The following is a 57,671-nucleotide window of genomic DNA, read 5'->3' as shown; positions in this document are numbered from 1 at the left end:
GGCACCCGCAAGAATGGACATCCGTCGCTGATGGCGATTCCGTACGAGCTGCTGATCGGCCTGCGCTACACGCGGGCGAAGAAGCACAACCACTTCATTTCGTTCATCTCGTTGATCTCGATGTTCGGCATTGCCCTTGGTGTCGCTGCGCTGATCGTCGTCCTGTCGGTGATGAACGGTTTTCAGACCGAGTTGCGCTCGCGCATTCTCGCCGTCGTCTCGCATGTCCAGATCACCGGCGCCGGTGGCGAGATGGCAGGCTGGCAGCGGGTGCTGGAGATGGTCGCGGGCGAGCCGCACGTCGTCGCTGCCGCCCCGTTCGTGCAGGGGCAGGGGATGCTCGCCTTCGGCGAGACCGTTCGCGGCGCGCTGGTTCGCGGCATCCTTCCCGAGCAGGAGGACCGCGTGGCCGATTTCCGTCCGCACATGAAGGGCGGCCAGTTCGAGGCGCTGCAGCCCGACAGCTTCAACATCGTCCTCGGCTCCGAACTCGCGCGTGCCCTCGGTGTCCGCGTTGGCGACCGGGTGACGCTGATCGCGCCGCAAGGAGTGGTCACCCCCGCCGGCGTCATGCCGCGGCTGCGCAGCTTCCACGTCGCGGGCGTCTTCGAGGTCGGCATGTACGAGTACGACAGCGGCTTGGCGCTGGTTCATCTTGCCGACGCGCAACGGCTGTACCGACTGGAGGACAAGGTTTCGGGCGTGCGCCTGAAGCTCGACGACCTCTTCGTCGCGCCGCGCGTGGCGCGTTCGCTTGCCGGCAAGCTGGACGTCAATGCCTTCATCAGCGACTGGACACGCAGCCACGCCAATTTCTTCCGCGCCGTGCAGATCGAGAAGAACATGATGTTCATCATCCTGTCGCTGATCGTCGCCGTTGCCGCCTTCAACATCGTGTCGACGCTGGTGATGGCGGTGACCGACAAGCAGGCCGACATCGCCATACTGCGCACGCTCGGCGCCAGTCCGGGCAGCATCATGGCGGTGTTCATCGTGCAGGGGGCGCTGATCGGCTTCATCGGCCTCGGCATGGGGATTGCCGGTGGCGTCGCCTTGGCGCTCAACGTCGATGTCGTCGTTCCCTTCATCGAGCGCATGCTCGGAACGCAGTTCCTCGCCAAGGAGGTGTACTACATTTCCAGCCTGCCCTCGGAACTGCAGTGGGGCGATGTGACGACGATCACCGGCGTCGCCTTCGTGCTCGCCCTGCTGGCGACGATCTACCCGAGCTGGCGGGCGGCGCGGGTCAACCCGGCGGCGGCCCTGCGCTATGAGTGAGGTCGTTCTCGCCTGCAAGGGCCTGCGCAAGATCTATCGGCAGGGCGACAGCGACGTGCCGGTGCTGCTCGGTGTCGACCTCGAAGTGCGTGTCGGCGAGCGGCTGGCAATCGTCGGTGCTTCCGGTTCCGGGAAGAGCACGCTGCTGCATCTGCTCGGTGGTCTCGACGCGATCAGTGGCGGCGAGGTGTTCCTGATGGGCAGCGACCTGCAGGCGATCGCCGATGCGCAGCGCGGCCAGCTGCGCAACCGTCACCTGGGCTTCGTCTACCAGTTCCATCACCTGCTTGCCGAGTTTACCGCGCTCGAGAACGTCGCCATGCCGCTCCACATCCGCCGCCTGGCGAAGGACGAAGCCGAGGCGCGGGCGGCGGCGGTGCTCAACGAGGTCGGCCTCGGCCACCGTCTGCGCCACACGCCGGCCGAACTCTCCGGTGGCGAGCGGCAGCGGGCGGCGATCGCCCGTGCGCTGGTCACCGAGCCCGCCTGCGTACTGGCCGACGAGCCGACCGGCAACCTCGACCGGCAGACTGCGGCCAGCGTCTTCGAGCTGATGCTGGCGCTCAACCGTTCGCGCCGGACGAGCTTCGTCATCGTCACCCACGATCCGGCTCTCGCCGGGCGCGCCGAGCGCATCCTGACGCTGCGCGACGGTTACCTGCATCCGGCTGGAGGCTAGACGGCGGTCGTTCGCGGCTCAGCTTTGCGCTGTCGCTGCCGACAAGGAAGGCACGAGCGGGTCAGCCGAGACAGAAAGGAGAAGAAGCGAAGGATGAAGACCGTATTCGCCCCGGCGATCGTGCTGCTGAATCGGCTGGGTTATCGCTCCAAGTTCGCTCTCATGGGCGTGCTCGCACTGGTTGCCATCGCCGTCCTGGTCTGGAACCTGTATCACAGCCTGCACCGCGTGATCGACAGTTCGCGGCTCGAGCTGGCGGGGGTGCAGGTCATCAAGCCGCTCACGCGCGCCGTGCAGCACCTGCAGGTACACCGCGGACTGTCTTCCGGAGTCCTCAGCGGCAACGGGGAGATGAAGGAGCGGCGGGCGGCGCGGCAGGGTGAGGTCAGCGCGGCGCTGAAAGCCGTCGGCGAGAGCCTTTCGCCAAGGCTCGCGGCAAGCGAATCGTGGAAGAAGATCCTCGACGACTGGGCCAGCATCGAGAAGGACGGCCTCGACCTGATACAGCGCGAGAACTTCCTGGCGCACAACCGGCTGATCGAGGATCTTCTCACCTTCCACATGACGCTTGCCGACGAATACGCGCTGACCAACGATCCCGACATCGATGTCGCCTACCTGATCGACAGCGCCATCGAGCGATCGCCCCAGGCGATCGAGCGCATGGGGCAGCTGCGGGCGCTGGGCACCGGCGTGCTGACCCGCAAGCAGCCGCTGGTGCTGTCGCAGCAGGTCGAGTTCACCGTCCTCCTGGCGGAACTCAACGTCGCCGTCAGCGGCCTGCGGCGCAACGTCGACAAGACCGCGCAATACCACCCGGCGCTCAAGCCGTCGCTGCTCGCTTCGGTTGCCGACATCGGCGATGCGGCGGCGAAGGTCACGGCGCTGGTCAACCAGGACATTCTCTCCGGCACCTTTGCGACCGCGCCCGGCGACTACTTTGCGTTGACCACCGCCTCGCTCGAGAAGGCGTACAAGGAGATGTTCGAGACGGTGCTGCCGACACTTGAGCGTCTGCTGCAGGAGCGCATCGACCGTGCCGAAGGCAAGCTCGCACTGAGCATCACCGTGGCGGTCGTCATCCTGGTGCTCTATGCCTACGTCTCCGTCGCCCTCTACCTCGCGATCATCGGCAGCATCGACCGCCTGGCGGCGAACGCGCGGACGATCGCCACCGGCGATCTCGCCGTGCGGGTCGAACTCGGCACGCGGGATGAGCTGAAGCTCGTCGGCGACAGCCTCAACGACATGTTGTGTGCATTCCGTGGGCTGCTGCAGAACGTCCATGGTGGAGCCAGGGAGGTTCTCGATGCGACGAGGACGCTGTCGGCTTCGGCGGCGGACATCAAGGGCAGCAGCGGGCGGCAGAGCCAGGCTGCCGCGGCCATGGCGACCGCAATCGAGGCAATGCGCGCGCGCATCGAGCGCCTGTCGGCCGATTCCCGCGATGCCGACCGCATCGCCAGCCGGGCCGGCGAGCTGTCGGCTGAAGGGGGCCAGGTGGTCGGCGACGTGGTACGCGAGATCGAGCGCATTGCGGAAGTGGTCAAGCAGTCGGCGGCGATCGTCGGCGAACTCGGCAGCCGCTCCGAGCGCATCTCGGCGATCGTCAACGTGATCAAGGAGATCGCCGACCAAACCAACCTGCTGGCACTCAATGCGGCCATTGAGGCGGCGCGGGCAGGTGAGTCGGGGCGCGGCTTCGCCGTGGTCGCGGACGAGGTGCGCAAACTCGCCGAGCGCACGGCTCGCTCGACGCAGGAGATCTCGGAGATGATCACCGCCATCCAGAGTGGCACGCAGGACGCCGTCGCGAGCATGAAGCTGGGCGTCAGCCGGGTTGCCGAAGGGGTCACACTGGCGACACGGGCTGGCCAGTCGATCACCGAGATCGGTGGCAATGCGGCGCAGGTGGTGAGCAAGGTGGCCGGTATCTCGCAGGCCCTGCACGAGCAGAACGCGGCCAGCAGCGACATCGCGCGCAACGTCGACAGTGTTGCCCGCATGGCGGAAGCGAACAATGATGCGGTGGCCGGCAATGCCGCCACGGCGGCGCAGCTTGAACAGCTGTCGGCAAGTCTGGAGCACGAGGTGAGTCGCTTCCGCCTCGGCTGAGCCGCGTGGCTGCCGTCGTTCGTGCGGCGCTGGAGGTCTCGCGGCGCAGGAACCTCGGCTGGCAGTCGCAACAATCTGCTCTAATGCGCCATGCGCAGCAACATCCTCGCCTTTGCCGTCGGTGTCGGCCTCCTGCAGTTGCGGGAGGCACTGCCCTTCTGGCCACCCCTCGTCACCTTGCTGCTGGCCGCCCTGCCCGTGCTGTGGCCGGCCTGCCGGCGCAGCTGCTGGGGGCGGGTGCTGGTGCTGCTGGCGAGCGCCCTGCTCGGTTTCTCCTGGGCCGCGCTGCTCGCCGGGCAGCGCTTGCTCGATCAGCTGCCGGTAGACTGGGAGGGGCGCGACGTGCAGGTGGTCGGTGTCGTCGCAGCACTGCCGCACGGCTTCGAGCGTGGCGAGCGTTTCGCTTTCGCCGTCGAAGCGGTGGAGACGCCCGCTGCCGTCGTGCCGCAGCGGATCATGCTCTCCTGGTATCACGGCTGGCTCGAGGACGAGTGGCGCGAAGGTCTGAAGATCCGTCCTGGCGAGCGCTGGCGCTTCACAGTCCGCCTCAAGCGTCCGCATGGCAACGCCAATCCGCTGGCTTTCGACTACGAGGCCTGGTTGTTCGAGCGCGGCCTGCGCGCCACCGGCTATGTTCGCCCGCACGCCGCCGCGCAACGACTCGAGGCCTTCGTCCTGCAACCCGCCTACGTGATCGAGCGCCTGCGCGACCACCTGCGCCAGTCCTTCTCCCACGTGCTCGGCGACGCTGCCTACGCCGGGGTACTCATCGCGCTCGCCGTCGGTGACCAGCAGGCGATTCCCGGTGAGCAGTGGCGGCTCTTCCGGCAGACCGGGGTCACGCACCTGATGTCGATTTCCGGTCTGCACGTGACCATGGTGGCGGCTCTGATCGGCGCTCTGGTCGGCTGGCTGTGGCGGCGCAGCGAAGGGCTGCTGCTCGCCGTACCGGCGCAGAAGGCGGCGATCGCTGCCGGCTGGCTGGCGGCCTTCGGCTACGCGCTGCTCGCCGGCTTCGCCGTTCCGGCGCAGCGCACCCTCTACATGCTTACGGTGGTTGCCCTGGCTCTGTGGTCGGGGCGCAACTTCGGCGCCAGTCGCAGCCTGCTGCTGGCCTTGCTGCTCGTGCTACTGCTCGACCCCTGGGCGGTGCTGGCGCCGGGTTTCTGGCTGTCGTTTGCCGCCGTCGCGCTGCTGTTCTTCGTCGGCACGGCACGCCTCGGAAGCGGGCGCGGCTGGGGGGCGATGCTGGCCACCTGGGGCGCGACGCAGTGGGCGGTGACCATCGGCACGCTGCCGCTGCTGCTGCTTCTCTTTCAGCAGTTCTCGCTCGTCTCACCGCTGGCCAACGCCTTCGCCATCCCGCTGGTCAGCTTCCTCATCACGCCGCTGGCGCTGCTGTTCGTCGTCGTTCCCTGGCCGCCGCTGCTCCTGCTCGCGCACGAGTTGCTGAGCGTCCTGATGTCGAGCCTCGATTGGCTGGCCGCGTGGCCACTGTGGGAGCAGCCGGCACCGCCGTTGCTGGCCACTGTGCTGGCGCTGACGGGTGTCATCTGGCTGTTGCTGCCGCGCGGCTTTCCGGCCCGCTGGCTGGGTCTGTGCCTGCTGCTGCCGGCACTGTTGTGGCCGGCAGCGCAGCCAGCCCGCGGCGAGGTCTGGGTCGAGGTGCTTGACGTCGGCCAAGGCCTGGCGGTCGTCGTCCGTACCGCCGACCACAGCCTGCTCTACGACGCCGGACCGCTGTACAGCGCCGAGTCCGACGCAGGTCAGCGCATCATCGTTCCCTACCTGCGGGCGCATGGGGTGCGACGAATCGACACGCTGATCGTCACCCACCGCGACAAGGATCATTCCGGTGGCGTCGTCGCCGTCGAGGAGGCGCTGCCGATCGCACGCCGGCTGTCGTCGGTGCCCGAACTGCAGCCAGAGCCCTGTGTCGACGGCCAGTCGTGGGAGTGGGATGGGGTGCAGTTCAGCATCCTTCATCCAGCCGCCGCCGACTACGAGCGCAAGGCCGTGCGGAGCAACAACATGAGTTGTGTGCTGCAGGTCAGCAGCGCCTGGGGCAGCGTCCTGCTCACCGCCGACATCGAGGCGCGCGACGAACAGGCGCTGCTCGCGCGCGCCGCCGCCGGCCTGCGCAGCGACGTCCTGCTGGTGCCGCATCACGGCAGTGGAACGTCGTCGACGCTACCGTTCATTGCCGCCGTCGGCGCGCGCGAGGCGATCATTGCGGTCGGCTACCGCAACCGCTTCCAGCATCCGCGGGCCGACGTCGTCGACCGTTACGGCGGCGGCCGGCTGTGGCGGACCGATCGCGATGGCGCGGTGCGCGTCAGGCTGGCGGCGGCAGGGCTGTCGCTTTCGGCGTACCGCGGTGAGTATCGGCGCTACTGGCATGGGCAGTGATTCGGCGGCTCGCTCTGGTTGCAGGGAAGGCAGCGGTGCCCTCGATCTGGGGCCCGCTGACGCCTGCAGAACCTGGGTTCCATCCGGGAAAGCCTGCCGGCGGCGTGCCCACTCAGTTGCCGGTACCAGGCCGAGCTTTCACGGATCAGCAGTGCGGCGATCCGCTCGCAAAGCGCGCAGCCGTTGGTGACGAGCAGCGCATCGCCGGCAGGAGTGATTCGCGATGCGCTGCACGACTGGGCGTACAAGCGCAGCGCGCGCCAACAGGGGAGCGCCGAGCTGCGCCAACTCTGGCAAAAAGCGATGCATGACAAGGCGCCAGGCGTCTCGGCTGATGCGATGCTCGACCATCTCGAAAGCAAGTACCGGGCGATTGCCGAGGCTACAGGAACGAAGGGATGCGGCTGGATGCCTCGCGCTTCGTCGAGGGTGATCTGGGCGACATTGCGGCCTGGCTGGTGCAGGACCATCCACACCGCGCCGCCACGTTCATCCCGGGGCGCGGGGGTGCTATTGTGGCGGTCCCACTGGAGAAGCCTCCCGCCATGAAGATCTGGGTCGATGCCGACGCCTGTCCAGCCGCGATCAAGGACATCCTCTATCGTGCGGCGAACCGCTTGCAGCTCCATTTGACGCTGATCGCAAACCAGATGTTGCGGCCACCGCCGTCACCCTGGATCCGCGCGCTGCAGGTTCCGGCAGGATTCGATGTCGCTGATCGCCGTATCGTCGACGAAGTGACGGCAGGCGATCTCGTCGTCACCGCCGACGTGCCACTGGCGGCGCTGGTGATCGCAAAAGGCGCCCGCGTGCTCGATCCGCGTGGCGAACTGCTCGACGCAGGCAACATCGACGAGCGGTTGGGTATGCGCAATTTCCTCGAGGGCCTGCGCAACAGCGGCGTGGACACCGGTGGGCCGGCCACCTTCTCGGCCGGCGACCGACAGGCCTTCGCCAATCAACTCGACCGCCTTCTGGCGAGCCGGACGTGCCCTCGGCCGCCAGCCGCCAACTGACGGGACAGCGGATGCGGGCAAGCTGCCCGGCGAGCGGGCGCGATGAGGACGGGGTCGGCGCCGCCCATGCCCGCGTCACGGCAAGCTGCCGGCGATCGTAGCAGCCTTCCAGGGCGGGGCTACGCTGCAGTATGTCCCTCCCCGTGGCACGGCCGGGCGTTGAATGACGACCCTGCGATGCCCGGAAGGGGCGACACCGCCGACCTCGGCGCGGCGGACTGACCACCACGTACCGGGGACGCGGCTGCCGACAATCGGCTCCCCGGAGGAATCGGTCCGAGGGCGGTACCTGCACCCCATACCGGGCCTGGAGCTGGCCGATCATGCCGTCGATGCTGTCCGCCACATCTGCTGTGGCGCAGTACCTGAGCGCCGGCGTGCACAGTGTGGCCGTGCGGGCCTGATGGAACAGTTCACCTCAATCGGCCATGCCGTGACGACAGACCAAAGCACGAGTCGCCTGAAAACGAGGGCTGTGCCTTCTTGCCTGCGTTGCCGGCTCTTGGCCTGGCCGCCCGACAGGCTGATACCATCGCTGCATCATGATCCAGCGCACGCCGCGGCCTGGGCGCTCGATGTCGGTCAGCCGGCTCTCTCGCTCCTGACGTGAGCGAGGTCATCGTTGCCGGGCAGCTCCGCGAATGTCGGCTGATCGCCCTCCCGCGGGCGTGGTCGTCCTGGCGCCGCACGAGTTCGTCGAAGCGAAAGCGCTGGTGCGCTCAGGCGCCGCCGGGCTGTTTGCCTGCAGCGATTGGTGGCGACGCCTCGCCCGTCGCCATCACGAGGCCGAGGCGGTCTTTCGTTCCTGGCGCGAGACCTGGCTGGTGACCAAGTTTGCTGACCGGGACATCACCGGCTGCCTGCCGGCGATCCGCTGTCCGCTGCCGGCCATCCAGGGCGAACACAAAGAGTACGCGACGATGCGCCAGATCGCGTGCGTCGCCGACGCGGCGTCCGAGGTTAGGCTGCTCACGCTTGCGCATTGCCGGCTCTCGACGCAGCGCGATCATCCAGAGGCGGTCATCGACGCCCATCACGCGGCGTGTCGAGCCGCTCGACAGGTCGCAGGCGGGCTGACGACGGAACCCGCCGGCATCCCAGGCCCGGGCTGGTCCGGCTATCGTCGCAGGTACGAGAGAGCCTTCGGCAGCACGACGTTGTTGCCAAAGGCGTCCTCGCCGTAACCGCAGCGGGCAAGGAGGTCGAGATCGGCGAGGACGCGCCTGTCGCCGATGAAGGTCACCGTCAGGTCGGTGCGGATTTCGAGCTGGCCAGTTGCCTGCAACTGGGCAATTTCGGCCACGCTGTTCTCGAGGACGCTGCCCTGGCGGCGGCCGAGCTGGTCGGAGAACTCGAGGGGCTGGCGGTAGAGCATGATCTTCCCTTCGTCGGCAAGGCGGTGCACGATCGCCAGGACGGCCGCCGTCACGGCTTGCGGCGCGCAGAATTCGGCGCAATCGGGATGGACGCGGGCGATTTCCGACGCCAGCCAGCGGCGTTTGCGGGCGTTGATCGTCTCGTTGGCGCGAAAGAGCTCGAAGGGCGAGGCAGCATCGAACAGCCGGTCGTCCAGCCGCATCTGCACTGAACTGCCGTAGTAGGCGACGATGCGCGCCACCAGGTTGGACGGGCGGACGTGGAAGCCGCGATAGCTCGGCACCGGACAGTCGAGGCGTCCCGGCTCTGCGTAGCGGCGCAGGATACCCTGGCAGAGGCGCTGGCCGCCAGCCAGGTAGTCGCTGGAGAAGGCCATGGCGTAGCCGAAAAGGGTTGCCATGGTGGCGTCGGTATCGACCACCGGCCGTTCGCGGAGAACCGCGTCGGCCGTGCGGGGGTTGGCGTGCCGTTCGTGGTAGTGGGCGAGGTCGGTGGCGATCTCGAGCAGGTGGTAGATGACACTGGCGTGACCGCGCAGGATCGGCAGGTCGCCGTCGGCGCTTTCGCTGGATGTGCCGGCAACGTGCGTGTCGTAGAGGGACTGCAGGTTGTGGAAGCGAAAGGTCAGCTGGCGCAGACGTTCCTCGCTGACCGGGTCGGGGAAGCAGGCGGCATGGTCCTCGGGAGCGACCTGTGCCGCTGCTCGCAGCAGGTCTCCATCGACTGCGAGATTGAGGAACTCAGTTGCCAGGCGGGGGACCGTGGTGGCTGTGTCGCTGCTGATCCGGTCGCCGCGGTCGCGGGCCAGGCGGCCCGCCGGCTGCGCGTCGTCGTTGCAGACGGGCGGCGGCGCGATCGTCGGCAGTTCGATGCCGACTGCCAGCGCTTCCTCGACCAGAGCGGCAGCGACTGCAGCGACGACTTCAGTCAGCCGGCGCAGCCGCTCGTCGGTCGCCGTCGGGAAATCGCCGGCGACCGGCAGGAGCCGGTAGCTCGGCAGGCGGCGCTGCATGTGGGCCAGGACCTCGCCGATGCGGGCGAAGTTCTTCAGCGACGCCACCAAGGCGCGGAACCTGCTCCAGCAATGATTCTGGTGCGCGCCATACTCGTCGAGAAGGGTCTCCATCTGCCCGGCTTCCAGCAGCAGGCGACCGACCAGCGGCCGTGTCAGGAGCGCTTCGCCTGCACGCATGGCGGCGAGTCCGCTGGAAAGTTCGAGCAGAGTTTCGCCGCGCCGCTGGACCAGGGTGCAGAACTCGCGATCGCCGATCACGGCGTCGTCCGCCGTACTGGCTGCGGAAATGGATGGTGTCGATCGGTCCAATTCGTCTCCCCTTCGCCCGGCGTCGGTTGCCGGGCTGGCGGGCGACATTTTGCGACGAATCAGCCGCCGGCAGCGCAACAAAATTGCGGTCCGAGCAGCACATGGCCGGGCCGTCGGCGTAGCTTGTGCGCCGCACCGGCAGACTGCCGGGCCCGGGAACAAGTTGCTCCTGCGGCTCCGATGCGCCGACGACCGCCACGTGCTACCGGGGCCTCACTCGACCGTGACGATGTCGCCCTGCATCGGTATCCCGATGGCGATCAACTTGCCCTGCGTCCGTGTGGGAAGCGGAAACCTGTCGATCGTGCGTGAAAGGTCATCGACCAGGCCGGCAAGGTCTGCCTCGCAGATCTTCAGGTGCGCGTGTGCCGACTTCATGTCATCACCCGTGTATCGACAGGGTCCTCCGGTACCGGCGCAGACTTGCTCGACGAGCAGCATCTTCAGGGATGTTGGTGTTGGCGAACAGTCCGTTCGCTCGCTTGTCGGCGTCGACGTTGGCGACGTCGTCGTCCACCACAGCGGTGATCCTGGGCTGGTCGCCCAGGTGATCGTACAGCGAAGGAACTCGTGCCCCGGGCCCGGCGGCGCAGGCGGCAGGCGCCAACAGAAGGCGGTTCCCAGGCTCAGACTTGACAAGGCGTCGCTGGTCTTCTCCTCTGGGGTGTCTGCGGCATCTCAGAATGCCGCCGCAATGCCTCCGTGGCAGGGGAGGAGTCGCATATCGGGATGCAGGTAGAGTCACCAACGCTGGCGCTGGACCTTGCGCAACATCGGTCTCGGTGAGCCGTGCCGGAGGGCATCCGGTCTCGTCGCTGCCGAGGTCCCGGCGGGTAGGTCAGGACTGCGGTGCCGACGGGGACAAACTGTCGTAGAGTGCGGTGAACTCGGCGCTGAGCTTGTGCCGCGGGTCGAGGTGGATCATTGGCCTGGCCAGGTGATGCGATTCCCGGATCTTGATCGACGCGGACAGGAAGGTGGCGAGGACCGGCAGCCCCTCGGCGCGCAGTTCATCGACCAGCCGGAGAGGCAGGTTGGCGCGAGCCTGGTACTGGTTGACGACGATGCCCTCGATGCGCAGTCCCTGGTTGTGGTCACTCTGGATCTCGCGCACGCTGTCGAGGAGGGAATAGAGCGCGCGCCGCGAGAAATCGTCGCAGTCGAAGGGGATCAGGCAGCGATCGCCAGCAATCAGCGCCGAGCGGGTGAAAAAGTTGAGCGCCGGCGGGGTGTCGATATAGACCTCGTCGTAACCTTCGAGCTTCTCCAGTGCCTCGCGCAGCTTGTACATCTTGTAGCGTGATTCGAGCTTGAACTGGACTTCCTCGAGGCGCCCGTCCGACGGCAGCACCGTCAGGTTGGCGTAGGGCGTCGGCACGACATAGGCGGCGAGCGCTTCGGGAAACAGCCTGTAGCCCAGGATGTCATCGAAGAAATTTGCGAGAGTCTTCTTCTGTTCGTCGAGGGCCGGCCCCAGCACGTAGCGCGACGCATTCGCCTGCGGGTCGAGGTCGATCAGCAGCGTGCGCCGACCGCGGGCGGCGGCGACCGCCGCCAGGTTGCAGGTGATGGTTGATTTGCCCACACCGCCCTTCTGGTTGAAGATCACTCTGCGCACGCCATTCACCCCGGCAATCGTAAGGAATTCCCGCAAGTGTAGCCAAGTCAGGAAGCGACGTCGACAGCGCGTCCCGTCGGCGGCGTGCGCAGCGTCCCGGTGCCAGGCTTCGGCCCGTCTCAGAACGCGTCGGCAAGCACCCGGTTCAACCAGCCACCGATGTCTTCCAGTTCCTCCAGGCAGACCGAGTGCGCGGTCGCGTAGCCATGCCACTGCAGCTTGTAGCCGTGCGTCTGCAGCAGCTTGGCCGACCGCTTGCCCAGATCGTACGGGATCACCGGGTCGGCGCGGCCATGCGCCATGAAAATCGGGACGTCGCTGTTGGCCGTTTGCGCTTCGCTTGCCAGCGTGTCGGGTTGCGGCAGGTAGCAGGAAAGCGCCAGGATTCCGGCCAGCCGCCGCGAGTGCCGCAGACCGCTGTGCAAGGCAATGACTCCGCCTTGCGAGAAGCCGGCCAGGACGATGCGTTCGTCCGGGATGCCGCGCGAATTCTCGCGCGCCAGCAGCGCCTCGACCTGTCGCGCTGATTCGCGAACGTGCTTGCCTTCCTCGCGCCCTGGCGCGAAATCGGGCGAGACGATGTCGTACCAGGCGCGCATGACGAAACCACCATTGATCGTGACGGGCCGCATCGGCGCGTGCGGGAACACGAAGCGCACGGCTGGCAGCTGATCGAAATCGAACTCGTCGACAATCGGCTCGAAGTCGTGCCCGTCGGCACCGAGGCCGTGCAACCAGATGATGGCGCACTGCGGCGAGTCGCCTGTCGTTCGTTCGACCGCCGGCAGCACGGTGGCGGTCGCTGCAGTTGGCTCACCGTCGATCATCGATCAAGGCTCCGGATGGTTGTCGTCGGCCGGCATTCTAGCACCCTGCGGAGTCCTCCCGCGGAGCGCGGCGACGCTTCAGGACTTGCGAATCTGTGCCATCACCGCTCGCGTGATGGCCTGCGTGCCATCCTGCCCACCGAACTCGATCGGGCAGACGAGCGTCAGCGCCTTGTCGACGGCGTGCTCGATGATGCGCGCGCCATGCGCCAGCCGCGGTTCGCCATGGCGGTCGGCGAGCCAGTCGAGCATCAGCGCCGCCGAGAGTATCTGTGCGACCGGGTTGGCTATCCCCTGCCCCGCGATGTCGGGTGCGCTGCCATGGGCAGGCTGGAAGACAGCGTGCTGGTCGCCGATGTCGGCCGAGGGAACCAGGCCGAGGCTGCCCACGAGGCCGGCAGCGAGATCGGACAGAATGCCGCCGAAGGCGTTCTCGGTGAGGAGGACGTCGAAATCCCAGGGCGACCGGACCAGGTTCATGGCGGTGGCATCGACGTAGGCATGTGCCGCCTGCGTCTCCGGGTGAGCGGCTGCCACTTCATCGAAGAGCCTGCGAAAGAAAGCCATCGATACCAGTGCGTTGGCCTTGTCAACGCACAGCACCCGGCCGGGCCGCCTGCGGTTCCGGGCACGTCGGGCAGCGACGTGGAACGCGAACTCGGCGATCCGGCGACTGCCACTGCGCGAGATCGTCATCGTCTCGCGGGCGATGCTGTCTTCTTCGACGGTGCCGCGCGGTCGCGGCTGCAGGAGGCCCTCGCTCTGCTCGCGAATCAGGACCAGGTCGATCCGCGCCGCCCGCTTGTCGACCAATACACAGGGCAGCCCGGGGTAGCTGCGAACCGGTCGCAGGCCGGCATAGAGGTCCATTGCCGCGCGCAGATCGAAATGGGTCGCTATTTCGGTGCCGTCCGGGTATCGCACGTCGGGGAGACCGATGGCGCCGAAGAGAACGGCGTCTGCTTGCTTGCACTCGTCAAGTCCTTCCTGCGAGAACGCGATGCCGGTCTTCTGGTAATGCGCCGCGCCGCCTTCGAGGTGGCGGAAGTCGAAGGACAGACCCCCGAGTCGTTCACGCAGGACGTCGAGAACCTGCAGGCAGGCTCCAACGACCTCGGGGCCGATGCCGTCGCCCGGGAGGACGGCGATGTGGAAGCATGGGTCTCTTCTCATCCTCTTGATTCCTCTTTCTCTTCACGTCAGACCGACAACCGGCCGCAGGCTGGCGGACCGATCCTGGCGTCGTTGTCCAGCCACCGATGATACACCGCGGCGTTCGCGCGGCATGCTTGCGGCGGGGCGGGGCAGCCGTGTCACGAGGGTGTCGCCTTGTCATCGAGGATCGGTGAAGCCGCACTTTCGTCGAAATCGCGACCGTCGGTCAAGATCCGTGCTGCCAGTCCGGTCCCGACACGATTCCTCGCGCAGCGCCGTCCTGCCCCTTGCAGCGCTTGCCGCGATCAGCGCGCAGTTGCCCTGCGAGCGATCATCGCCCGGCCGATCGATCGGTCGACGGGTGGCGGCGCTCATGCCCGACGCAGCAGGTTCTGCGACGGCTCCGTTCGCTGCCACCACGGCGTTCGGCCCAGCACCGGCGACGGGTCAGAGTAGCCCGACGTAGGCGCGCGTCAGCGGCTTGCCCCAGTAGAGAGCGAGGAGCCCGGCGATTGCCAGATAGGGCCCGAAAGGGATCGGCACGCTGCGCCCGCGCCTGGCGAGGACGATCAGGGCGATGCCGACCACGGCGCCGAGGAAGGAAGAGAGCAGGACGGTCAGCGGCAGGAGTTGCCAGCCGAGCCAGGCGCCGAGGGCCGCGAGCAGCTTGAAATCGCCGTAACCCATTCCCTCCTTGCCGGTGACGAGCTTGAACGCCCAGTAGATGAGCCACAGGAAGATGTAGCCGGCAGCCGCGCCGACGACGGCCGACTGGAGATCGGTGAACGTCGCCGAAAGGTTGAACAGCAGTCCAGCCCAGAGCATGGGCAGGGTGATCGAGTCCGGCAGCAACTGCGTGTCGAAGTCGATGCAGGTCAACGCGATCAGACACCAGCTCATCAGCATGGCGCCGAGGGCGTTCCATCCGGGTCCGAAATGATGCGCGGCGAAGGCGCAGAGTAGAGCGCTGACGATCTCGACCAGCGGGTAGCGCAGCGAAATCCGGGCACTGCAGGCGGAGCATCGGCCGCGCAGCAGAAGCCAGCTGACAACCGGGATGTTCTCGGCGGCGCTGATCTGGTGCGCACAGACCGGACAGCGAGAGCGCGGCCTGAGCAGTGAGAACGGCTCCGCCGCCGATGTTGGCTCTTCACCGCGCAGCTCGGCACAGTGGGCGCGCCAGTCGCGCTCGATCATCCGCGGCAGGCGGTGGATGACGACGTTGAGAAAGCTGCCGACGAGCAGTCCGATCAGGCCGCTGAGGAAGGTGAAAAGCAGAGGGTCGACCTCGCCGGCGAGGATGCCCGGCATTACCCGACCACGGCACCCAGCTTGAAGATCGGCAGGTACATGGCGATCACCATGCCGCCGATCAGGACCCCCAATACGACCATGATCATCGGTTCCATCAGGCTTGCGAGTGCCTCGACCGCATCGTCGACCTCCTGCTCGAAGAAGTCGGCCACCTTGCCGAGCATCGAGTCAAGAGCACCGGACTCCTCGCCGATTGCCACCATCTGATTGACCATGTTCGGGAACAACTGTGTATTCTGCATCGCCGTCGTGAGATTGGTGCCGGTGCTCACTTCGTTCTGGATCTGGCGCGTGGCGGCCTTGTACACGTAGTTTCCGGCGGCGCCGCCGACGGATTCGAGCGACTCGACCAGAGGCACGCCGGCCGCGAACATGGTTGCCAGCGTCCGGGTCCAGCGGGCGATGACCGACTTGCGGATGACATCGCCGAATACCGGCAGCCGGAGGAAAAGACGGTCGAAGGCGATCTGCATCGTCTCCGACCGCTTCCAGGTGTAGAAGAAGGCGTAGATCGACAGGCCGATGCCGCCAAACAGCAGCCACCAGTATTCGACGACGAAATCCGACATGCCGATGACGATCAGTGTCGGTGTCGGCAGATCGGCACCGAAGCTCTTGAACACCTCCTTGAAAGCCGGGATGACGAAGATCATGATCACCGCCGTGATGATGAAGGCAACGACGATGATCGCCACCGGGTAGAACATGGCAGCCTTGATCTTCGATTTGATGGCGATCATCTTCTCCTTGTAGGTGGCCAGGCGATCAAGGAGCGTCTCCAGGATGCCAGCCTGCTCACCAGCGGCCACCAGATTGCAGTACAAGGCGTCGAATTGCACCGGATACTTGCGAAAGGCCTGCGAAAGCGAACTGCCGGTTTCGACGTCGGCCTTGATGTCGAGGAGCAGTTTGCCGACCGCCGGGTTGTCGTGGCCACGGCCGACGATCTCAAAGGTCTGCAACAGGGGCACGCCGGCCTTCATCATCGTCGCCAGTTGGCGGGTGAACAGCGTGATGTCCTTTTCGGTGATCGTGCGCCCGCCCCGGAAACGCTGCCGCGTGATCTTGCTGACGAGAATGCCCTGCCGTCGCAGGGTGGCCTGCACGACGGTCTGGCTGGAAGCACGCTGCTCGCCGCGTACGACCTTGCCGGCCTTGTTCTTCCCCTCCCAGAGGAAAACGAACTCCTTGACTTCCGGTGGGATCTTCTTCGCAGGTTTTGCTGCAGTCGCCATTCTTCCCTCGTCTTCAAGCGTTGGTGCTGCCGAGAACCTCGTCGAGAGAGGTCAGCCCTTGCTTCACCTTCAGCAGGCCGGCACGGCGGAGATCGATCACCCCCTCTTCGCGCGCCTGCAGCGCAATGTCGCGCTCGGTGCCGTTCGCCATGATGATGCGCTGCATCGCATCGGTGACCGGCATCACCTCATAGAGGCCGACTCGTCCCTTGTAACCGGTTCCCTTGCAGCGGTCACACTCGCCCGGACCGTAGAGGGTCCAGGTTCCGTCCAGATCGTCTTCCTCGAAGCCCGCGTTGAGCAGTGTCTCGACCGGCGTCGCAAGCTCCCGCCTGCAGGTGCAGAGGCGCCGGACGAGTCGCTGGGCGGTGATCAACAGAATGCTCGACGCCAGATTGAAGGTCGGGATTCCCATGTTCATCAGGCGCGTCAGAGTCGCCGGGGCGTCGTTGGTGTGCAGGGTCGATAGCACCATATGACCGGTCTGCGCTGCCTTGATGGCGATCTCGGCAGTCTCGATGTCGCGGATTTCACCGACCATGATGATGTCCGGATCCTGGCGAAGGAAGGCCCTGAGGGCAATCGGGAAGCTGAGCCCCGCCTTCTCGTCGACATTGACCTGGTTGATCCCGGGCAGCGGTATCTCGGCAGGATCCTCAGCGGTCGCAATATTGACACCGGGTCGATTGAGGATGTTGAGGCAGGTGTACAACGAAACCGTCTTGCCCGAACCGGTGGGGCCAGTCACCAGGATCATGCCGTAGGGACGATGGATGGCCTCGAGCAGTATGGCTTTCTGGTCTTCCTCATAGCCGAGAGCATCGATTCCCAGCGTTGCCGTGGCCGGGTCGAGAATCCTGAGGACGATCTTCTCGCCATACATCGTCGGCAGGGTGCTGACGCGAAAATCGATCGCCCGGCTCTTCGACAGGACGAGGCGCATGCGGCCGTCCTGGGGAACCCGCTTCTCGGCGATGTTGAGACGCGAAATCACCTTGATCCGCGAGGCGATCTTCTCCTTGATGACCAATGGTGGGGCCGCGACCTCGCGCAGCACCCCGTCAGTCCGGAAGCGGATGCGGTAGCTCTTCTCATAGGGCTCGAAATGGATGTCCGAAGCTCCTTCGCCGATCGCGTCGAGCAGCATCTTCTGGATGAAGCGAACCACGGGCGCGTCGTCGACCTCGAGCGCCGCGACGTCCTCTGCCTTTTCGGTGGCCTGCTCGTCCGTGAACTCGAGGTTGATGTCCTCGCTCGCCAGGCTGCGCAGCGTTTCCTCGGTTGACTCGGAAAGCCGGGTGACGAGGGGTGTGAGCTTGTTCTCCTCGACGATGATGGGATCCACTGCCAGTCCGGTCTGAAAGCGGATCTCGTCGAGCGCGCGCAGATTGGTCGGATCCGCAATCGCCACGGCGAGGCGATTGCCCCGCTTGTGCAGGGGGACGACGCGATGGGTTGCGATCAGCTTGCGGTCGATCGCGTTCTTCTGGATGTGTGCGTCGTCAAAGGCAGCCAGGTCGAGCAGCGGATAGCCGAACTTGTCGGCAGCAAAGCGCGCCAGTTCGATGAAGCTCGCCTTTCTCGCCGCAACAACCTCCTCGATCAGGGTTGTCTTCCTCGATCCTGCCTGGGCAAGCAAGGCTTCGGCCTCGGATTCCTTGAGTCGGCCGGCTTGGACCAGCGCACGGGCGAAGCCGCTAAGTGGTGAGTGTTGCGGATTGGCTGCCATTGTTGTTTGCGATCGGACCCTGCAACGCGTTGTCGACCATCACATCCCGACTCCAGCGAGACCTCGCCCGATGATGCATTGGCTGAAGGCATTTGTAAAGGAGCGCGGCCGACGTGCGGTCGGGCACCACCATGCGCCGGCCCGGCTGGCACCGGGCTGGATTGCCAGTCGGTGGGTGAGGACTTTCGGCGACAGGCGGGTGACGAGCGGGGAGTGGGCCGGTCGCGTTACTTGTTCGCTGCGTCCACCACCACGAGTGCCGTCATGTCGACCACCCGACGCACGCTCGAGGTGGGTGCCAGCACATGCACCGGGCGTGCGGCGCCGAGCAGGATCGGGCCGACGGACATACCATCGCCACCGGTCATCTTGAGCAGATTGTAGGAGATGTTGGCCGCGTCGAGGTTGGGCATGACCAGAACGTTCGCTTCGCCAGTCAGTGGCGACTGGGGGTCTGACTGCCTGCGAATCGCTTCGCTGAGCGCACTCTCGCCGTGCATCTCGCCGTCGATCTCCAGTTCGGGCGCGCGGGCACGAATGAGCGTCAGGGCTTCGGCGACCTTGCGAGCGGCGGCAGTTTGCGACGAGCCGAAGTTCGAATGCGACAGCAGGGCCACTTTCGGCCGGATCTTGAAACGGCGCACGGCATCGACCGCCATCAGCGTGATCTCGGCCAGCTGTTGCGCGTCGGGGTCCTCATTGACATGCGTGTCGCAGAGGAAGAGCGCGCGGCCGGGCAGCAGTACGTGCGTCATCGCCGCCATGGTCGTACACCCCGGCGCCTTGCCGATGATCTCGTCGACCTGCCGCAGATGGTGCGCAAAACGCCCGGCAAGTCCGCAAATCATTCCGTCAGCGTGCCCCAGGCGCACCAGCATGGCGCCGATGATCGTATTGTCATTGCGCAGGCGCGATTTCGCGATGTCGATCGTTACCCCGTGTCGCTTGCGCAGCTCATGGTAGGCCGTCCAGCAGTCACGGTAGCGGGTGTCGCTGTTGGGATCGACCACCTCCAGTTGCGAGCCGACGCGCAGCCTGGATCCGATGCGCTGCAGACGCGCGGCGATCACGTCCGGGCGGCCGATCAGGATCGGCCTCGTCAGACCCTCGTTGAGAATTGTCTGCGCAGCACGCAGCATGCGCTCGTCCTCACCATCGGGATAGACGATGCGGGTCTTGCGTCCGCGTCTGGCCGCGGAGAAGATGGCGCGCATGCCGACACCGGTCTGGTAGACGAACTCGCGGAGCTTTTCGCGATAGGCGGTGAAGTCGGCTATTGGCCGGCTGGCGATGCCGGCGCTCATTGCCGCCTGTGCCACCGCCGGTGCGATGGTGGTGATCAGCCGGGGATCGAAGGGCTTGGGAATCAGATAGTCGGGGCCGAAGGTGAGCTGCTCGCCGGGATAGGCCATCGCCACTTCATCACTGACTTCCTGTTGCGCCATTTCGGCCAGCGCCCTGACGCAGGCCATCTTCATCTGCTCGTTGATGCCGCGTGCGCCGACGTCAAGTGCGCCGCGAAAGATGAAGGGGAAACACAGGACATTGTTCACCTGGTTGGGGTAGTCGGAACGACCGGTGGCGATGATCACGTCCGGGCGCACCTCCCGCGCCAGTTCAGGCATGATCTCCGGGGTCGGGTTGGCCAGTGCGAAGACGATCGGCTGCGCCGCCATGCGCGCCAGCATCTCCGGCTGCAGCAGTCCGGCCGCCGAGAGCCCGAGGAACACGTCGGCACCGTCGATCGCTTCGGCGAGGGTACGCGCCGCGGTGTCGCGGGCATAGCGTGCTTTGGTCGGTTCCATGTCCGCCTCACGCCCGACGTAGATCACCCCCTTCGAGTCGCAGACGAGGATGTTCTCGCGCAGCACGCCAAGCTCACACCACAGGTTGAGGCACGAGATCGCCGCCGCACCGGCACCCGAACAGACCACCTTCACGGCCGCTGCCTGCTTGCCGGTGATCTTGAGTGCGTTGAGAATCGCTGCCGCCGAGATGATCGCGGTGCCGTGCTGGTCGTCGTGGAAGACCGGGATCGACATGCGCTCCTTGAGTCTGGCCTCGATGTAGAAGCACTCAGGTGCCTTGATGTCTTCCAGGTTGATGCCGCCGAGGGTCGGCTCCATGGCGGCGATCATGTCGATCAGGCGGTCGGGGTCACTTTCCGCAAGTTCGATGTCGAAGACATCGATGCCGGCAAACTTCTTGAACAGGCAGCCCTTGCCCTCCATCACGGGCTTGGCCGCCAGTGGGCCAATGTTGCCGAGTCCGAGTACAGCGGTACCGTTGGTGATGACGCCGACGAGATTGGCGCGCGAGGTGTACAGGCTCGACGCACCGGCATCCTCGGCGATCGCGTGGCATGCGTGGGCGACACCGGGAGAATAGGCGAGCGCGAGATCGATCTGATTGCCCAGCCCTTTGGTCGGCTGCACTGCGATCTTGCCCGGGGTCGGGTAACGGTGATACTCGAGGGCCGCCTCGCGCAGATCCGCCTGCCGCTGATCGTTTTCCATCGTGCCTCCTGACGCTCTGTCTGTCTACCGTTGCTTCGGCCTGCAAATGTAGCTGAGGCGGGGCCTTTGCAACAACCGGATGCCGTGAGATCGAGTGGCGAAAGGGCCTGCAGCACGTCCAATGCGGCAAAAACACGACAGATTCTCCTCTGTCATGAGGCGCGCTGCCAACCGTTGCCCGGGCGGGACCCGGAAACTCGCCGGATGGGCGGGAACTTGCCCCTCGCCGGCGTTCGTCCGGCGAAACGTACCTCACCGATGCAGGCCCCGCGCGCGACCAACAGACGGGCGCGCGTTGCAGACGTCGCCGCGGTAGAATGTCCGACAAACCCGCAACCGTGATGCCATGGGGTTCTTCTCGGAGTTGCGAGACGCGTTCGACTATCAATGGGAGATGATGAATGGGCCAGACCGCCACCAGTAACCTTCGCACCGTCGCTCTCGTCGGCCATGGTGCTGCCGGCAAGACCTCGCTTGCCGAAAGCCTGCTCGCAGCCGCCGGCGCCATCAGCAGCCGCGGCAGTGTCGAGAAGGGCAGCACCGTCTGCGATTTCGATCCGCAGGAGAAGGAACTCGGGCACTCCCTGCATGCGGCCCTGGCCAGTTTCTCCTGGCAGGGGGTGCAGGTGCACCTGGTCGACACGCCGGGTTTCCCGGACTTCGCCGGGCAGGCGATCGGTGCCCTGGCCGCGGTGGACACGGCACTGGTGGTCATCAATGCACAGAATGGCATCGAACTCAGCAGCGAGCGGATGATGCGCATGGCCGCCGCGCGTGGCGTTTGCCGGATGATCGTCATCAACAAGATCGACGCCGAGAATGTCAATCTGCCGGCTCTGGTCGCCAGCATCCGCGAGCGCTTCGGGCGCGAATGCATGCTGCTAGACCTGCCAGCCAAGCACGGCAGCGAGGTCGTCGAGGTTCTCGGCCATGATGATGGCGAGAGCGATTTCGAGTCGGTGGCGGCGGCACACCGCGCGCTGATCGACCAGATCGTCGAGGAGGACGAGGATCTGCTGGCGCGCTACCTCGAGGAAGGTGTTGATCCGTCCTTGGAAGAACTGCATGTGCCTTTCGAGCGGGCGCTGCGTGCCGGCCATCTGGTGCCGATCCTCTTCGTCTCGGCGCGGACCGGCGCCGGCATCCCGCAACTGCTCGACGTCCTCGCCCGGCTTGCCCCCAGCCCGAGCGAAGGCAACCCGCCGCCGTTTTACCGTGGCGAACCGGGCGGTCCCAGCGAGGCCTTTCAGGCAGAGCCGGACCCGCAGAAACACGTCCTGGCGCACGTCTTCAAGGTGGTCAGCGATCCGTTCATCGGCAAGGTGGGTGTCTTTCGCGTCCATCAGGGAACGGTCCGCAAGGACTCGCAACTCTTCGTCGGCGACGGCAAGCGCCCGTTCAAGGTCGGCCACATCTATCGCCTGCAGGGCAAGGAGTACGTCGAGGTGGACAGCCTGGTTCCCGGCGATCTCGGTGCCATTGCGAAGGTCGATGAGATCGAGTTCGATTGCGTCCTGCACGATTCACATGACGAGGATCACATCCATCTGGTGCCGCTCGAGTTCCCGCAGCCGATGCAGGGCCTGGCGGTGCATGCGCGGCGCAAGGCAGACGAACAGCGTCTGTTCGAGATTTTGCACAAGCTTGAGGTCGAAGACCCCTGTTTCAAGGTCGAACGTCATCCAACAACCAACGAGACCGTCATCCGCGGAATCGGCGAAATGCACCTGCGCGCCAAGCTCAGCCGGCTGGCGCAGCAGTACAAGCTGGAACTCGACACCAAGCCGCCACAGATCGCCTACCGCGAAGCCATCACGGCCAGCGCCGAGGGCCACTGCCGGCACAAGAAGCAGAGCGGTGGCGCCGGCCAGTTCGGTGAAGTGATGCTGCGTGTCGAGCCGCTCGAGCGCGGCGCTGGTTTCGAGTTCGTCGATATCGTCAAGGGTGGTGTGATCCCCGGCGTATTCATGGCGGCGGTCGAGAAGGGCGTGCGTCAGGCGCTCGCCGACGGCGTCGTTGCCGGCTTTCCGGTCGAGGACCTGCGGGTCATTGTCCATGACGGCAAGTCGCACCCGGTCGACGGCAAGGACATCGCCTTCTTTACCGCTGGCCGCAAGGCAACGGTCGAGGCGATCCGTGCCGCCAAGCCGATCATTCTCGAGCCGGTCGTCGATATCGAGATCCTGGCGCCGGATTCGATGACCGGCGATGTCACGGGTGACCTGTCCAGCAAGCGTGGCCACCTGACCGGCACACAACCACGTGGCGTGGGTGTCATGGCGATCAGCGGCGAGGTGCCGCTGGCGGAACTTGAAGGCTATCAGTCGCGCCTCAAGTCCCTGACCGCCGGGCAGGGGTCCTACAGCATCGCCTTTTCACACTACGCGCAGGTGCCTCCGGCAACGCAGCAGCAACTCGCGGCGCAGCACAAGGTTGTCGAGGAGGACTAGCGGCGACTGACAACGGCGTCGCGAGCCCGTGGACAAGGCTTTCAAGCTTTCGCACTGGTTCCTGCCGCTGGCGCGCCGGGTCCTCTATGCCTGGGTACGCACAACGGTCTTCCCGGCGAATCCGCAAGAGCTGCAGCTCGATGCGGCGAAGCCGGTGTGCTACGTGCTGCAAGACAGGCATCTCTCCAATCTCCTGCTGCTTCTTGAGGAGTCGCGGCGCGCCGGGCTGCCGCGAGCCGACTCGCCGCTGCTGATCGGCCGGCAGCGCTGGCCGCGCTCGTTTTTCTTCCTCAACCGCGATCGCAGCCTGGCTGGCAGGGCGCGCAATGGTGACAGTTATTCGGCCTTGCTGGCCGGCCTGATGCATGAGGCCGTCGCTGATCCGCAGATGGACGTCCAGTTGGTGCCGGTGGTGATTCTCTGGGGACGCCGTCCCGACAAACAGGATTCGGTCCTGAAGGCCCTGTTTTCGGAAACCTGGCGCCCGCCGGGCGCCTGGCGACAACTGGCGGCCATTCTCTTTCATGGCCGCAGTGTTCTGGTGCGTTACAACCCGCCGCTATCGTTGCGTCACCTCCTGCAGGGCGGACTCGACGAGGAACAGGCGCTGCGCAAGCTGGCGCGCGTCCTGCGCGTGCATTTCCGCCGCCAGCGGCAGATGGCGATCGGCCCCGACCTGTCGCACCGCAACACGCAGGTCAACGCGGTGGTTGCCGGCGAACGGGTACGCGCGGCGATCGCGCAGGAGGCGCTGACACACGGTATCCCGGTTGCCGAAGCGAGGGCGCGAGCCGGCCGCTTCGCGCTCGAAATCGCCTCCGACTACTCGTATGGAGTCGTGCGCGCCTTCGAGCTCTTCCTGTCGTGGCTATGGACGAGGCTCTACGACGGCATCGAGCTGCACAACTTCGATGCCGTGACACGCATCGCGGCCGGCCAGGAGATCGTCTATGTTCCCTGTCACCGAAGCCACGTCGATTACCTGCTGCTGTCGTACGTCATTCTCCGGCAGGGGCTGACCCCGCCCCATATCGCTGCCGGTGCCAACCTCGATCTGCCCCTGGTTGGCGGCCTGTTGCGTCGTGGGGGAGCGTTCTTCCTGCGCCGCAGTTTCAAGGGTGAACCCTTGTACGCTGCCGTGTTCCATGAGTACCTCCATCTGATGCTGGCGCGCGGCTTTCCGATCGAATACTTCATCGAGGGCGGACGCAGTCGCAGCGGGCGGATGCTGACACCGAAGGCAGGGATACTCGGCATGACCGTGCAAAGCTTCATTCGTGAGCATGCGCGTCCACTGCTCTTCGTGCCGGTGTACATCGGCTACGAGAAGATCATCGAAGGCAGTACCTATCTCGGCGAACTGGCCGGCAAACCGAAACAGCGGGAGTCGCTCTTCGGCGTGTTGCGCAGCGTGCGGTCCATCAAGCGGGTGTTCGGCAAGGTGCACGTGAACTTTGGCCAGCCGCTTGCCCTGGCAGGCTTTCTCGATCAGCATCAACCGGACTGGCGAGACACGGATGGCAACAGCGAGCCGCCGTGGTCGCGCAGCGTCACCCGCAGCGCAGCAGCCGAACTTGCCAAGCGGATCAACGAGGCGGCCGTCCTCAACCCGGTCAATCTGATGGCGCTGGCGCTTCTGGCGACGCCCAAGCATACCGCCGACGAGCACGCGCTGCGGCGAATGATCGCGCACTATGAGGCGCTGGCCGGCGAGATTCCCTACGCGCCGAGCAGCATCCCCTGTGCGCTCGAAGCGGCGGCGATCATCGCCTACAACGAGCGCTTGATGGTCGTCGAACGTTTCGCAGACCCGCTGGGCGATCTGATCCGCGTGCGTGACAGGCAGGCGCCGCTGCTCGCCTATTTCCGCAACAATGTCCTGCATCTCTTCGCACTACCGGCGGTCATCGCCTGTCTGCTGAGCCTGAACCGCAAGCTCGATCGCGCGCGCGTGGTGCAGGCGGCCTCTGGCATTTGCGGACTCATGCGGGCCGAACTCTTCCTCCGCTGGTCGAGCGATGAACTGGAGTCGGCAACTGAGGCGGCGATTCGCGTCCTGGCCGCACGCCGGCTGTTGCTGTGTTCCGCGGGGGAGTCGGAGATCGCTGCGCCGGAAGCGATCAGCGAAGAGTTCGCGGACTTGCATCTTCTCGGCGAGACGATGCGTCCGCTGCTCGAGCGTCACTTCCTCACCCTCGCACTGCTGCAGCGACACGGCAGTGGCCGGATGACCCGGCGGCAACTGGAAGACAACTGCCATCTGCTGGCGCAGCGGCTGTCCCTGCTCTACGAGTTCAATACCTCCGAGCTTCCCGAGAAGGCGACCTTTTCGGCCTTCATTGGAAACCTCATCGAAGCCGATTACCTGCGTGAGGAGGAAGACGATCGGTTGTACTTCGACGAGCGGTTGATGACGCCGTTCGCCCATTCCGAACTGGTTCTCTCACTTGAAGCCAGGCAGGCCATCAGGCGAATCGCCGGTGCCGGAGCGCGCTACCAGCACGGCGTTGAGTCAACAGGACGACAAGCAGACGGCAGGTGAATTCCCTGCGACCTCACCTCAGGCAAGGCGCCGATCCGCCGCAGCCATGGCGAGGATCGGTGGCGACGCGCGGTGCGGGCAGGTGCCGCGGCGTGCAACTGGTTTGGCGGCGCGTGTTGCGGGTCGCTGAGCGGGGGACGCTTTCGCTCAGGCGCGACCTCGGCGTGCCGCCTGCTCGAGCCGTTCCTTCTCCGCCATGACCTTGTTGGCGTAGCCGGTTTCGGGATCATCAGGAGCGCCGCCGTAGTGCTGCAGACCTGCGGTCAGACTGCCACGCCAGCGAATGGCCTCCTCGAGCACGTGGACGCCGACCTGGATGTTCGTGACCGGATCGAGAAACGGCGTTTCGCCCGCGCCCGCCGGGACCTTGTCCAGGTGGTAGCCCGGAATCACCTGCATCAGTCCCTTGGCACCCACCGGGCTTTCGGCGAAGGGATTGAAGCGCGATTCGATGCCGATGATGGCGATGATCAGCAGCGGGTCGACGCGCCGTTCGCGGCCTACCCGCTCTGCCGCCTCGAAAACCGGCACCAGGGCTTCCGGTGCCACGCGGTAGCGCCGCGACACGGAGTCCAGGACTCGATGCAGGCGCGCGGTCAAGATCGGCTGTCGGGTTGCCCCTGTTTCGTCGGTCGGTGTTTCTGGCGGGGTTGCGGCGTCGCTGCTCACAACCGCTTGCGCGTTGTCGGCGGCGTTTCCCTCGATCCAGTGCTTGAAGCTACCGAGAAGCAGCATCAGCCCGACGATCATCAGGCTGTGCTGGAGAAGACTCAGACTCAGGTCGACGCGACGTGCGGTGATGCCTTTCAATGCAATTGTTGCGGACATGCTCTCTCCTTCACTTTGGTCATCGCGCAGGAACGGCAACGCGACGATGGACGGTTGCAGGCGGGTGCAAAGCCTCGAATTCTTGGGGAATGTAACCCCTGAGGCCGGAACTCTGTTCTCGGGAAAAGCTCGGGAACAGGGCGGCAAAGATGCAGCGAAGACGCTACGATCTGTCTCGTTGCTACTGGAGGGCCTCGACTCTATTGATTAATGACGCTTTGGTCAACCCCCTCCGGCGAACGCCAGCGCATGCGCTGGCGTTCGCCGGGCGCCAGACCGCTTGCCGCTGATCGTGCCATGGCCGGGATCGGCGGCGGTGCGGCCAGTGCGCCGTGGCCGCCAGAAAAGGTCCTATAATCTTGACTTGGAGTCTTCGCTCTGGTCCGCGGACCGCGGGCAATCAGGGTCTGATCAGCCGTTTGACCGATCCCGAGAGACATCACCCCTCCCGGCGCAGCGACCTCCATCCGCGCTCTGCCGTGCGGCTGGCGGCGCCGGCCGATTGACGGAATTGCCGATGGACATTGCGCTGTTGCTGCTCCTGATCGTGCTCAACGGCATCCTGGCGATGTCCGAGATCGCGGTGGTTTCGTCGCGTCAGTCGCGCCTGCAGAAGCTGTCCGAGGACGGGCACTCGGGGGCCCGCTCGGCGCTGTCGTTGCAGCAGGAACCGTCGACCTTTCTGTCGACCGTTCAGGTCGGAATCACCACGGTCGGCATCCTCAGTGGTGCCATTGGCGAGGCCACGCTGGCAGCGCCGCTGGCCGAGTGGTTGCGCTCGTTTGCCCTGCTCGCGCCGCACGCCGATGCGGTCGCCCTGACGCTGGTGGTGGTGGCTGTCACCTATTGCTCGGTGGTCGTCGGGGAACTGGTCCCCAAGCGTCTCGGCCTGCTGGCCCCGGAACGTGTGGCGTCGTTCGTCGCCGGGCCCATGGGCGTCGTGTCGCGCCTGGCAAGGCCGCTGGTATGGCTGCTGTCGTCCTCTTCCAGTCTGATTCTGCGCCTGCTTGGCGCGCCCCGGACGCAGGACTCGACGGTCACCGACGACGAGATCAAGGTCCTCATGGGTCAGGGTGCCGACGCCGGCGTCTTCCACGCCAGCGAGCAGGCCATCGTTTCCAATGTCCTGCGCCTCGACGAGCAGCGGATCAGCGCCATCATGACCCATCGCAAGGACATCTACCTGCTCGACCTCAACGACAGCGAAGAGGAAATCCGCAAGCGTCTGGCGGACAGCCCGTACCGACGCATCGTCGTTTGCCGGGATGGTCTCGACGGGATCGTCGGCGTCTTGCGGACCAGCGACCTGCTCAAGGGAGTCCTGCTCGGTCAGCCGCTGACGGTCGAAGCGTTCGTACGGCCCGCGCTCTACGTTCCGGCGAGCGTGACGACGATCCAGTTGCTGGAGACCTTCCGTCGGGCGCATCAGCAATGCGCCCTGATGGTGGACGAGTACGGCGGATTGCAGGGCCTGGTGACGCTTACCGACGTGCTGACGTCGATCGTCGGCGACCTGCCGACGTCCGATACCCCGGAAGAACTGGATATCGTCGTGCGCGAGGATGGCTCGTGGCTGGCCGACGGCAGCGTGTCGATCGAGCGCCTGAAGTCGGTTCTCGGCGTCCATCCGGAACTGTCGGGAGAAGGGGAGAACGCTTTCAATACCTTGGGTGGATTCGTGATGTATGTTCTCGGCAAGGTTCCGCTGCCGGCCGATCACTTCGTGGTGGAGGATCTGCGCTTCGAGGTGGTCGACATGGATCGCCACCGCGTTGACAAGGTGCTGATTGCGCGGGTCCCGGCTGCCGACCGTTTGCCCGCAAGTGGTTGAGGTCTGCGGCGTCGCAGCTTCAGCCGCCGCTTTGCGCCCGCCAGTACTGGTAGCCGAGTGCCAGGTGGGCGCCGGCGATGATGGCGAACAGGCTGAGGAAAGAGCCGGCAGCGAGCGTCGAGACACCGCTGATCCCTTGCCCGATCGTGCATCCCAGTGCGACGACACCACCGAAGCCCATCAGCGCGGCGCCGACGAGATGGTTGGTGGTGTCCTCCAGATCGCGAAAGCCCTCCCAGCGAAAGCTGCCGCTGAGGAGCGAATGGCCGAGGCTGCCAACGACGACGCCGAGCGCGCTGGCAATCGCGAAGCTCACTCGGCGACTGCTGTCCGACCATAGAAGCAGCAGGTCCAGCGTGTAAGCCTGTGGCGCGACGAAGGTCAGCGACTCCATGCGGCCGCTGTTGGTGGCGAGAAAGGCCTCCTGCAGCGTCTCCGGGTTCTCGGCGAGATAGCCCAGATGTCCGCTGACGTACCAGCCGGCGACGACAAGCGCGCCAACGGTGGCGCCGCCCAGGACTTGCGTGGCAGCAAGGCGGGGGCGAGGCAGGAGGACGAGAGCCAGCAGGCCGCCGCCCAGAAGCGAAGCACAACTCGCCAGCGTCGGCCCGTGCGCCAACCCGAGGCTCGCGATCAGGTCGGGGAGGCCCTGACCGGCAGGCAGATGCAATGCGACGCCGTCGAGCACCTCGACGCGGAACACTGCGAGCACGCCGCGCATCGACATGTAGGCGACCAGGCCAAGGACGATGAACACCACCACGGCTTTCACACTGCCGGCGCCGATGCGCACCAGCGTCCGGGCCGCGCAACCCGAGGCGAGAACCATGCCGAAGCCGAAACAGAGGCCACCGACGACATGGGACAGCCAAGGGAGGCTGCGACTGCGGTAGATCGACTTGTCGACATCGATGAGTCCCGTCGAGTGTAGCGCCGCCGTACCCAGAACGGCCAGCGCGATTGCCAGCAACCACATGCGCATGCGACCCCAGTCACCCAGGTTGGCGATGTCGGCAACGGCCCCCATGGTGCAGAAGCGCGTCCAGCCGCTGATCGCGCCAAACACCAGGCCGATGGCGAAGGCGAGCCAGATGACGGTGGCGGCGGGGTCGGCGGCACTCATCGGCGCGCTTCCGGCATCGGTCAGGGGGTGTAAGGCGTCGGATCGACGACGCCGGCGGCGGCAAAGCCGGCGCGCCGCAGACGGCACGAGTCGCACACGCCGCAGGCGCGTCCGGCCGCATCGGCCTGATAGCAGGAGACGGTCAGGCTGTAGTCGAGCCCGAGATCGAGGCCGCGGCGGATGATCTGTGCCTTGCTGAGATCGATCAGCGGCGCATGAATGCGCAGCGGCGACCCCTCCACCGTGGCTTTGGTCGCCAGGTTCGCCAGGCGTTCGAAAGCTGCGATGAACTCCGGCCGGCAGTCGGGATAGCCCGAGTAGTCCACCGCGTTGACGCCGATGAAGACATCCTGGCTTCGCAGAACCTCGGCCCAGGCAAGCGCCAGCGACAGCATGACGGTATTGCGGGCGGGTACGTAGGTGGCCGGGACACCCGGACGCAGACCATTCACCGGCAGTGCCACGGTCTCGTCGGTCAGCGCGGAACCGCCGAAGTCTTCGAGGTGCAGGCGGAGTACGCGATGCTCGCTGGCGGCCAGCGCCTCGGCAACGGCTGCCGCTGCGCGCAACTCGCTGCGGTGACGCTGCCCATAGTCGACCGACAGACAGTGGCACGCAAAGCCGCTGGCACGGGCGATCGCCAGCGTCGTCGCCGAATCCAGCCCTCCCGAAAGGAGAACGACGCAGCGTTGGCTTGCCTCTGACAGCGGTCTGCTCATGGAGTGAGAATATACCGCGTTCTCGCGGTAGTGGGTGTTCGGGCGTCAACAGCGCTTCGTTGGCTGGCTGGCACCGTGGCACGCGCTGCAGTCGCCGCCTGCAGCGTGGCCTGCGCGATTCTCGTCCCTGCGGCGTCGGCACGTTCTGACAAGTCGGTGTGAAACCGGTGTCGCCAGGAGGGCCGTCGCTGCGCGGCAAGGCTTGACGGGGCTGGCGTTCGATGAGACAAAGCGATGATCAGCCGCGGTTCTGCAGTGGCGCCGTGGGACGAGACGCCGCCCGGAGATGAGGGCGGCCCGCAGCCTTCTGCCGACGCATGCGTCTGGGTCGCTGGCATGGGCTGCTGCCGGGGGTTCCTGCCAATCAACGAACAGGGTATCGCAATGAGGCTTTCCTACCTGTTTTTCGCAGCGCTTGCACTCCTTGGTGGCTGCAGCAATGGGGCGGGCACGCGTTCACCAGACACCAGTGCGGAGATTCATCAACCGGAAGGCGTTGCCGGGCACAGTCGGCAGGTGGGCTGGTATGGCGAGCGTTTCGCGGTGGCGACCGCAAATCCTCTCGCGAGCGAAGCGGGGGCAGCGATGCTGCGAGCCGGCGGTTCGGCGATCGATGCCGCGATCGCCGCGCAGATGGTCCTTGGTCTCGTCGAACCGCAGTCGAGCGGTATTGGTGGCGGCGCCTTCCTGCTGCACCACGATGGTCGACGGACGGTCGCCTTCGATGGCCGCGAGACGGCACCGGCTGCTGCCACTGAGGACATCTTCCTCGGCGCCGATGGCAAGCCGATGAGCTTTCACCAGGCAGGCATCGGAGGCCGGGCGGTCGGTGTTCCCGGAACCGTGCGAATGCTCGAAATGGCGCACGCGGAGTACGGTCGACTGCCTTGGGCAAGCCTCTTCGAGCCCGCCATCCGGCTCGCCGAGGTCGGTTTTCCGGTCGGTCAGCGGCTGCATGCATTGCTCAAGGCGGATCCCTACCTGCGCCTGGACCGCCAGGCGGCAGCCTATTTCTACGATCGCGCGGGGCAGCCGGTTGCGGTCGGCAGCATCCTGCGGAATCCTGAACTCGCCGCAGTGATGCGCCGCATCGCCAGCGAGGGAGCGCGCGCCCTGCACCAGGGAGAGATCGCGCAGGCGATCGTGAACAAGGTCCGCGACCACCCGGACAACCCCGGCAAGCTGAGCCTGGGCGACCTCGAGGGATATCAACCACAGCGGCGACTGCCCTATTGCAGCGGCTACGTCCCGCCGCAGCAGACGGTGCCGCGCCGGTATCGAATCTGCGGTTTTCCGCCACCCGGTTCGGGAGCGATCGCGATTGCGCAGATTCTCGGCATCCTCGGCAGCACTGCCGCTGCGTCGCTGCCTCTTGGTGACCCGCAGTGGCTGCATCACTACAGCGAGGCTTCGCGTCTCGCCTTTGCCGATCGCGCGCGCTACATTGCCGACCCGGCCTTTGTTGCTGCGCCTGCCGGCAGTTGGTACTCGCTGATCGCGCCCGACTACCTTGCCGCCCGTGCGCGAGTGATCAAGGCCGACCGCAGCATGAGGGTGGCAGCACCGGGTGTCCCGGAAGCGCTGACGACGACACAGTCTTCGATGCCGGAACAGGTCGAGTACGGGACTTCGCATCTCAGTATCGTCGATGGCCTTGGCAACGCGCTGGCAATGACCAGCACCATCGAGGACGCCTTTGGCGCTCGCCAGATGGTGCGCGGCTTCCTCCTCAACAACCAGCTCAGCGATTTTTCGTTCCTGCCACGGGACGATCGCGGGTTGCCGATCGCCAATCGCGTCGAGCCAGGAAAGCGGCCGCGATCGTCGATGAGCCCGACGCTCGTTTTCGACGAAGGGACGGGTGAACTGGTGCTCAGCGGCGGTTCGCCTGGCGGTGCGCTGATCATCCACTACACGGCAAAATTGCTGCAGGCGACGCTGAACTGGCAACTGACACCGCAGGAGGCGATCGATCTGCCCAACTTCGGCTCGCTCAACGGGCCGACTCTGCTCGAGGAAGGGCGTTTCCCGCCCGCCTTCGTCGAGGCACTCAGATCGCTGGGCCACGAAGTCAGGGAGATCGGCATGAGCAGCGGACTGCAGGCGATCGGCAGGGGTGGCGGCGGTCTCAGCGGCGGTGCGGATCCTCGGCGAGAGGGGTGGGTGGTGGGTGAATGACGGGCTGAGCAGACGCGCTGCGGCCGTTGGAACTGGTTCGTCGGGGCACCTGCCGGGCATGCCGGGTTCGCTGTCGCCCCTGCTCCTGGTGGCCCTTGTCGTGGTCGTCACGGGTTGTGCCAGCGACGGCGGCTACGAATCGCGACCATCGCCGCCGATGCCCACTGGCCAGCACACGGCGGCAGCCGCGGCACCGCCGCGCGAGGCGCAACGGCCCGCACCAGCTGCCGCCAGCGCCGGGGTGGCTGCACCGTCCGGTTCGTCGCCGCTGTCTCCTGCCGCCACTGAGCGCGCGGCGCGCGCTCTCGTCAGTCGTTTGCTGCCGGCCAACGTCACGGACCGCAGCGGTTGGGCAAGTGACATCACGATGGCGTTCGTTGCCCTGCGCATTGCCGCAACCCCGGAAAGGCTTTGCGCGGCGATCGCGGTCATCGGGCAGGAATCGGGCTTCCAGTCGGACCCGCCGGTGCCTGGCTTGTCAAGGATTGTCTGGCAACAGATGGAACAACGGCGAGAGAAGTATGGCATTCCGGCAGCAGTGCTCGATCTGGTGCTGCTGAAGCCGTCGCCGGATGGGCGCAACTACCGGGCACGCATCGACGCCCTGCGCACCGAGGCGCAGGTGAACGCGCTGTACGAAGACATGAGCTCGGAACTGCCTGGCGGCAAGACGCTGCTGGCCGGCTTCAATCCTGTCCGCACCGGTGGTCCGATGCAGGTCAGCGTCACCTTCGCCGAGGAGCATGTTCGCGAGAAAGCGTATCCTTACCCGATCCGTGACAGCGTGCGCAGCGAGGTGTTCACCCGCCGCGGTGGCGTCTATTTCGGAATCGCGTCGCTGCTTGACCATCGGGTCAGCTACAGCCAGATGATCCATCGCTTTGCCGATTTCAACGCGGGTCGATACAGCAGCCGCAATGCCGCATTTCAGGATGCTCTGGCGCGGGTTTCCGGACAGCCACTGTCGCTCGATGGCGATCTGCTTCGCTATCGGGCAGACGGACTGCCAGCGGGCGAAGCCAGCGAAACCCAGCGTGCCACGCTGTCGCTACGCTCGCGCCTGGACCTCGGTGAGGGCGAGATCCTGCGCGACCTCAGGCTGGAGAAGTCCTTCGCCTTCGAGCACTCGCCGCTCTACCTGCGGCTCTACGCGCTCGCCGATGCATCGACAGGCGAGCGGCGGCTGCGCGAGATGATCCCGCGCATCGCGCTGAAAAGCCCGAAGATCAAGCGTCCCCTGACGACCGAGTGGTTTGCGCGCCGCGTCTACGGCCGTTACCGCGAGTGTCTCGAGAGGGGAGAGTCGTGAGCTGTCGGCGCCGGAGTCAAAGCGGTGTCCACAAGCCGACATAAATCTGGTGCGAGGGAGGCAGGAGCGGTCGTCTGGAAGGTTGGTCAGAGCGCGCAAAGAGAGGGCTGCCCGGCCCGTGGGCAGAGGCGGTCGGTGCAGGGTTTGGGCGAGGACGGGTTCTGAGTCAGGCGTCGTGCTGCTCGCGCATCCGGTAGGACGTTCCTTCGATGACCAGTGTCTCGGCATGATGCAGCAGGCGGTCGAGCAAGGCGGCCGTGAGGGTGCTGTCGTTGTTGAAGATCTCCGGCCACTGTTTGTAGGCTTTATTCGACGTGATGATGGTCGAACCGCGCTCATAGCGCTGACTGATCACCTGGAAGAGGGCATCGGCGCCAAACTTGTCAATTGGCAGATAGCCCAATTCGTCGACGCAGAGGATGGCGGGTTTGAGCAGTCTGGCCATCTCGCGTTTGACCCCGCCGGTGGCCTGGGCGGCGGCCAGCGCATTGACAATGTCGACGGCGGTGGTGAACAGCGTCGTCAGGCCCTGCAGGCAGGCAGCATGCGCGAGAGCGATGGCCAGATGGGTCTTGCCGACGCCGACCGCGCCGAGGAGGATCACGTTGCCATGGGACGGCACGAAGTCGAGGCGGAACAGATGCTGGATTTGCGCCCGATTGATCTTCTTCGGCCATGACCAGTCGAAACCGTCGAGCGTCTTGATGCCGGGCAAGCGCGCGGCCTTGATGCGGCGGGCAATCAGTGCCTCGTCGCGGCGAGCGACCTCGCCGGCCACCAGGTCTTCGAGAAAGCGGCCATGAGACCACGACTCGCGAGCCGCCTGAGCCATCAAGTCCGGCGCGTGCTGAACGAAGTACGGCAACTGCAAACGACCCAGATGCTTCGCGAGAATGGCCTCAGTCATGGCCATGATGACCTCCTGCCTCGTCTTGCGGATCGCTTCCTGTGGGGATGTCTGGATAAGCCGACAAGTCTGCCGGTGGCAGTTCAAGCTCCAGGAGATCCTGCCGGCGGATGAGCAGCAGCGGGCTCGCTTCGGGCAATTGGCGACGACGTGCGTCAATCAGATGGGCGATGTATTCGCTGCTGAACGCCTCGAAGGCCAGGGCATCGGTCATCGCCCGCACGACCGCATCGTCGCCGTGGATCTCGGCCAGCGCCACGATCTTGCGCACATGCGCCAACGCATTCCCGCGGCGGTCGAGCAAGCCGGCGTGATACTTCCCGGCCAGTGGCGTCAGACCGAGAAAGCGCTTCAGTACCAGCGCATCGCGGGCATGACGACGTTGAGCGATCAAGGCCTTCGCATGATCGGGATCCTCGATGTCCTGATGGCGCTCGAACGAACGGCCATGGCGGGCGACCAGTTCGCCGTCGTGATAGACACAGACGCGATCCGGATAGACCTTCATCGTCACCGGTCGTCCCGCCAGGCGGGCGGGAACCGAATAGCGATTGCTCTCGAGCGTGACCCGGAACTGTCGGTTGGCACGAACGCTCAGGACGCGGCCGACATCGAAGAGCCGGGGATTGACCGGCTGCAGAAGAGCGCGTTCCTCGACCCAGAGGTCTTCCGGCCGGCGTTGCGTTTCGCGATGCTGGCGGACGTTGGCCACCGTCTCCAGCCACAGCCTGACGGCCGGATTGAGCACGCTGAAGTCGGGCAGTTCCAGGCCGGCCAGGAAATTGCTTTTGACATAGGCGACGCTCCTTTCCGCGCGTCCCTTCTCATTGCCTTTTCGGGGCGCACAGGCGACGATTTCGAAGCCGTAATGGCGGGCGAAGTCGAGATAGCGGGGATTGAACTGCACCGGCTCGCCACGCACATGGCGCAGAACCGCAGTGCGCAGATTATCGACCATGACCTTGCGCGGCACCCCCAGGGCAGCAAAGGCCTTGATGTGTGCCGCCAGAAAGTGTTCCATCGTTTGCGAGAGCGCAAACTCGACGTACATCTTCCGGCTCCAGGCCAGCACCATGACGAAGAAGGACAGGCGGCGGCGGGTGTTGCCGACGGCGATCGTGCCGTATTCTCCCCAGTCGACCTGGGCGGCTTCCCCAGGCGCGAAGGCCAGGGTCAGGAAGGCCTCGCGTCGGGGCGGGCGGATCTTGTGGACGTAGTCCTTGACGATGCTGATGCCGCCCTCGTAGCCAGCATCCCGCAGGCGTTGAAACACCTGCTGGGCGGTGAGCCGGTGCGCATCGAGCCAGCCGACGATGCGCCCCTTGTAGGGGTCGAGCTTGCTGGTCCGCGGGACGCGCGCCCGCGGAGCATACGGGCGGTCGATCCAGTGGCGGACGGTCTTGACGTCCAGGTTCAGGCTGGCGGCGAGCTGTGGGGCCGTCAGATGACTGGCCACCCCCTGGCGAATGGCACACCACGTGGCATAGTCGATCATGGCCGGCTCTCCAGAACAGCGCGCAGCCGCGCCAGACGCGTGCTGACCGGCACACACTCGGGCACGCTCAGGACCTGGTACAACGGTGCGTCGTAGGCGATCAGGTCGAGGGCGATCAAGTCCCGGCGAGCGCGGGCCAGCCGACCGGCATCGATCTGCAGCCGACGGCAGAGGCTGGCCTCGCTGTAGTAGGAAAGACCGCAGGCGTCGGCGACGGTGACGAGAAACAGGTACAGCGCCCAGGCGCAGACGTCAGCCTTCTCGATGTAGTGTTCCCGCACCAGCCGATGATCGAGCCAGCTGAAGTGCGCGGGCACCTGGCGCTGGCGTTGCGGATTCAATGGCCGCTTCGTCGGACTGTTCATGTGTGCCTCCTCGGATGTCCTGTCCCAGTTGTAGCAGCCGGGTCAGTGCCGAGGCGATGTCATCTTGTAACGTGCTCCCCCAGATATGAGAAATTAAGCCAATCAGAACAGCCGGTTGGGCGTTCAAGAAATCTTGTGGCGGGGGCGCCGGGTCGGCCTCGGCAGCGTTACAAGATGTCTTCACCAGCAGTTCGGCCTCTGCTGGCAGCGGTGCGGAGGCGTCGGGCTCGAACGGCAAGGTGGCCTGTCTCGCGGCCTCGGCAGCCGGCGCACGCGTGCCCCGGCTGTATCCCGGGTGATCCTGCCTCCAGGCACGGACCCGCGCCACCGCTTCCGGTCCACGGTGATAGTCGGGGTTCTTGGCGAGCCATCCGGCTTGGCTGGCCCGTTTGCTCGCCGCCCTGCATGCCGCCGCCCCGCAATAACGCTGGTGCCGCGCGTTACGCCTGTCCGCTACGAAGGCCCGACCGCAATTCACGCAGGGGTCCTGCTTCTCTCTGCCCATCTCGCGTCGCCTCCTGCCTCATCACAGGACGGGCTACTACACGATCTGGAAAGAAAACCAAAGAAGAACCAAGCAGCGAAGAAACACCAGCTCGATATCAATCCCTCGAAGAACATCCACCCCAAGAACATCCAACTTCACGCCGGCTCACGGCGACCACTTTCAGGTTGGCCGCGACAGTGAGCGGCTGTCCGGAAATCCTCACCAGCCGGCGGCCGCGGCCGCAGCTGCCATCGGTTCATGCGAGGTTGCAGTTTTCGCGGAGGAAATCGAGGGCATCGGCGAGCGTCGTGTCGGCGGCGTCAAGCAGAGCCGTCTGCGCTTCGGGAAAGAAGTCCTTCCACAGCGTCTCGAGATCGTCCTGCATGGCGTATGGCGCCAGCGCACGAATCAAGCCCAGCACCGGCAGTCGCTTGAAGCCATCGCGGCGCGCCTTGCGGATCAGCGCGCGCGCTGTCGTCTTGCTGAGGACGGTTTGCGCCGGCATGTCGGTGGCGATGCAGACGAAGACCGTCAGCAGCGAACTGTCGTCGGTCTTCCCGGCGGTGATCCGCTGCCAGTCCGCGCAGGCTGCCGCCTCGAACAGTCCAGCGTCCTCGGGGCCGAAATCGCGCAGATGGTAGAGCGGTTCCAGTTCCTGCAACAGTTGCGCAAGCGGTCGCGAGTGGTCGGCAATTCGCGGCAGATCCTCACTCTCGATCCTCTGCAATTCGTGCTGGACGACCGGCAGATAGCTCTCGGGCAACTCCTGCAGAAGGCTCGCGAGTAGCCTGCGCCCCTTGCCGGAAAGCCCCTGCTTCCGGAACGCTTCGAGCATCTGCAGGAGACTGCTGGCGGTGGGGATTGCCAGCGGCCCTCTGCCGCTCAGATGCACGAGCACGGCGCTGCGAACGACGCTCTCGGCAGCGACTGTCGACAGGTCAGCGGCGGCCACGCCGAGTCGCTCGGCCAACCAAAGCGCCACCGTGATCGACAATTGATGGCCTTGCCGTTTGGCCAGGGCCTGACGATAGTCTGGCAGGCTGCGCAGTGACCACTCGGCGATGAACTCTTTCTGCGGTTGCTTGACGAGGATGCCGTACGAGCTGTCCTCAGGCATTGCCCACAGCTTCTTCAGCATGTCGGAACCACCACGCGAATGCGAAAGAAAGCTGTTGTCGCGCAGCGAGCGGGCAGCCAGGTCGAGGTCACCGCCGCTGTTCTCCTCGAGGAACAGGCTCACGAGGTTGACGATGCGCGTCCTCGCTTCCTCGATGTTCGGACGCAGGTAACTGGTGCCGAAGAAGTCTGCGATCTGCACCAGACCCTTCGCTCCGTCGTTTACGATGCTGGCCAGCCGGTGCCGATCGATGACACCGCTGCGCACTCCATGCACCAGCGCTCGCTCGAAGAAGGGGCGCTGGTCGAAAAGCGTCAGCTGCTGGCGGTCTGACACCGGCTCCGACATCGCCTGTCCGTCGCCTCTTGCCGCGCTTGTGAGCGAGTGCGTGATCAGAGAGCCGACTCTTCGTCGGCATCGCCGAAGGCCGGCCGGGCCGCCGGCGGCGCCGTGGCAGCGACTGCCTGCTGGTGCTCCTCGGCACGCGCCCGGGCGCGGAGGATCAGCAGCACCTCACGGAAGATCTCGGGCTGCTGGTAGCGGAGCGTCCACGCCAGTTCCATCCAGTCGTGATCGCTGACCTCACTGTGACTGAGGAAGGGTGCGCCGATGTTCTCGTCGGAAAGCGCGTCGAGCCGCTCGTCGTCAGTCAGGTCGTCGAGGGAGTCGTCGCCGTCGGCAAAGAAGTCGAAGACGCCACTGCGAAAGAAATGCTCGAGGTTCTCCGCTCGTTCGTGCAGGTAATCGGCCAGCACCTCGCTGCCACCCTCCACTTCGGCGATGGCGGCGAGGAACTCGCCCGCGTCAGCGCCGGCGCGAAAGATGACCGAGTTGATCATGCCGTGCAGGCGTTCATGGCCGATGTCGCCGTAGCGACGTTCGAGAACGATTGCGCGGGCGAACTGCTCGGGCGACACCAGCAGGTTCACCACCGATTCGCGTGCGGCGTCGAAATCACGCAGCACCGCCAGCAGGTCCTTGGCCGGAAAATCGTCAAGCGCCAGCACGAGCGCCTGATCACCTTCCGTCTCGACCAGCGAGACGAGCGCGGCTTCCGCGCCGACGATGTCGCCAACGCGGACCAGTTTCTCCGCTCTGGCCAGTACCGGGTGAGTCATCAGTTGTCTCCCGAGAAGCGATCCTTGCGGTCGAAGCCCTGCTCGGACAACCAGTCGGCACCAGCTTCTTCCAGGTCGATGTCGAGATCGGCGTCGTCTTCGTCATCGCCCTCGCGGTCGCCGGGCGGCTGCTGCCGCGCACCTTCGGTGGACGAACCGGTACTCGCCCTGCGCAGGAACTCGAGGCAGGCGGTGACGACGAGGAAGCGTGCGCCATTGGCATCCTTGAGAACCACCCGGGCCAGATCGGCTGCCCAGGGCTCCAGCGACACCGCAGACAGCAGGGTCTGCCAGGCAGGCAAGTCTTCGGGCTCCCGAGTGGCGAGGTCACTCATCATGGCTGGGTTGGCGAAACTGAAGCCGCCGTGAAAGGCCACGGCGACCATTTCCGGGTTGCACTCGATCATCGGCAGCAGTTGCCGGACTTGGCTGCGCTTTGCCTGCAGGCGGCTGGCCAGGATGTCGTGGCCGGCCGAATCGGTCATCAGGTCATCAAGCTCGGCGTCGTAGGCCGACTTCAGTTCCTCGAAATATCGCGATATTTTCATTGCAGGACTCCTTCGATGTAGTTCTGCCAGATCTCCAGCGCCGTCTCCAGAGGCTTGTCGAGCAGATTGCGGCGCCGGTTCTCATCATAGGCGAACCTGTGACCCGGATCAGCGAGGACATCATAGGCTTCCTGGATTTCGCGAAACTTCTCGCTCGCCTCGGGCGCCGCATTTCGGTCAGGGTGGAACTGCAGCGCCTTGCGGCGATAGGCCGTCCTGACCGCTTCACTCGTGGCGTCGCTGGCAAGACCCAGTATGGCGTAGTAGTCCTTCATTCCTCCCTCGTGCCGTCGGGGCGTCTGCAATTCAGCCTACTGCGCGGTCAGCCCGCCGCATTGCCTCCTTGTTCTTCGTCGCCGATCCACCGCCCCGTTGCCCGCTTGCTCCTCGCATCGTGGGTTTCCGGTGACGATTGCATCACAACCCCTCAGGCCTCCCCTGCCGGGGCCAACCGGAGGCGCTGCCAGAGCGTCCTCGTCAGGTCGACCTGGTTGAGCGTGTAGAAGTGCAGGCCGGGTGCGCCAGCGGCAAGCAGTCTCTCACACAACCGCGTCACCACGTCGAGGCCGAAGGCATGAATCGACGCCCTGTCGTCGCCGTAGCTCTCGAGGCGCTTGCGTATCCAGCGCGGTATCTCGGCGCCACAATTGTCCGAAAAACGTGCCAGGCTGCTGAAGCTGGAAATGGGCATGATGCCGGGAACAACTGGTACATTGATGCCGATTGCCCCGCACTCGTCGATGAAATGCGAGTAGGCATCGAAGTTGTAGAAGTACTGCGTGATCGCCGAGTCGGCTCCGGCATCGATCTTGCGCTTGAATGCCAGCAAGTCGTCGACCGGGCTCTTCGCCTGCGGGTGGTACTCCGGGTAGGCCGCCACCTCGATGTGGAACCACGATCCCGTCTCCGAGCGAATGAACTCGACGAGTTCGTTGGCGTAACGAAAGCTTCCGGGTCTGGCCATGCCCGACGGCAAGTCGCCGCGCAGGGCCACAAGGTGGCGGATGCCGTGCACCCGATACTGCTCGAGGATGCTGCGGATGCTGGCGCGGGTCGAGCCGATGCACGACAGGTGCGGTGCCGCCTGATGGCCCTCGTGCTGGATCTCGAGCACGGTTTCGAGGGTGCGGTCGCGTGTCGAACCACCCGCACCAAAGGTCACGGAGAAAAACCGCGGTTTGAGGAGCGCCATCTGGGCCCGTGCAGCACGCAGCTTTTCGGCGCCCTCACGCGTCTGCGGCGGGAACAGTTCAAGGCTGAAGGTGGGGACGGTCTTGGTCATCAGCAGGCTAGTTCGTGCCCTTGTGGGCGTGCAGGAGGGAGGAAAGGATCGACGAGAAGATGCTGTAGAGGATGGCACCGAAAAACGCCGGCCAGAAACCGCCGACGACGAAGCCTTCGAGCATCGACCCGGCAAGCCAGAACATCAGGCCGTTGAGGACGAAGAGAAAGAGTCCGAGCGTCAGCAGCGTGGCCGGCAACGTCAGGAGGATCAACAGGGGCCGCAGGACGGTGTTCACCAGGCCGAGCACCAAGGCTGCGAGCAGCGCCGAACCGAACGACGCCGCCTCGATCGATGGCACCAGGTAGGCGACGGCGAGCAGCGCGCAGGCGTTGAGCAGCCAGATCAGGAGCACTCGCATGGCGGCGCCCCGGTTGTCCTGCCGTCTCAGTAGCGGTAGTGGTCCGACTTGTATGGTCCCTCCTTGGCGACGCCGATGTAGCGCGCCTGCTCGTCGGTGAGTTCGCTGAGTTGCGCATTGAGCTTCTTGAGCTGCAGGCGGGCGACCTTTTCGTCGAGGTGCTTGGGCAGCGTGTAGACGCCGATCGGGTACTCGGCATTGCGCGTGAACAGCTCGATCTGGGCGATCGTCTGGTTGGCGAACGACGAACTCATGACGTAGGAAGGATGACCGGTGCCGCAGCCGAGGTTGACCAGACGACCCTTGGCCAGCAGGATGATGCGTTTGCCATCGGGAAAGATCACGTGGTCCACCTGTGGCTTGATCTCTTCCCAGGCGTACCCCTCGATCGAGGCAACGTCGATTTCGTTGTCGAAGTGTCCGATGTTGCAGACGATCGCCTGATCCTTCATCTTCTGCATGTGCTCATGGGTGATCACGTGATAGTTGCCGGTACAGGTGACGAAGATGTCCGCCTTGTCGGCCGCGTAGTCCATCGTCACCACGCGGTAACCCTCCATGGCCGCCTGCAGGGCGCAGATCGGGTCGATCTCGGTGACCCAGACCTGCGCCGAAAGCGCGCGCATGGCCTGTGCCGATCCCTTCCCGACGTCGCCGTAACCGGCGATCAGGGCAACCTTGCCAGCGATCATCACATCGGTGGCGCGCTTGATCCCGTCAACCAGCGATTCGCGGCAGCCGTACAGGTTGTCGAACTTCGACTTCGTGACCGAGTCGTTCACGTTGATCGCCGGAAAGCGCAGTTCGCCCTTGGCGTGCATCTGGTAGAGGCGGTGGACGCCGGTTGTCGTCTCTTCGGTGACGCCCTTGACCGCCGCCAGCCGACGCGAGTACCAGCCCGGGTCGCTCGCCAGTCTTGCCCGGATCGCCGCGAAGAGAATGGTTTCCTCCTCCGATGCCGGCTTCTCCAGAACGGCAGCATCGCTTTCGGCCCGCGCACCCAGATGGAGCAGCAAGGTGGCGTCTCCGCCGTCGTCTAGGATCATGTTGCTGTAGCCGCCGTCGGGCCATTCGAAGATGCGGTGCGTGTATTCCCAGTAATCCGCGAGCGACTCTCCCTTGACCGCGAAGACCGCGATGCCGTCAGCGGCGATGGCTGCCGCAGCGTGATCCTGGGTCGAAAAGATGTTGCACGACGCCCAGCGCACCTCGGCACCGAGCGCGGTCAGCGTTTCGATCAGTACCGCGGTCTGGATGGTCATGTGCAGCGAGCCGGTGATGCGGGCGCCCTTGAGGGGCTGCCGCGCAGCGAATTCCTCGCGAATCGCCATCAGGCCCGGCATTTCGGTCTCGGCGATGCGGATTTCCTTGCGGCCCCAGCCGGCGAGGCTGAGGTCAGCAATCACATGGTCCTGGTGGTGCGTAGCGGCGTCCGACACAGTAAGGCTCCTTGATAACTGTGACCGGGGAAGGTAGCGCTGGTGCAGAACGGCGCCAGGGAATTCCCTGCGCCCACCCCGTGCTGCCAACCCCGGTACGGGTTGGTGGGATGAGCGCCGTTTGATGAATCCGAGCCTGAAACTGTGGGACGACAGCCTTGCAGCGCTCCTCGGATTGGCGTCCATTATATACCGGGTTCCGGAGAAGGGCGAGCATCAGCCTTTGCGTCTCTCAGTACGCGAGCGAATCGTAAGCCCGGCGCGCTCCCTGGACCTCGACGCTGACCTGATTCGGGGCACAGATGGCGATCTCTCCCGGACGGGCCAGCCAGCCCTGGCGGACGCAATACTGTCGCGGGCTCGGGTCGGCGGCAACCCGCACGCGACGGCGGTCGACGAGCACCGTCGTCACGCCCAGCGGTCCCGGGACATCGAGGCGGCGATCGTGCCGCAGATCGAGTTCGGAAAACAGCTCGCCCCCACGCCTGACGATGGCCTTGTCAGCAACTCCCGCCTGCCACGCCAAGGGAAAGGATGCGACCACACCTGCCAGACCCAGCGCGATCAGCAACCAGTCGCCCCGCTTCAGCAGGGCAACCCAGGCGATCACGGATTGCTGCCGGGCACCGGGTTCGGCGCTGCCAGCTCGCGGTGCCGGACGAGTACACGCGCGCAGTCGTGGAACTCGCGCCCCAACCATTCGGCGAAATACACCGACCGATGCTGACCACCGGTGCAACCGATGGCAACAGTCAGGTAGTTGCGACTGTCCTGAACGTATGCCGGCAGCCAGGCGCGGACGAAGCGGGCAATGTCCGAGCGCATGCGCAGTACGTCGGCTTCGGCTTCGAGAAAGTCGACCACCGCCGCGTCACGACCGGTCAATAGTCGCAGGTTGGGGTCGTAATGCGGATTCGGCAGGCAGCGGACGTCGAAGACCAAGTCGGCGTCGAGCGGAATGCCGTTCTTGAAGCCGAAGGATTCGAAGAGCAACGTCAGTCCGCGGCAGGGGTCGCTGGCAAGGGTGCTCTTGACGAACTGCCGCACCCATTCGCGCAGTGCGGCGGGCTTCACCCCGCTTGTGTCGATGTGGTGGCCCAATGCCGAGAGGCCGGCCAAGCGGCCGCGCTCGGCCGCGATGGCTTCAGTCAACGTCAACTGGTCGCTGGCAAGAGGATGCCGGCGGCGGGTCTCCGAATAGCGCTTGATCAGGGTTGCGTCCTGCGCATCGAGGAACAGGAACTGCAGTTCGAGATCCTGTTGGCGCAGGGCGTCGAGTTGCAGCGGCAACGTCGCCACGCTGTTGCCGCCGCGGATGTCGATGACGACGCCTACCTTGTCGTAGCCCTGCAGATCCATTTGCCCGACCAGCGGCTGCAACAACTGGGCGGGCAGGTTGTCGACGCAATAGTAGTCCGCGTCCTCGAGTACCTTGAGGGCGATCGATTTTCCGGAACCGGACAGGCCGCTAATCAGAACGAGATGCATGTCGGCAAGCATAACGGATGGCCGGCTGCACGGGCAAGCTGCGCTGCATTAAACTGCCACTTCCCAGCGGATGGAGCGGATTCATGAGCACTCTCAGCATTCCCTTTGTCGAAGAACTCGCGGCGCTGCGTCGCGACATCCATGCTCACCCGGAACTCGCTTTCGGCGAGTTCCGGACCGCTGATCTCGTGGCACGTGAATTGGAGCGCTACGGCCTCGAGGTCGATCGTGGCTTGGCGGGTACGGGCGTCGTCGGTATCCTGCGCAAGGGCAGCAGCAGTCGTGGCATCGGACTTCGCGCCGACATGGATGCCCTGCCACTGCACGAGAAGAACGACTTTCCGCATCGCTCGCGCAATCCCGGGCAGATGCACGCCTGCGGTCACGACGGCCACACCGCGATTCTCCTCGGCGCGGCGCGCTACATGGCTGCGCAGCGGGATGAACTGGAGATCGACGGCTGCGTATACTTCATCTTCCAGCCAGCCGAGGAGTCCGAGGGTGGTGCCGCGGTCATGATCGGTGATGGCCTGTTCGACCGGTTTCCGATGGCGGGCGTGTTTGGCCTCCACAACTGGCCAGGATTGCCGGTGGGCCAGATGGCGGTGATGCCTGGGCCGGTCATGGCCGGTACCTGTGCCTTCGAGATCGCGGTGCGTGGGCACGGCTGCCATGCCGCGATGCCGCACCAGGGAGTCGACACCTTGGTCGTCGCGAGTCAGCTGGTGCTCGCGCTGCAGACGGTTGTTGCCCGCAACGTGCATCCCTGCGAGTCGGCAGTGGTCAGCGTCACGCAGATTCACGGCGGTGAAGCCTGGAACATCATCCCGGACGATGCCATCCTGCGCGGAACGATTCGCAGCTTCAAGGCAGACGTCCAGGAACTCGTTGAGCGTGCCATCGAGCGGCTCTGCAGTGGCGTCGCGAGCGCCTTCGGCGCGCAGATCTCGGTTCGCTTCGACCACCGCTATCCGCCAACCGTCAACACTGCGGCGGAGAGCGAACTCTGCCGCCGCGTTGCGACGCGGCTGCTTGGCGCCGCGAATGTACGTACCGGCGAGCTGCCGTCGATGGGTGCGGAAGACTTCGCCTACATGCTGCGCGAGAAGCCGGGGTGCTACGTCTGGCTGGGCAACGGTCCGGGTACGGGTGGCTGTACGCTGCACAATCCGCACTATGACTTCAACGACGAACTCCTGCCGCTGGGCGTTAGCTACTGGGTGCGGTTGGTCGAGAGCGTCCTCGGGGGTGTGCCGGCAGACGGCGGGTCGTGATTTTTGCTACACTCGTGCGGTCGACCGGCAGGCATCATTACCCGCCATCTCCCTGCATTGGCTGGGCTAGGTCGCGTGCGAAAGCATGACGAAAAGGTGGCGGGGAGCACCTGGTGCAGTGTCAGGTGCTCCCCGAGTTCGGGCCGAAGCCGGAACTCCAAGACCATAAAAGGAGAACAGCATGCGCAGTCTAGGAAGGTGGGCTTACAGAGAGCTTACGCCAGCGACCCCGGGATGGTGATGCCATGCGGATCTTGCTCGCCGAAGACGACAGGATCATCGCCGATGGTCTCTGCCGTTCCCTGCGCCTCGGCGGTTATGCGATCGATTGCGCCGACAATGGCGTCGACGCGGAAACGGCGCTGTTGACCAATACGTACGATCTCCTGATCCTCGACCTTGGCCTGCCGAAGCTGCCGGGCCTGGAGGTGCTGCGGCGCCTGCGGGCACGAAAGTCGAATACGCCGGTGTTGATCCTGACCGCGCTGGATGCGACCGACGACCGGGTCAAGGGCCTCGATCTCGGTGCCGACGACTACATGGCGAAGCCGTTCGAACTGGCCGAGCTGGAGGCGCGCGTGCGCGCCCTCAGTCGCCGCTCGTCCGGGACGACCAGGATCATCGAGTGCGGCACGCTGACATTCGACCAGACGGACCGCTGTGCGCTGGTCAATGGCGAGAGGCTCGATTTGTCGGCGCGTGAACTCGGTATCCTGGAGATACTGCTGACGCGCGCCAACCGTTTGGTCAGCAAGGACCATCTCGTCGATCACCTGTGCGGCTGGGGCGAAGAAGTGAGCCACAATGCGATCGAGGTCTATGTTCACCGTCTGCGCAGGAAGCTGGAATCGACTGGTGTCAACATCACCACTGTGCGCGGGCTGGGCTACTATCTTGAGAAGCCTGCGGACGAGAGAAAACCCTGACATCCAGCGTTCGCTGTTCGGCGAGATTCTCGACTGGATGCTGGCGCCGCTGCTGTTCGTCTGGCCGATCAGCATCGCGCTGACGCACTACTTCGCCAACAATGTCGCCAGCTACCCTTACGATCAGGCTCTGCGCGAACATGTGGCGGCTCTCTCGCGGCAGGTTGCCTTTGTCGATGGTGAGGCTCGTCTGGCTTTGCCGGGTCTGGCCGAGGTTTTTCTGCGCGCCGACGAGATCGACACAGTCTACTTTCACTTGCTTGATGGCAACGGCAGGCTGCTGGGGGGCGACCCCGAACTGCCCACCCCAGCGGACCCGGGCGGCTTGGCTCGCGGCGAGTTCGGCGAAGCGCAACTGCGGGACGACGAGTACCGTGGCCAGCCGATGCGGATCGCCTACCTCTATCTGCCGCTGCCGGGAGAGTCTGGAGACTCGGGAGAGCGTCGAGGGGTGCTCGTCGAGGTCGGCGAGACGACCGAGAAACGAGCGCAGCTGGCGAACAAGATCATCGCCAGTGTCATCGTGCCGCAGTTTGTCATCATCCCTCTGGCCGTCGTCCTGGTGTGGTTCGGGCTGTCGCAGGGCCTGCGTCCGTTGACCCGGCTGCGCAACCGCATCGAGGCGCGTCGCGAGGCTGACCTGTCACCGATCTCGCTCGGTCGCGTTCCGGAGGAACTGCGACCGCTTACGGAAGCTTTCAACTCGATACTCGCCCGCATGCAGCAGAACGTCAGTGCCCAGAGGCGCTTCATCGCCGATGCCGCGCACCAGATGCGGACTCCGCTGACCGGGCTGAAGACGCAGGCGCAACTGGCGATGCGTGAGACCGATCCCGGTCAGCTGAGGCACGCCCTGAGACAAATCCTGACGGGCGCCGATCGTGCCTCGCATCTGGTCGACCAGTTGTTGGCGCTGGCCCGGGCCGAGGCCAGCGATCAGGCGCAGCAGGCGCTGCTGCCGCTGGACCTCGATCAGCTGCTGCGCGAGGTCGTTGAAACGTGGGTGATCCGCGCTCTGGACAAGCGCATCGATCTTGGTTACGAGCATGCAGGCAAGGTGCTGATCGACGGCAATGCCTTCCTGCTGCGCGAGATGATCAACAACCTGCTGGACAACGCCCTGCGCTACACACCGGTCGGCGGGCGGGTCACTGCGCGCGTCGCAGCCCTCGGCGATTTCGTGGTACTCGAGATCGAGGACAACGGACCGGGGATTTCGGAGGACGAGTCGCTGAAGGTGTTCGACCGCTTCTACCGCGGCGAGGGAGCGGACGTCGAGGGCAGCGGCCTCGGACTGGGGATCGTTCGCGAGATTGCGGAAGTTCACAAGGCGGCCGCCAGCCTGCGGCCAAGAGCTCGAAACCCTGCCGAGGGGGAGGCGGCCGGCTGTGTCGCGCGCATCGTCTTTCCTGCCCACCGTCCGCCGCGAGAGCCGGTACAGGAGCCGGTGCAGACCGGTTTCGCCTGACCACTCCGGCCGGACATGGTTGCCGGCAAGTTGGGATGCCGCATGCCAGCGAAGGCACGACGAAGGCCTGCCGAGCGATGGGCGGGGCCGCGCCGGCGTGGCTCGGCCGAAGTGTGCCGGCCTGGCGGCCACCGCCCGCCATCACTGTCGCGTGTCCAGGTTGAGAGGTGATCGGGTCGCTGCGGCGGCATGTGCGGCTCGCTCAGGCAAGTGCACGCAGGTAAGCGGGGGCGAACTCGGTGACGAAATCCCAGAATGCTCCGAGAGCTGGAGTGAGATGTTTGCTCTTGTGACGGACAATGTGCCAGCGGCGCATGACCGGGGTACCCTCGACATCAAGAACATGCAGCCGGCCGGCAGTCAGCTCGAGGCCAAGGGTATGCGCGGAGATGAAGCTGATTCCCAGGCCAGCCACGACAGCTTGCTTGATCGCCTCGTTGCTGGCCATTTCCATGCCGATCCGGGGCCTGATCGAGTGTTCGTGAAAGAACTCTTCCATTGCCGATCGGGTTCCCGAGCCGGACTCGCGGACGATCAGCGTTTCGCCGCCGAGGTCCTCGACCGTCAGCGATGGGACACCCAGAAGCGGGTGACCCCTGCCGGCGACGATCACCAAGGGGTGTGGGGCAAACGCGACGGCGATGGCGTCAAGGTCCGCCGGCGGGCGTCCCATGATCGCCAGATCAACCTCGTTGTTGGCCAGCAGGCGACTGACCGTGTCACGGTTGTCGATCAGCAGGCGCAGCCGGACATCCGGCTGCGCCTTGCGGAACTCGGCCAGCAAGCCGGGAGCGAAGTATTCCGCCGTGCTGGCGACAGCTACCGCAATGCGCCCGCCCTTCAATCCCTTGAGTGCCAGCAATGCCTCGTCCGCCTCTTTCAATGACTGCAGGATTTGCCGCGTGTGGGCGAGCAGAATCTCGCCCGCTTCGGTCAGGAAGACCCGCTTGCCAATCCTCTCGAACAGCAGCGTACCGCTGACCTCCTCGAGTTGCTTGATCTGCAGCGAGATCGCCGCATGCGTCAGATGCAGCTTCTCCGCTGCCCGGGCAAAGGAGAGGTGGCTCGCGGCGACCGAGAAAATCTGGAGCTGGCGTATGGTGGCGTTTCTCATGGATTAGCTTTCATTAAACAAACAAGGAAGTATGTTTAACTAGTTCTTTTGTTACGGACAGCTAGAATGGGGGCCATTCGCAGCCCGAACTGGATTCATGATTCCTGGAGCACGGCCATGTTATGCGGACGAACCAACGTTAACAAGTTTCTCGTTGAAGAGCAGCGGCGCAACCCGGCGCTGATCGGCGACCTGTCGATGCTCATCAGCGATGTCGTGCGTACCTGCAAGGCGATCGCGCAAGGGGTTTCGCGTGGTTCGCTTGCTGGTGTCCTCGGCGACGAGGGAAGCCGGAATGTCCAGGGCGAGGTGCAGAAGAAGCTCGACGTGCTGGCCAACCACGCTTTCCTGCACCATTGTGAATGGGGGGGGCATCTGCGGGCGATGGCATCGGAGGAAATGGAAGATATCCATCCGATCCCCCCGGAACACCCGCGCGGCAACTATCTGTTGGTTTTCGACCCACTCGACGGCTCTTCCAACATCGACGTCAACCTATCGGTGGGCAGCATCTTCTCGGTCCTTCGCTGCCCCGAACCTGCCGTCGAGGAGATGCCGACGACAGCCCACTTCCTGCAGTGTGGCAAACGGCAGGTGGCAGCCGGCTACGCGTTGTACGGCCCGTCAACGATGCTCGTGCTGACTGTCGGCAATGGCACGCACGGTTTCACGCTCGACCGCGACATTGGCGAGTTCCTGCTCACGCATCCCGATCTGGTGATCTCGCCCGATACGCGTGAGTTCGCGATCAACGCTTCCAACGAGCGTTTCTGGGAACCCCCCGTGCAACGCTATGTCGCCGAGTGCCTGCAAGGCAAGACCGGCGTCCGCGGCAAGGATTTCAACATGCGCTGGGTGGCATCGTTGGTTGCCGAGGTCCACCGCATCCTGATGCGCGGCGGCGTCTTCATGTATCCCCGGGACAGCAAGGACATGGCGAAACCCGGCCGTCTGCGCCTGCTGTACGAGGCCAATCCGATGGCGATGATCGTTGCCCAGGCAGGTGGCCAGGCTTCGACGGGCGACGAGAGGATCCTCGATGTGCAGCCGACCAGCCTGCATCAGCGCGTGCCGGTGATTCTCGGTTCGCGCAACGAGGTCGAACGGATCGAGCGCTACCATCGCGAGCATGAAACCGGCGAGGATCAGCCGTTTCGCTCGCCACTCTTCTCGACCCGGACCCTCTTTCGGGACGACTGAGAGGTCGTCCGACGAATCGTCGCGAGCAGGCGAGGATCCAAGGCGCCGGCGAGCCAGAAGCGAGGGAGGTCGAGTGCATGGGCGAGGATTCAGCAAGTCGGCAACGCCCCTGACCGGCCGCGCAGCAAGTTTGTCCACAAGCCCTGAGAGTTCCGGGCACAGTCCGGAGATCCCCACCAAGCAACGGAGTCATAGCTCATGTCGATCAAGAATCCAGTCATCGCCATCACCGGTTCGTCGGGCGCTGGGACGACGTCGGTCACACGTTCCTTTCAGCACATCTTCAGGCGCGAACAACTCAACGCCGCGATCATCGAAGGCGACAGCTTCCATCGTTACGATCGGCAGGGAATGCGCGACCAGATGGCCGAGCGCGCTCTTGCCGGCGACCATCATTTCAGCCATTTCGGCCCCGAGGCCAACCTCTTGAGTGAACTCGAGGGGTTGTTCCGCGAATATGGCGAGACGGGTCGCGGCAAGAACCGCCATTATGTTCACGATGACGACGAGGCAGTGCGCTATGGTTCGCCACCAGGAACCTTCACCGACTGGTCGGAGTTGCCTGCCGATACCGATCTGCTTTTCTACGAAGGGCTGCATGGTGCAGCCATGACCGACACCGTCGACATCGGCCGCTACGTCGATCTCTGTATCGGCGTCGTGCCGATCATCAACCTCGAGTGGATCCAGAAGCTGCATCGCGACAAGGCGCAGCGCGGCTACTCGACGGAAGCGGTGATGGACACGATCCTGCGCCGGATGCCGGACTACATCAATTACATCTGCCCGCAGTTCTCGCGCACGCACGTCAATTTTCAGCGGGTGCCGACGGTGGATACCTCGAATCCCTTCATCGCCCAGGACATTCCGACGCAGGATGAAAGCATGCTGGTGATCCGCTTTGCCAACCCCCGGGGGATCGACTTCTCCTACCTGTTGAGCATGTTGCACGACTCGTTCATGTCACGGCCGAACATCATCGTCTGCCCTGGCGGGAAGATGGGGCTGGCGATGCAGATCATCTTCACGCCGATGATCCTGCAGCTGCTGGACCGCAAGCGCCGGCAGCGCTGAGTACGAGCCGCTTGAGCGGGTTTTCATGTCCTGATCGAAGGAGATCGTCTTGCCCACCGAATCCCGCAAGTTTCGTCGCCGCTGCGCCAACGCACTGCGCTTCCTCGCCATAGATGCCGTGCAACTGGCGAACTCCGGCCACCCGGGAATGCCAATGGGTATGGCCGATATTGCCGAGGTGCTGTGGCGGCGCCACCTCAAGCACAATCCGGCCAATCCCGGCTGGGTCAACCGTGACCGCTTCGTCCTCTCCAACGGGCACGGCTCGATGTTGCTCTACGCCCTGCTGCATCTCTCTGGCTACGATCTGTCCGTGTCTGATCTGCAACGCTTCCGGCAGTTGCATTCGAAGACTCCCGGACACCCCGAGTTCGGTGTGACGCCCGGCGTCGAAACAACCACCGGGCCGCTCGGGCAGGGCCTGGCCAATGCGGTCGGAATGGCCGTTGCCGAACGGTTGCTGGCGGAGAGCTTCAACCGGCCGGGTCACCAGGTCGTTGACCACTACACCTATGCCTTCGTCGGCGATGGCTGCCTGATGGAAGGCGTATCGCATGAGGCATGTTCGTTGGCCGGGCGCCTGTCGCTGTCGAAACTGATCGTCTTCTACGACGACAACGACATTTCGATCGACGGCCACGTGCAGCCCTGGTTCGCCGACGATACGGCCAAGCGCTTCGAAGCCTACGGCTGGCGGGTGCTGCCCCACTGCGATGGCCACGATGTCGATTCCATCGAAGCCGCGATCCGCGTTGCCAAGACCGCCACCGGGCGACCGACCCTGATCTGCTGCAAGACGATGATCGGTTTTGGCTCGCCCAACAAGGGCGGCACGCACGATGTACATGGCGCGCCGCTGGGTTCCGTCGAGATCGCCAACACCCGACGACAGCTTGAGTGGCCTTATGCTCCGTTCGAGGTTCCGGCCGATATGCGCGCGGGTTGGGATGCGCGCGTCAAGGGTGAGGCTGCGGAATACGCGTGGAATGCGAGCCTCGAGTCCTATCGCGACTCGTTTCCCGAGCTGGCGGGCGAGTTCGCGCGCCGCATGCGCGGGGATCTGCCTGCCGATTGGGATGCGCAGGTGGACGCGTTGCTCGACCGTTGCTGCCGCCAGGCGCCGGCGGTCGCCACACGCAAGGCGTCGCAGGATGTCATAGAGATGCTTGCCCCGGCCCTGCCTGAGCTGCTCGGCGGTTCGGCCGATCTGACCGGTTCGAACCTGAGCAACTGGAGTGGAACCCGACCCGCCAATCGCGAGGCGGCGGGCAACTACATCAACTATGGCGTGCGCGAGTTCGCCATGACGGCAATCGCCAACGGTATCGCGCTGCACGGCGGATTCATCCCGTATACGGCGACCTTCCTCGTCTTCTCGGACTACGCGCGCAACGCCATTCGTCTGGCGGCGCTGATGAAGCAGCGGCAGCTGATGGTCTATACGCACGATTCGATCGGACTTGGCGAGGATGGACCGACACACCAGCCGATCGAGCAAGCGGCGTCGCTGCGGCTGATTCCGGGTCTCGACGTCTGGCGGCCGGCCGATTGCGTCGAGACCGCCGTCGCCTGGGTCGCTGCCCTCGAGCGCGGCGACGGACCGTCGTGCCTGCTGCTGTCGCGACAGAACCTGCCGGCCCTGTCACGTCCTGCGCAGCAGGTAGAGGACATCAGGCGTGGCGGCTATGTGCTGAGCGAAGCAGCGGGCGGTGAGGCACGACTCGTGCTGCTGGCCACGGGCTCGGAGGTCAGCCTGACCCTGGAGGCGCAGGCCGTACTGCAGCAGCGGGGCATTCCGGCCCGCGTCGTCGCGATGCCCTGCACAGAGCGTTTTGACCGGCAGTCGCCAGCCTACCGCCAGGCGGTGCTGCCGCCGGCGACGCCGATACTGGCCGTCGAGGCTGCACATCCCGATCTGTGGTGGAAGTACGTCGGAAATGCTGGCGCGGTGATCGGTATCGACCGCTTCGGCGAATCGGCGCCGGCGGCTGCCCTCTACGAGTTCTTCGGCATTACCGTCGACGCGATTGTTGCGCGTGCGCAGGATCTGCACTGGCGTGCTTGACGACTGAAATGCTGCGGCCGCCGTGCCGAACTCGTGGGTTTTCAGCAGCAGCCGGCGAGAACCCGCACTCGCTGATTCAGTGTCAGCGAACTGACCAGCGGCAGTTCCGCCAGGCGCGCGGCGATGTCGCGTTCGAGCCGGTCCAGGACGATGGGGTCGGCGCCGATGGCGGCGGGCAGCAGGAGCTCGGCCTCGACACGTCCGCCGAGGTAGTGCAGCACGATGCGCTCCGGGCCCGGCAGACCGGCGAAAGCCGGAGCCAAGTGCCTGATCAGTTCGTCCCGATCGGGCAGGCCATGGCTCGCCATGTCGTGGTCGAGGTCGTCCTCGACGTCCACATGGACGAGTACATCAGCCACCGCTGAGTGGCTCTCGAGCACACGCTTGCGGGTCATTTCGGCGATCCGGTGCCCCTCCGAAACACTGACCCGCGGATCGACACAGACATGCGCATCGACCAGCGAACGATGCGCCATGCGCCTGGTGCGCAGTTCGTGCAGGCTGCTGACGCCGGGTGTGTCGACGATGACCTGGCGGATGCTGTCGACCTCTTCGATCGACAGGCCGGTGTCGATCAGTTCTTGCACCGCTTCCCAAGCGAACACCGTGCCCATGCGAACGATCATGAAGCCGACGATCACGGCGGCAACCGAGTCGGCAAAGGTGTAGCCCAGGAGATTGCCGGCGATGCCGACGGCGACGACAAGTGACGAGGCAGCATCCGAACGGGCATGCCAGGCGTTGGAGATCAGCATCGGCGAGCGCAGGCTTTCGCCGACGCGCAGCATGTAGCGGAACAGTCCCTCCTTGGCCGCCAGCGCCAGGATGGCCGTCCACAAGGCCATCGGTGCCACCGGCGGCAGGTCTTCGAGCGACTGCAGCTTGACGCCAGCACTCCAGATGATTCCGGCGCCGGTCAACGCCAGGATGGCACCCAATGCAAAGGATGCCGCTGTCTCGATACGGGCATGGCCGTAAGGGTGGCTTGCGTCGGCCGGATCCTTGCTGTGATGAGCAGCAAACAGGACGAGAAAGTCGCAGACGAGGTCGGAGAGCGAGTGCAGTCCGTCAGCGATCAGTCCCTGCGAGTGGGCAATGATGCCGGCGACGACCTGCGCGCCGGTCAGGAGAACGTTGACCAGAACGCTGACCCAAGTCACCCGCTGGGTCATGGCGTGGCGTTCAGGGTCGTCGTATGCAACCGTCGCTTCGTCGTGCAGGGTGCTCATGCGTCCTTGCCTTGTCATTGGTCTCGGCGACCATTCTACAGTCACCATCCCGGCCGCGTCTCGTGAAGGGACGGGCGGAAGCGCCGCGCGTTGCGGCAGGGCGAGCAGTGTCGCTGCTCGACGTTAAGGCAGGCTTAAGCGCAAGCTCGACCTCCGGTACAATCAACGGCTTTGGCGGTGGCAGGCGACCTGTGCGGTTTCCCTCCCGCCCGGCCCGTTTCCCGACCACGGAACGATACTGCGGAGTTTTCATGGATGTTCTCATCACCCCGGTCGGCGTTGCCGATGTCGATGCGGTGATCGAACTGGCGCGGCAGGTCTGGCAACAGACCTACCCGGGAATCATCAGCCAGGAGCAGATCGACTACATGCTCGCCCAGCGCTACGGCCGCGAGCGCTTGTTGGCCGAACTCGGCAGGCCGGACGTCTGGTGGGACAAGGCGACGGTCGACGGCTGCCTGGCGGGCTTTTCCTCGTGCATGACGCTCGCTGGCGGCGGCGAGATGAAACTCGACAAGCTTTACGTCGATTCGCAGCGGCAGCGGCGCGGCATCGGTGCCCGGCTGCTCGAGGCGGTCGAGAGCCACGCGTACGTTGCCGCCTGTCAGGCGCTCATTCTGGCGGTCAACAAGCGCAACGAGCGGGCCATCGCCGCCTATCGCAGGCATGGCTTCGTCGTCCGCGATTCCGTCTGCGTCGACATTGGCCACGGCTTCGTCATGGACGACTTTATAATGTCCAGGTCACTGCCGGCAACGGCAGCCCCGTGGTGATCGCCAATGCTGCTTCCCTTCGTCAAGATGCATGGTCTCGGCAACGATTTCGTCGTGCTCGACGGCGTGCGCCAGTCGCTCGAGTTGACCCCGACGCAGCTGCGCCTGCTGGCTGACCGCCACTTCGGCGTCGGCTGCGACCAGGTACTGCTCGTCGAAGCGCCGACATCGCCCGGGCTGGATTTCCGCTATCGCATCTTCAACGCCGATGGTGGCGAGGTTGAACAGTGCGGCAATGGGGCGCGCTGTTTCGTCCGCTTCGTGCATGAACAGGGTCTGACGACGCGACGCGAGATCCGTGTCGAGACGATCAGTGGCGTGATCGTTCCGCGCCTCGAAGAGGACGGTTCGATCACCGTCGATATGGGGCCACCGGAGTTCGACGCGGCCCGGATTCCGTTCGTCTCCGACTCGGATGACATTTTGCAGCCACTCCAGCTGGCCGACGAGGAGATCCTGATTACCGCGGTGGGCATGGGCAATCCGCATGCCGTGCAGCTGGTCGACGATGTCGACACGGCGCCTGTCGAGCGTCAGGGGCCGGCGATCGAGTTGCACCCGCGCTTTCCGCAACGCGTCAACGCCGGCTTCATGCAGGTAAGCGACCGACACGCGATTCGCCTGCGGGTCCATGAACGGGGTGCGGGCGAGACGCTGGCCTGCGGCACCGGCGCCTGTGCGGCGGTGGTGGCCGGAATCGCCCGTGGTCTGCTGGATTCGCCGGTCCGCGTCGTGACGCGCGGCGGTGAGCTGCGCGTCACCTGGTCAGGCAGCAATGCTTCAGTCATGATGACGGGCCCGGCTGTTACCGTCTTCAAGGGAGAAATCGAGTTATGAGAGCCGACGAAGTCGCGCGCTACCTGCAGGACAACCCACACTTCTTCGAGCAGCACGCCGATCTGGTGGCCAACATCGTGGTGCCGCATCCGCATGCAGGGCGAGCGATCTCCATCACCGAGCGGCAGATGCTCGCGTTGCGCGACAAGAACAGGCAGCTCGAGGGGAAGATGGGCGAGCTGCTGCAATTCGGCGAGGAGAACGATGTGCTCGGCGCCAAGATGCATCGGTTGGCGGTGGGCATGATCGCGGCGCGCAGCTTCCAGTCGGTGCTGCACACCCTGAACCTGCATCTGCGTGATGACTTCGCCGTGCCCCATGTTGCCGTACGCCTGTGGCGCCGCCCCGAGGGCCGCGAGGAATTGCCGGAGTTCGCCGAAGTCGGTGAGGAACTGCAGGCCTTCGCCGAAACCCTCGGGCAACCGTTCTGCGGCTCGACCAGCGGCTTCGACACTTCGTCATGGTTTGGCGAAGCGGCCACCCACGTGCGTTCGCAGGGGCTGATCGCGATGCGTGATGGTGGCGCCACGCTGGGGATGATCGCACTCGGCAGCGAGGATCCTGAACGCTTCTACGCCGGCATGGGAACGATCTACCTCGAGCGTCTCGGCGAAATGGCTGCTGCAGCGTTGGCACGCGTTCTCTCGTGAGAGTGTCCGCACGCGAGCCGGCAGGGTGTCCAGGATGACCGCGGACGCAGACTCGGCGAGTGTCCGCGCCTACCTGGACGAGCTTGCGCAGCAACGGCGATCGTCGTTGCATACGGTCCGAAGCTACCGCCACGATCTCGAACTGCTCTGCCGTTTGCTCGCTGAGCTCCCTGGCGAGGCGTGTCTGGCCAGCGTTCAGTCGCATCACATCCGTCGTTTCGTCGCGCAGTTGCACACGCGCGGACTCGGCGGCCGATCGCTGGGACGTACGCTGTCCGCTTGGCGTGGTTTTTTCGGCTGGCTTGGCCAACGCGGGCAGACGACACACAACCCGGTCGACGGCGTGCGGCCGCCGAAGAGCCCGCAGGCGCTGCCGAAGGTGCTCGCGCCGGACGAAGCGAGTCGACTCCTTGCGGCAGCAAGCGACAACCTGCTGCAGGTACGTGATCAGGCGATGTTCGAGCTGTTCTATTCGTCCGGTCTGCGCCTGGCCGAACTCGCTGCGCTCGACCTGTCATGTCTCGACGAGTTGCTGGGCGGCGAGGTGCGCGTGCTGGGCAAGCGCAACAGGCTGCGGATCGTGCCGGTCGGCAGCAAGGCCAGGCAGGCGGTGGCAAGCTGGGTGGCGCAACGCGCCAGCCTGGCAGCTGCAGGTGAAGCAGCCCTCTTCGTCAGCCAGCGTGGCACGCGCCTCGGGGTGCGCACGATCCAGTTGCGCCTGCAGCGTCGCGGTCTGGCGCAGGGTCTGCTGGCGCGTGTGCATCCGCACATGTTGCGCCATTCCTTTGCATCGCATGTCCTGCAGTCCTCGGGGGACCTGCGTGCGGTGCAGGAGATGCTTGGTCATGCCAGCATTTCCTCGACGCAGGTCTATACCCACCT

47 protein-coding genes, 1 pseudogene and 1 riboswitch (1 of these 49 running past the window's edge) are annotated in these 57,671 nt (G+C 65.1%); of the genes and pseudogenes, 21 read left to right on the top strand and 27 right to left on the bottom strand.

The window, feature by feature from the left end; all coding sequences use genetic code 11:
• Positions 1-30 precede the first annotated feature (30 nt).
• From HT579_00780 to HT579_00760, 5 genes are all read left to right on the top strand, one after another.
• Positions 31-1,278, top strand: a complete 1,248-nt coding sequence (locus HT579_00780; GenBank protein QKS27625.1) for a lipoprotein-releasing ABC transporter permease subunit — start codon at positions 31-33, stop codon at positions 1,276-1,278.
• The gene (gene lolD / locus HT579_00775; GenBank protein ID QKS27624.1) at positions 1,271-1,957 is read left to right on the top strand and encodes a lipoprotein-releasing ABC transporter ATP-binding protein LolD; all 687 of its coding nucleotides are present in this window, start codon (positions 1,271-1,273) and stop codon (positions 1,955-1,957) included. Before HT579_00780 ends, lolD begins: the two co-directional genes overlap by 8 nt.
• Before the next feature lie 93 nt (positions 1,958-2,050).
• Positions 2,051-4,072 (top strand): methyl-accepting chemotaxis protein, encoded by a 2,022-nt coding sequence (locus HT579_00770; protein ID QKS27623.1) that lies wholly within the window; start codon positions 2,051-2,053, stop codon positions 4,070-4,072.
• 90 nt (positions 4,073-4,162) lie between these two features.
• Positions 4,163-6,481, top strand: coding sequence for a DNA internalization-related competence protein ComEC/Rec2 (locus HT579_00765; protein ID QKS27622.1), 2,319 nt, complete (start codon positions 4,163-4,165; stop codon positions 6,479-6,481).
• A 545-nt stretch (positions 6,482-7,026) separates the two neighbouring features.
• Entirely contained in the window at positions 7,027-7,497 is a 471-nt protein-coding gene (locus tag HT579_00760; GenBank protein QKS31420.1) for a YaiI/YqxD family protein, read from the top strand.
• 256 nt (positions 7,498-7,753) lie between these two features.
• On the opposite strand, the pseudogene HT579_00755 reads toward HT579_00760, so the two are convergent.
• A pseudogene (locus HT579_00755) lies at positions 7,754-7,909 on the bottom strand (DUF2092 domain-containing protein).
• A 229-nt stretch (positions 7,910-8,138) separates the two neighbouring features.
• Here HT579_00755 and HT579_00750 point away from each other — a divergent pair.
• A complete protein-coding gene (locus HT579_00750; protein QKS27621.1) occupies positions 8,139-8,681 on the top strand; it encodes a hypothetical protein in 543 nt (180 codons plus the stop codon).
• Here the strand turns inward: HT579_00750 and HT579_00745 are convergent.
• The 9 genes from HT579_00745 to HT579_00705 form a co-directional block, all read right to left on the bottom strand.
• A complete protein-coding gene (locus tag HT579_00745) occupies positions 8,615-10,198 on the bottom strand; it encodes a hypothetical protein (GenBank protein ID QKS27620.1) in 1,584 nt (527 codons plus the stop codon). The genes HT579_00750 and HT579_00745 overlap by 67 nt on opposite strands.
• Before the next feature lie 213 nt (positions 10,199-10,411).
• On the bottom strand, positions 10,412-10,576 hold the full coding sequence (locus HT579_00740) for a hypothetical protein (GenBank protein QKS27619.1): 165 nt from the start codon (positions 10,574-10,576) through the stop codon (positions 10,412-10,414).
• 460 nt (positions 10,577-11,036) lie between these two features.
• Complete coding sequence (locus tag HT579_00735) at positions 11,037-11,816, bottom strand: ParA family protein (protein ID QKS27618.1); 780 nt, start codon at positions 11,814-11,816, stop codon at positions 11,037-11,039.
• 119 nt (positions 11,817-11,935) lie between these two features.
• Positions 11,936-12,643 (bottom strand): alpha/beta hydrolase, encoded by a 708-nt coding sequence (locus HT579_00730; GenBank protein ID QKS27617.1) that lies wholly within the window; start codon positions 12,641-12,643, stop codon positions 11,936-11,938.
• A gap of 78 nt (positions 12,644-12,721) precedes the next feature.
• A complete protein-coding gene (locus tag HT579_00725) occupies positions 12,722-13,816 on the bottom strand; it encodes an isocitrate/isopropylmalate dehydrogenase family protein (protein ID QKS27616.1) in 1,095 nt (364 codons plus the stop codon).
• A gap of 429 nt (positions 13,817-14,245) precedes the next feature.
• Positions 14,246-15,109: a prepilin peptidase gene (locus tag HT579_00720; GenBank protein QKS27615.1), complete on the bottom strand. Its 864-nt coding sequence runs from the start codon at positions 15,107-15,109 to the stop codon at positions 14,246-14,248.
• Positions 15,109-16,347 (bottom strand): type II secretion system F family protein, encoded by a 1,239-nt coding sequence (locus HT579_00715; protein QKS27614.1) that lies wholly within the window; start codon positions 16,345-16,347, stop codon positions 15,109-15,111. Before HT579_00715 ends, HT579_00720 begins: the two co-directional genes overlap by 1 nt.
• A 13-nt stretch (positions 16,348-16,360) precedes the next feature.
• Entirely contained in the window at positions 16,361-18,076 is a 1,716-nt protein-coding gene (gene pilB, locus HT579_00710) for a type IV-A pilus assembly ATPase PilB (protein ID QKS27613.1), read from the bottom strand.
• Positions 18,077-18,303: 227 nt separating this feature from the next.
• Positions 18,304-20,592 (bottom strand): NADP-dependent malic enzyme, encoded by a 2,289-nt coding sequence (locus HT579_00705; GenBank protein ID QKS27612.1) that lies wholly within the window; start codon positions 20,590-20,592, stop codon positions 18,304-18,306.
• A 401-nt stretch (positions 20,593-20,993) separates the two neighbouring features.
• On the opposite strand from HT579_00705, the gene HT579_00700 reads away from it, so the two are divergent.
• Together HT579_00700 and plsB are read left to right on the top strand one after the other, a co-directional pair.
• Entirely contained in the window at positions 20,994-23,042 is a 2,049-nt protein-coding gene (locus tag HT579_00700) for an elongation factor G (GenBank protein ID QKS27611.1), read from the top strand.
• A 28-nt stretch (positions 23,043-23,070) separates the two neighbouring features.
• Positions 23,071-25,584, top strand: coding sequence for a glycerol-3-phosphate 1-O-acyltransferase PlsB (gene plsB, locus HT579_00695; protein QKS27610.1), 2,514 nt, complete (start codon positions 23,071-23,073; stop codon positions 25,582-25,584).
• A 147-nt stretch (positions 25,585-25,731) separates the two neighbouring features.
• On the opposite strand, the gene HT579_00690 is transcribed toward plsB, so the two are convergent.
• Positions 25,732-26,412, bottom strand: coding sequence for a transglycosylase SLT domain-containing protein (locus HT579_00690; protein ID QKS31419.1), 681 nt, complete (start codon positions 26,410-26,412; stop codon positions 25,732-25,734).
• A gap of 517 nt (positions 26,413-26,929) precedes the next feature.
• On the opposite strand from HT579_00690, the gene HT579_00685 reads away from it, so the two are divergent.
• The gene (locus tag HT579_00685) at positions 26,930-28,243 is read left to right on the top strand and encodes an HlyC/CorC family transporter (GenBank protein QKS27609.1); all 1,314 of its coding nucleotides are present in this window, start codon (positions 26,930-26,932) and stop codon (positions 28,241-28,243) included.
• 19 nt (positions 28,244-28,262) lie between these two features.
• Here HT579_00685 and HT579_00680 read toward each other — a convergent pair whose 3' ends face one another.
• The gene (locus tag HT579_00680) at positions 28,263-29,366 is read right to left on the bottom strand and encodes a YeeE/YedE family protein (protein QKS27608.1); all 1,104 of its coding nucleotides are present in this window, start codon (positions 29,364-29,366) and stop codon (positions 28,263-28,265) included.
• A gap of 20 nt (positions 29,367-29,386) precedes the next feature.
• Positions 29,387-30,085 carry a 7-cyano-7-deazaguanine synthase QueC gene (gene queC, locus HT579_00675; protein QKS27607.1) on the bottom strand — a complete coding sequence of 233 codons (699 nt, stop codon included), beginning with the start codon at positions 30,083-30,085 and terminating at the stop codon, positions 29,387-29,389.
• Positions 30,086-30,469: 384 nt separating this feature from the next.
• Between queC and HT579_00670 the strand changes: the two genes are divergently transcribed.
• Complete coding sequence (locus tag HT579_00670; GenBank protein QKS27606.1) at positions 30,470-32,263, top strand: gamma-glutamyltransferase family protein; 1,794 nt, start codon at positions 30,470-30,472, stop codon at positions 32,261-32,263.
• A 58-nt stretch (positions 32,264-32,321) separates the two neighbouring features.
• Entirely contained in the window at positions 32,322-33,572 is a 1,251-nt protein-coding gene (locus HT579_00665; protein ID QKS27605.1) for a DUF1615 domain-containing protein, read from the top strand.
• Positions 33,573-33,738: 166 nt separating this feature from the next.
• Here the strand turns inward: HT579_00665 and HT579_00660 are convergent, their stop codons facing one another.
• From HT579_00660 to rapZ, 12 genes are all read right to left on the bottom strand, one after another.
• Positions 33,739-34,485: an ATP-binding protein gene (locus tag HT579_00660; GenBank protein ID QKS27604.1), complete on the bottom strand. Its 747-nt coding sequence runs from the start codon at positions 34,483-34,485 to the stop codon at positions 33,739-33,741.
• Positions 34,472-35,974 carry an IS21 family transposase gene (locus HT579_00655; GenBank protein QKS27603.1) on the bottom strand — a complete coding sequence of 501 codons (1,503 nt, stop codon included), beginning with the start codon at positions 35,972-35,974 and terminating at the stop codon, positions 34,472-34,474. The genes HT579_00660 and HT579_00655 overlap by 14 nt, the downstream gene beginning before the upstream one ends.
• A complete protein-coding gene (locus HT579_00650) occupies positions 35,971-36,339 on the bottom strand; it encodes a hypothetical protein (GenBank protein QKS27602.1) in 369 nt (122 codons plus the stop codon). The genes HT579_00655 and HT579_00650 overlap by 4 nt, the downstream gene beginning before the upstream one ends.
• 743 nt (positions 36,340-37,082) lie before the next feature.
• The gene (locus tag HT579_00645) at positions 37,083-38,291 is read right to left on the bottom strand and encodes a hypothetical protein (protein ID QKS27601.1); all 1,209 of its coding nucleotides are present in this window, start codon (positions 38,289-38,291) and stop codon (positions 37,083-37,085) included.
• Between the two features lie 44 nt (positions 38,292-38,335).
• Entirely contained in the window at positions 38,336-39,061 is a 726-nt protein-coding gene (locus HT579_00640; protein QKS27600.1) for a hypothetical protein, read from the bottom strand.
• A complete protein-coding gene (locus tag HT579_00635) occupies positions 39,061-39,609 on the bottom strand; it encodes a hypothetical protein (GenBank protein QKS27599.1) in 549 nt (182 codons plus the stop codon). The genes HT579_00640 and HT579_00635 overlap by 1 nt, the downstream gene beginning before the upstream one ends.
• Complete coding sequence (locus HT579_00630; GenBank protein ID QKS27598.1) at positions 39,606-39,884, bottom strand: DnaJ domain-containing protein; 279 nt, start codon at positions 39,882-39,884, stop codon at positions 39,606-39,608. Before HT579_00630 ends, HT579_00635 begins: the two co-directional genes overlap by 4 nt.
• A gap of 152 nt (positions 39,885-40,036) precedes the next feature.
• A complete protein-coding gene (metF, locus tag HT579_00625) occupies positions 40,037-40,891 on the bottom strand; it encodes a methylenetetrahydrofolate reductase [NAD(P)H] (protein QKS27597.1) in 855 nt (284 codons plus the stop codon).
• Positions 40,892-40,898: 7 nt separating this feature from the next.
• Positions 40,899-41,252 carry a phage holin family protein gene (locus tag HT579_00620; protein QKS27596.1) on the bottom strand — a complete coding sequence of 118 codons (354 nt, stop codon included), beginning with the start codon at positions 41,250-41,252 and terminating at the stop codon, positions 40,899-40,901.
• Between the two features lie 26 nt (positions 41,253-41,278).
• Entirely contained in the window at positions 41,279-42,691 is a 1,413-nt protein-coding gene (locus tag HT579_00615; protein ID QKS27595.1) for an adenosylhomocysteinase, read from the bottom strand.
• Between the two features lie 105 nt (positions 42,692-42,796).
• Positions 42,797-42,869, bottom strand: a riboswitch (S-adenosyl-L-homocysteine riboswitch).
• 54 nt (positions 42,870-42,923) lie between these two features.
• Entirely contained in the window at positions 42,924-43,298 is a 375-nt protein-coding gene (locus HT579_00610) for a NusG domain II-containing protein (GenBank protein ID QKS31418.1), read from the bottom strand.
• Positions 43,298-44,179, bottom strand: a complete 882-nt coding sequence (gene rapZ, locus HT579_00605; GenBank protein ID QKS27594.1) for an RNase adapter RapZ — start codon at positions 44,177-44,179, stop codon at positions 43,298-43,300. The genes HT579_00610 and rapZ overlap by 1 nt, the downstream gene beginning before the upstream one ends.
• Positions 44,180-44,262: 83 nt before the next feature.
• On the opposite strand from rapZ, the gene HT579_00600 reads away from it, so the two are divergent.
• From HT579_00600 to HT579_00590, 3 genes are all read left to right on the top strand, one after another.
• On the top strand, positions 44,263-45,453 hold the full coding sequence (locus HT579_00600) for an amidohydrolase (GenBank protein QKS27593.1): 1,191 nt from the start codon (positions 44,263-44,265) through the stop codon (positions 45,451-45,453).
• A 245-nt stretch (positions 45,454-45,698) separates the two neighbouring features.
• Positions 45,699-46,379 (top strand): response regulator transcription factor, encoded by a 681-nt coding sequence (locus tag HT579_00595; protein QKS27592.1) that lies wholly within the window; start codon positions 45,699-45,701, stop codon positions 46,377-46,379.
• Between the two features lie 37 nt (positions 46,380-46,416).
• Positions 46,417-47,847: a sensor histidine kinase N-terminal domain-containing protein gene (locus HT579_00590; GenBank protein ID QKS31417.1), complete on the top strand. Its 1,431-nt coding sequence runs from the start codon at positions 46,417-46,419 to the stop codon at positions 47,845-47,847.
• Positions 47,848-48,049: 202 nt separating this feature from the next.
• Here the strand turns inward: HT579_00590 and HT579_00585 are convergent, their stop codons facing one another.
• A complete protein-coding gene (locus tag HT579_00585) occupies positions 48,050-48,961 on the bottom strand; it encodes a LysR family transcriptional regulator (protein QKS27591.1) in 912 nt (303 codons plus the stop codon).
• Between the two features lie 117 nt (positions 48,962-49,078).
• Here HT579_00585 and HT579_00580 point away from each other — a divergent pair, with 117 nt between their 5' ends.
• From HT579_00580 to tkt, 3 genes are all read left to right on the top strand, one after another.
• Complete coding sequence (locus tag HT579_00580) at positions 49,079-50,161, top strand: class 1 fructose-bisphosphatase (protein ID QKS27590.1); 1,083 nt, start codon at positions 49,079-49,081, stop codon at positions 50,159-50,161.
• A 198-nt stretch (positions 50,162-50,359) separates the two neighbouring features.
• A complete protein-coding gene (locus HT579_00575; GenBank protein QKS27589.1) occupies positions 50,360-51,235 on the top strand; it encodes a phosphoribulokinase in 876 nt (291 codons plus the stop codon).
• 49 nt (positions 51,236-51,284) lie between these two features.
• A complete protein-coding gene (tkt, locus tag HT579_00570) occupies positions 51,285-53,300 on the top strand; it encodes a transketolase (GenBank protein QKS27588.1) in 2,016 nt (671 codons plus the stop codon).
• 41 nt (positions 53,301-53,341) lie between these two features.
• Here tkt and HT579_00565 read toward each other — a convergent pair whose 3' ends face one another.
• The gene (locus tag HT579_00565) at positions 53,342-54,529 is read right to left on the bottom strand and encodes a cation transporter (protein QKS27587.1); all 1,188 of its coding nucleotides are present in this window, start codon (positions 54,527-54,529) and stop codon (positions 53,342-53,344) included.
• A 251-nt stretch (positions 54,530-54,780) separates the two neighbouring features.
• On the opposite strand from HT579_00565, the gene HT579_00560 reads away from it, so the two are divergent.
• The 4 genes in view from HT579_00560 to xerC are tightly spaced (at most 34 nt apart) and all read left to right on the top strand, a layout consistent with a single transcriptional unit that may run on beyond the window.
• A complete protein-coding gene (locus tag HT579_00560; protein QKS27586.1) occupies positions 54,781-55,302 on the top strand; it encodes a GNAT family N-acetyltransferase in 522 nt (173 codons plus the stop codon).
• A 6-nt stretch (positions 55,303-55,308) separates the two neighbouring features.
• Positions 55,309-56,139, top strand: a complete 831-nt coding sequence (gene dapF, locus HT579_00555; GenBank protein ID QKS27585.1) for a diaminopimelate epimerase — start codon at positions 55,309-55,311, stop codon at positions 56,137-56,139.
• On the top strand, positions 56,136-56,789 hold the full coding sequence (locus HT579_00550) for a DUF484 family protein (GenBank protein QKS27584.1): 654 nt from the start codon (positions 56,136-56,138) through the stop codon (positions 56,787-56,789). Before dapF ends, HT579_00550 begins: the two co-directional genes overlap by 4 nt.
• A gap of 34 nt (positions 56,790-56,823) precedes the next feature.
• On the top strand, positions 56,824-57,671 hold the 5' portion of the coding sequence (gene xerC, locus HT579_00545) for a tyrosine recombinase XerC (GenBank protein ID QKS27583.1). Its footprint extends 67 nt past the window's final position; the window shows 848 of its 915 coding nt (coding positions 1-848); it begins with the start codon at positions 56,824-56,826; its stop codon lies off the right edge, out of view.

Origin of the sequence: Candidatus Accumulibacter similis (assembly GCA_013347225.1) — a bacterium.
GTDB lineage: Bacteria > Pseudomonadota > Gammaproteobacteria > Burkholderiales > Rhodocyclaceae > Accumulibacter > Accumulibacter similis.
This window is presented reverse-complemented; position numbering and strand designations above follow the sequence as displayed.

Excerpts from the sequence above, each read along its gene's own strand:
- HT579_00780 (QKS27625.1), top strand. The coding sequence starts at position 31 with ATGGCGATTCCGTACGAGCTGCTGATCGGCCTGCGCTACACGCGGGCG.
- lolD (QKS27624.1), top strand. The coding sequence starts at position 1,271 with ATGAGTGAGGTCGTTCTCGCCTGCAAGGGCCTGCGCAAGATCTATCGG.
- HT579_00770 (QKS27623.1), top strand. The coding sequence starts at position 2,051 with ATGAAGACCGTATTCGCCCCGGCGATCGTGCTGCTGAATCGGCTGGGT.
- HT579_00765 (QKS27622.1), top strand. The coding sequence starts at position 4,163 with ATGCGCAGCAACATCCTCGCCTTTGCCGTCGGTGTCGGCCTCCTGCAG.
- HT579_00760 (QKS31420.1), top strand. The coding sequence starts at position 7,027 with ATGAAGATCTGGGTCGATGCCGACGCCTGTCCAGCCGCGATCAAGGAC.
- HT579_00750 (QKS27621.1), top strand. The coding sequence starts at position 8,139 with ATGTCGGCTGATCGCCCTCCCGCGGGCGTGGTCGTCCTGGCGCCGCAC.
- HT579_00740 (QKS27619.1), bottom strand. The coding sequence starts at position 10,576 with ATGAAGTCGGCACACGCGCACCTGAAGATCTGCGAGGCAGACCTTGCC.
- HT579_00730 (QKS27617.1), bottom strand. The coding sequence starts at position 12,643 with ATGATCGACGGTGAGCCAACTGCAGCGACCGCCACCGTGCTGCCGGCG.
- HT579_00725 (QKS27616.1), bottom strand. The coding sequence starts at position 13,816 with ATGAGAAGAGACCCATGCTTCCACATCGCCGTCCTCCCGGGCGACGGC.
- HT579_00720 (QKS27615.1), bottom strand. The coding sequence starts at position 15,109 with ATGCCGGGCATCCTCGCCGGCGAGGTCGACCCTCTGCTTTTCACCTTC.
- HT579_00715 (QKS27614.1), bottom strand. The coding sequence starts at position 16,347 with ATGGCGACTGCAGCAAAACCTGCGAAGAAGATCCCACCGGAAGTCAAG.
- pilB (QKS27613.1), bottom strand. The coding sequence starts at position 18,076 with ATGGCAGCCAATCCGCAACACTCACCACTTAGCGGCTTCGCCCGTGCG.
- HT579_00705 (QKS27612.1), bottom strand. The coding sequence starts at position 20,592 with ATGGAAAACGATCAGCGGCAGGCGGATCTGCGCGAGGCGGCCCTCGAG.
- HT579_00700 (QKS27611.1), top strand. The coding sequence starts at position 20,994 with ATGGGCCAGACCGCCACCAGTAACCTTCGCACCGTCGCTCTCGTCGGC.
- HT579_00690 (QKS31419.1), bottom strand. The coding sequence starts at position 26,412 with ATGTCCGCAACAATTGCATTGAAAGGCATCACCGCACGTCGCGTCGAC.
- HT579_00685 (QKS27609.1), top strand. The coding sequence starts at position 26,930 with ATGGACATTGCGCTGTTGCTGCTCCTGATCGTGCTCAACGGCATCCTG.
- HT579_00680 (QKS27608.1), bottom strand. The coding sequence starts at position 29,366 with ATGAGTGCCGCCGACCCCGCCGCCACCGTCATCTGGCTCGCCTTCGCC.
- queC (QKS27607.1), bottom strand. The coding sequence starts at position 30,085 with ATGAGCAGACCGCTGTCAGAGGCAAGCCAACGCTGCGTCGTTCTCCTT.
- HT579_00670 (QKS27606.1), top strand. The coding sequence starts at position 30,470 with ATGAGGCTTTCCTACCTGTTTTTCGCAGCGCTTGCACTCCTTGGTGGC.
- HT579_00665 (QKS27605.1), top strand. The coding sequence starts at position 32,322 with ATGCCGGGTTCGCTGTCGCCCCTGCTCCTGGTGGCCCTTGTCGTGGTC.
- HT579_00660 (QKS27604.1), bottom strand. The coding sequence starts at position 34,485 with ATGGCCATGACTGAGGCCATTCTCGCGAAGCATCTGGGTCGTTTGCAG.
- HT579_00655 (QKS27603.1), bottom strand. The coding sequence starts at position 35,974 with ATGATCGACTATGCCACGTGGTGTGCCATTCGCCAGGGGGTGGCCAGT.
- HT579_00650 (QKS27602.1), bottom strand. The coding sequence starts at position 36,339 with ATGAACAGTCCGACGAAGCGGCCATTGAATCCGCAACGCCAGCGCCAG.
- HT579_00645 (QKS27601.1), bottom strand. The coding sequence starts at position 38,291 with ATGTCGGAGCCGGTGTCAGACCGCCAGCAGCTGACGCTTTTCGACCAG.
- HT579_00640 (QKS27600.1), bottom strand. The coding sequence starts at position 39,061 with ATGACTCACCCGGTACTGGCCAGAGCGGAGAAACTGGTCCGCGTTGGC.
- HT579_00635 (QKS27599.1), bottom strand. The coding sequence starts at position 39,609 with ATGAAAATATCGCGATATTTCGAGGAACTGAAGTCGGCCTACGACGCC.
- HT579_00630 (QKS27598.1), bottom strand. The coding sequence starts at position 39,884 with ATGAAGGACTACTACGCCATACTGGGTCTTGCCAGCGACGCCACGAGT.
- metF (QKS27597.1), bottom strand. The coding sequence starts at position 40,891 with ATGACCAAGACCGTCCCCACCTTCAGCCTTGAACTGTTCCCGCCGCAG.
- HT579_00620 (QKS27596.1), bottom strand. The coding sequence starts at position 41,252 with ATGCGAGTGCTCCTGATCTGGCTGCTCAACGCCTGCGCGCTGCTCGCC.
- rapZ (QKS27594.1), bottom strand. The coding sequence starts at position 44,179 with ATGCATCTCGTTCTGATTAGCGGCCTGTCCGGTTCCGGAAAATCGATC.
- HT579_00600 (QKS27593.1), top strand. The coding sequence starts at position 44,263 with ATGAGCACTCTCAGCATTCCCTTTGTCGAAGAACTCGCGGCGCTGCGT.
- HT579_00595 (QKS27592.1), top strand. The coding sequence starts at position 45,699 with ATGCGGATCTTGCTCGCCGAAGACGACAGGATCATCGCCGATGGTCTC.
- HT579_00590 (QKS31417.1), top strand. The coding sequence starts at position 46,417 with ATGCTGGCGCCGCTGCTGTTCGTCTGGCCGATCAGCATCGCGCTGACG.
- HT579_00585 (QKS27591.1), bottom strand. The coding sequence starts at position 48,961 with ATGAGAAACGCCACCATACGCCAGCTCCAGATTTTCTCGGTCGCCGCG.
- HT579_00580 (QKS27590.1), top strand. The coding sequence starts at position 49,079 with ATGTTATGCGGACGAACCAACGTTAACAAGTTTCTCGTTGAAGAGCAG.
- HT579_00575 (QKS27589.1), top strand. The coding sequence starts at position 50,360 with ATGTCGATCAAGAATCCAGTCATCGCCATCACCGGTTCGTCGGGCGCT.
- HT579_00565 (QKS27587.1), bottom strand. The coding sequence starts at position 54,529 with ATGAGCACCCTGCACGACGAAGCGACGGTTGCATACGACGACCCTGAA.
- HT579_00560 (QKS27586.1), top strand. The coding sequence starts at position 54,781 with ATGGATGTTCTCATCACCCCGGTCGGCGTTGCCGATGTCGATGCGGTG.
- dapF (QKS27585.1), top strand. The coding sequence starts at position 55,309 with ATGCTGCTTCCCTTCGTCAAGATGCATGGTCTCGGCAACGATTTCGTC.
- HT579_00550 (QKS27584.1), top strand. The coding sequence starts at position 56,136 with ATGAGAGCCGACGAAGTCGCGCGCTACCTGCAGGACAACCCACACTTC.